General features: G+C 71.9%; 52 protein-coding genes and 1 pseudogene (1 of these 53 only partly in view). 24 read left to right on the plus strand and 29 right to left on the minus strand.

From position 1 onward, the window contains the following. Together AB0F15_RS12015 and AB0F15_RS12020 are read right to left on the minus strand one after the other, a co-directional pair. Positions 1-197, minus strand: a pseudogene (locus AB0F15_RS12015) (HNH endonuclease); the annotation flags it as partial. 65 nt (positions 198-262) lie between these two features. Continuing rightward, positions 263-958: a dihydrofolate reductase family protein gene (locus tag AB0F15_RS12020; protein WP_360269142.1), complete on the minus strand. Its 696-nt coding sequence runs from the start codon at positions 956-958 to the stop codon at positions 263-265. A gap of 77 nt (positions 959-1035) precedes the next feature. Between AB0F15_RS12020 and AB0F15_RS12025 the strand changes: the two genes are divergently transcribed. Genes AB0F15_RS12025 through AB0F15_RS12035 form a run of 3 tightly spaced genes read left to right on the plus strand, consistent with a single transcriptional unit; the run spans position 1036 to position 2890 of the window. Further along, positions 1036-2127 carry a serine hydrolase domain-containing protein gene (locus AB0F15_RS12025; RefSeq protein WP_360269145.1) on the plus strand — a complete coding sequence of 364 codons (1092 nt, stop codon included), beginning with the start codon at positions 1036-1038 and terminating at the stop codon, positions 2125-2127. Then, positions 2097-2483 carry a hypothetical protein gene (locus AB0F15_RS12030; protein ID WP_360269148.1) on the plus strand — a complete coding sequence of 129 codons (387 nt, stop codon included), beginning with the start codon at positions 2097-2099 and terminating at the stop codon, positions 2481-2483. The genes AB0F15_RS12025 and AB0F15_RS12030 overlap by 31 nt, the downstream gene beginning before the upstream one ends. After that, positions 2462-2890 carry a PGPGW domain-containing protein gene (locus AB0F15_RS12035; protein WP_360269151.1) on the plus strand — a complete coding sequence of 143 codons (429 nt, stop codon included), beginning with the start codon at positions 2462-2464 and terminating at the stop codon, positions 2888-2890. The genes AB0F15_RS12030 and AB0F15_RS12035 overlap by 22 nt, the downstream gene beginning before the upstream one ends. Positions 2891-2982: 92 nt before the next feature. Here the strand turns inward: AB0F15_RS12035 and AB0F15_RS12040 are convergent, their stop codons facing one another. The 6 genes from AB0F15_RS12040 to AB0F15_RS12065 all read right to left on the minus strand — a co-directional run bounded on the left by AB0F15_RS12040 (position 2983) and on the right by AB0F15_RS12065 (position 12494). Further along, positions 2983-5295, minus strand: a complete 2313-nt coding sequence (locus AB0F15_RS12040; protein WP_360269154.1) for a hypothetical protein — start codon at positions 5293-5295, stop codon at positions 2983-2985. 149 nt (positions 5296-5444) lie between these two features. After that, a complete protein-coding gene (locus tag AB0F15_RS12045) occupies positions 5445-7907 on the minus strand; it encodes a LamG-like jellyroll fold domain-containing protein (RefSeq protein ID WP_360269157.1) in 2463 nt (820 codons plus the stop codon). A 28-nt stretch (positions 7908-7935) separates the two neighbouring features. Next, positions 7936-8922, minus strand: a complete 987-nt coding sequence (locus AB0F15_RS12050; RefSeq protein ID WP_360269160.1) for an ABC transporter permease — start codon at positions 8920-8922, stop codon at positions 7936-7938. After that, entirely contained in the window at positions 8919-9869 is a 951-nt protein-coding gene (locus AB0F15_RS12055) for an ABC transporter permease (protein ID WP_360269163.1), read from the minus strand. The genes AB0F15_RS12050 and AB0F15_RS12055 overlap by 4 nt, the downstream gene beginning before the upstream one ends. Then, positions 9850-11418: a sugar ABC transporter ATP-binding protein gene (locus tag AB0F15_RS12060; RefSeq protein WP_360269166.1), complete on the minus strand. Its 1569-nt coding sequence runs from the start codon at positions 11416-11418 to the stop codon at positions 9850-9852. The genes AB0F15_RS12055 and AB0F15_RS12060 overlap by 20 nt, the downstream gene beginning before the upstream one ends. Beyond that, the gene (locus AB0F15_RS12065) at positions 11415-12494 is read right to left on the minus strand and encodes an ABC transporter substrate-binding protein (RefSeq protein WP_360269169.1); all 1080 of its coding nucleotides are present in this window, start codon (positions 12492-12494) and stop codon (positions 11415-11417) included. Before AB0F15_RS12065 ends, AB0F15_RS12060 begins: the two co-directional genes overlap by 4 nt. A gap of 153 nt (positions 12495-12647) precedes the next feature. Here AB0F15_RS12065 and AB0F15_RS12070 point away from each other — a divergent pair, with 153 nt between their 5' ends. After that, positions 12648-13652, plus strand: coding sequence for a LacI family DNA-binding transcriptional regulator (locus AB0F15_RS12070; protein ID WP_360269172.1), 1005 nt, complete (start codon positions 12648-12650; stop codon positions 13650-13652). A 63-nt stretch (positions 13653-13715) separates the two neighbouring features. Here the strand turns inward: AB0F15_RS12070 and AB0F15_RS12075 are convergent, their stop codons facing one another. Together AB0F15_RS12075 and AB0F15_RS12080 are read right to left on the minus strand one after the other, a co-directional pair. Further along, a complete protein-coding gene (locus AB0F15_RS12075) occupies positions 13716-14876 on the minus strand; it encodes an AAA family ATPase (protein ID WP_360269175.1) in 1161 nt (386 codons plus the stop codon). 38 nt (positions 14877-14914) lie between these two features. Continuing rightward, positions 14915-15406, minus strand: coding sequence for a helix-turn-helix domain-containing protein (locus AB0F15_RS12080; protein WP_360269178.1), 492 nt, complete (start codon positions 15404-15406; stop codon positions 14915-14917). A gap of 100 nt (positions 15407-15506) precedes the next feature. Between AB0F15_RS12080 and AB0F15_RS12085 the strand changes: the two genes are divergently transcribed. Then, a complete protein-coding gene (locus tag AB0F15_RS12085; RefSeq protein WP_360269181.1) occupies positions 15507-16211 on the plus strand; it encodes an SDR family oxidoreductase in 705 nt (234 codons plus the stop codon). 133 nt (positions 16212-16344) lie between these two features. Next, positions 16345-16908, plus strand: coding sequence for a TetR/AcrR family transcriptional regulator (locus AB0F15_RS12090; protein WP_360269468.1), 564 nt, complete (start codon positions 16345-16347; stop codon positions 16906-16908). Between the two features lie 34 nt (positions 16909-16942). Here AB0F15_RS12090 and AB0F15_RS12095 read toward each other — a convergent pair whose 3' ends face one another. From AB0F15_RS12095 to AB0F15_RS12105, 3 genes are read right to left on the minus strand one after another with little or no spacing between them, the layout of a single operon-like run. Then, a complete protein-coding gene (locus tag AB0F15_RS12095) occupies positions 16943-17830 on the minus strand; it encodes an aminoglycoside phosphotransferase family protein (RefSeq protein ID WP_360269184.1) in 888 nt (295 codons plus the stop codon). 16 nt (positions 17831-17846) lie between these two features. After that, positions 17847-18650, minus strand: coding sequence for a siderophore-interacting protein (locus tag AB0F15_RS12100; protein WP_360269187.1), 804 nt, complete (start codon positions 18648-18650; stop codon positions 17847-17849). Next, the gene (locus AB0F15_RS12105) at positions 18647-20920 is read right to left on the minus strand and encodes an excinuclease ABC subunit UvrA (RefSeq protein WP_360269190.1); all 2274 of its coding nucleotides are present in this window, start codon (positions 20918-20920) and stop codon (positions 18647-18649) included. Before AB0F15_RS12105 ends, AB0F15_RS12100 begins: the two co-directional genes overlap by 4 nt. A gap of 76 nt (positions 20921-20996) precedes the next feature. On the opposite strand from AB0F15_RS12105, the gene AB0F15_RS12110 reads away from it, so the two are divergent. Beyond that, positions 20997-21794, plus strand: coding sequence for a TetR/AcrR family transcriptional regulator C-terminal domain-containing protein (locus AB0F15_RS12110; protein ID WP_360269193.1), 798 nt, complete (start codon positions 20997-20999; stop codon positions 21792-21794). On the opposite strand, the gene AB0F15_RS12115 is transcribed toward AB0F15_RS12110, so the two are convergent. From AB0F15_RS12115 to AB0F15_RS12130, 4 genes are all read right to left on the minus strand, one after another. Continuing rightward, positions 21772-22374, minus strand: coding sequence for a methyltransferase domain-containing protein (locus AB0F15_RS12115; protein ID WP_360269470.1), 603 nt, complete (start codon positions 22372-22374; stop codon positions 21772-21774). The genes AB0F15_RS12110 and AB0F15_RS12115 overlap by 23 nt on opposite strands. Before the next feature lie 2 nt (positions 22375-22376). Beyond that, positions 22377-22607: a ferrous iron transport protein A gene (locus AB0F15_RS12120; protein WP_360269196.1), complete on the minus strand. Its 231-nt coding sequence runs from the start codon at positions 22605-22607 to the stop codon at positions 22377-22379. Continuing rightward, positions 22604-22834 carry a glutaredoxin domain-containing protein gene (locus AB0F15_RS12125; protein WP_360269199.1) on the minus strand — a complete coding sequence of 77 codons (231 nt, stop codon included), beginning with the start codon at positions 22832-22834 and terminating at the stop codon, positions 22604-22606. The genes AB0F15_RS12120 and AB0F15_RS12125 overlap by 4 nt, the downstream gene beginning before the upstream one ends. A 227-nt stretch (positions 22835-23061) precedes the next feature. Then, positions 23062-25239 (minus strand): germacradienol/geosmin synthase, encoded by a 2178-nt coding sequence (locus AB0F15_RS12130; protein WP_360269472.1) that lies wholly within the window; start codon positions 25237-25239, stop codon positions 23062-23064. A 202-nt stretch (positions 25240-25441) separates the two neighbouring features. Between AB0F15_RS12130 and AB0F15_RS12135 the strand changes: the two genes are divergently transcribed. Together AB0F15_RS12135 and AB0F15_RS12140 are read left to right on the plus strand one after the other, a co-directional pair. Then, the gene (locus AB0F15_RS12135) at positions 25442-25738 is read left to right on the plus strand and encodes a GNAT family N-acetyltransferase (RefSeq protein WP_360269202.1); all 297 of its coding nucleotides are present in this window, start codon (positions 25442-25444) and stop codon (positions 25736-25738) included. A gap of 151 nt (positions 25739-25889) precedes the next feature. Further along, entirely contained in the window at positions 25890-26906 is a 1017-nt protein-coding gene (locus AB0F15_RS12140; RefSeq protein WP_360269205.1) for a S1 family peptidase, read from the plus strand. A 78-nt stretch (positions 26907-26984) separates the two neighbouring features. Here the strand turns inward: AB0F15_RS12140 and AB0F15_RS12145 are convergent, their stop codons facing one another. Both AB0F15_RS12145 and AB0F15_RS12150 read right to left on the minus strand, forming a co-directional pair. Further along, on the minus strand, positions 26985-27611 hold the full coding sequence (locus tag AB0F15_RS12145; protein WP_360269208.1) for a class I SAM-dependent methyltransferase: 627 nt from the start codon (positions 27609-27611) through the stop codon (positions 26985-26987). A gap of 77 nt (positions 27612-27688) precedes the next feature. Next, positions 27689-29266, minus strand: a complete 1578-nt coding sequence (locus tag AB0F15_RS12150) for a discoidin domain-containing protein (protein WP_360269211.1) — start codon at positions 29264-29266, stop codon at positions 27689-27691. Positions 29267-29435: 169 nt separating this feature from the next. Between AB0F15_RS12150 and AB0F15_RS12155 the strand changes: the two genes are divergently transcribed. From AB0F15_RS12155 to AB0F15_RS12180, 6 genes are all read left to right on the plus strand, one after another. Continuing rightward, positions 29436-30164 carry an SDR family oxidoreductase gene (locus AB0F15_RS12155; protein ID WP_360269214.1) on the plus strand — a complete coding sequence of 243 codons (729 nt, stop codon included), beginning with the start codon at positions 29436-29438 and terminating at the stop codon, positions 30162-30164. A 97-nt stretch (positions 30165-30261) separates the two neighbouring features. Further along, complete coding sequence (locus AB0F15_RS12160) at positions 30262-31464, plus strand: cytochrome P450 (protein ID WP_360269216.1); 1203 nt, start codon at positions 30262-30264, stop codon at positions 31462-31464. A 326-nt stretch (positions 31465-31790) separates the two neighbouring features. Then, complete coding sequence (aspS, locus tag AB0F15_RS12165) at positions 31791-33008, plus strand: aspartate--tRNA(Asn) ligase (protein WP_360269218.1); 1218 nt, start codon at positions 31791-31793, stop codon at positions 33006-33008. A 9-nt stretch (positions 33009-33017) separates the two neighbouring features. Continuing rightward, entirely contained in the window at positions 33018-33854 is an 837-nt protein-coding gene (locus AB0F15_RS12170) for a hypothetical protein (protein WP_360269220.1), read from the plus strand. Positions 33855-33911: 57 nt separating this feature from the next. Beyond that, the gene (locus tag AB0F15_RS12175; protein ID WP_360269222.1) at positions 33912-34667 is read left to right on the plus strand and encodes an SDR family oxidoreductase; all 756 of its coding nucleotides are present in this window, start codon (positions 33912-33914) and stop codon (positions 34665-34667) included. 4 nt (positions 34668-34671) lie between these two features. After that, positions 34672-34803, plus strand: a complete 132-nt coding sequence (locus tag AB0F15_RS12180) for a hypothetical protein (protein ID WP_360269224.1) — start codon at positions 34672-34674, stop codon at positions 34801-34803. A gap of 184 nt (positions 34804-34987) precedes the next feature. On the opposite strand, the gene AB0F15_RS12185 is transcribed toward AB0F15_RS12180, so the two are convergent. Continuing rightward, positions 34988-35554: a CGNR zinc finger domain-containing protein gene (locus tag AB0F15_RS12185; protein ID WP_360269226.1), complete on the minus strand. Its 567-nt coding sequence runs from the start codon at positions 35552-35554 to the stop codon at positions 34988-34990. A gap of 104 nt (positions 35555-35658) precedes the next feature. Between AB0F15_RS12185 and AB0F15_RS12190 the strand changes: the two genes are divergently transcribed. Both AB0F15_RS12190 and AB0F15_RS12195 read left to right on the plus strand, forming a co-directional pair. Beyond that, positions 35659-36513 (plus strand): alpha/beta hydrolase, encoded by an 855-nt coding sequence (locus tag AB0F15_RS12190; RefSeq protein WP_360269228.1) that lies wholly within the window; start codon positions 35659-35661, stop codon positions 36511-36513. A gap of 132 nt (positions 36514-36645) precedes the next feature. Then, on the plus strand, positions 36646-38706 hold the full coding sequence (locus tag AB0F15_RS12195; RefSeq protein ID WP_360269230.1) for a PQQ-dependent sugar dehydrogenase: 2061 nt from the start codon (positions 36646-36648) through the stop codon (positions 38704-38706). Between the two features lie 233 nt (positions 38707-38939). Here AB0F15_RS12195 and AB0F15_RS12200 read toward each other — a convergent pair whose 3' ends face one another. Further along, positions 38940-39983 carry a carbohydrate kinase family protein gene (locus AB0F15_RS12200; RefSeq protein WP_360269232.1) on the minus strand — a complete coding sequence of 348 codons (1044 nt, stop codon included), beginning with the start codon at positions 39981-39983 and terminating at the stop codon, positions 38940-38942. A 178-nt stretch (positions 39984-40161) separates the two neighbouring features. Here AB0F15_RS12200 and AB0F15_RS12205 point away from each other — a divergent pair, with 178 nt between their 5' ends. After that, the gene (locus AB0F15_RS12205; protein ID WP_360269234.1) at positions 40162-41442 is read left to right on the plus strand and encodes a 6-phospho-beta-glucosidase; all 1281 of its coding nucleotides are present in this window, start codon (positions 40162-40164) and stop codon (positions 41440-41442) included. Here the strand turns inward: AB0F15_RS12205 and AB0F15_RS12210 are convergent. Continuing rightward, entirely contained in the window at positions 41439-42149 is a 711-nt protein-coding gene (locus AB0F15_RS12210) for an SDR family NAD(P)-dependent oxidoreductase (protein WP_360269236.1), read from the minus strand. The genes AB0F15_RS12205 and AB0F15_RS12210 overlap by 4 nt on opposite strands. 200 nt (positions 42150-42349) lie before the next feature. Here AB0F15_RS12210 and AB0F15_RS12215 point away from each other — a divergent pair, with 200 nt between their 5' ends. Next, positions 42350-43540 (plus strand): cytochrome P450, encoded by a 1191-nt coding sequence (locus AB0F15_RS12215; RefSeq protein WP_360269238.1) that lies wholly within the window; start codon positions 42350-42352, stop codon positions 43538-43540. A gap of 277 nt (positions 43541-43817) precedes the next feature. After that, positions 43818-45548, plus strand: a complete 1731-nt coding sequence (gene kstD, locus AB0F15_RS12220) for a 3-oxosteroid 1-dehydrogenase (RefSeq protein WP_360269240.1) — start codon at positions 43818-43820, stop codon at positions 45546-45548. On the opposite strand, the gene AB0F15_RS12225 is transcribed toward kstD, so the two are convergent. The 4 genes from AB0F15_RS12225 to AB0F15_RS12240 all read right to left on the minus strand — a co-directional run bounded on the left by AB0F15_RS12225 (position 45545) and on the right by AB0F15_RS12240 (position 50385). Next, entirely contained in the window at positions 45545-46573 is a 1029-nt protein-coding gene (locus AB0F15_RS12225) for an LLM class flavin-dependent oxidoreductase (RefSeq protein WP_360269242.1), read from the minus strand. The genes kstD and AB0F15_RS12225 overlap by 4 nt on opposite strands. Before the next feature lie 43 nt (positions 46574-46616). Beyond that, positions 46617-47789 carry a Glu/Leu/Phe/Val dehydrogenase dimerization domain-containing protein gene (locus tag AB0F15_RS12230; protein WP_360269243.1) on the minus strand — a complete coding sequence of 391 codons (1173 nt, stop codon included), beginning with the start codon at positions 47787-47789 and terminating at the stop codon, positions 46617-46619. Positions 47790-47809: 20 nt separating this feature from the next. Next, a complete protein-coding gene (locus AB0F15_RS12235; RefSeq protein WP_360269245.1) occupies positions 47810-48391 on the minus strand; it encodes a TetR/AcrR family transcriptional regulator in 582 nt (193 codons plus the stop codon). 290 nt (positions 48392-48681) lie between these two features. Then, positions 48682-50385, minus strand: coding sequence for a TIGR03086 family metal-binding protein (locus AB0F15_RS12240; RefSeq protein ID WP_360269247.1), 1704 nt, complete (start codon positions 50383-50385; stop codon positions 48682-48684). A gap of 84 nt (positions 50386-50469) precedes the next feature. On the opposite strand from AB0F15_RS12240, the gene AB0F15_RS12245 reads away from it, so the two are divergent. Continuing rightward, positions 50470-51096, plus strand: a complete 627-nt coding sequence (locus tag AB0F15_RS12245; protein ID WP_360269249.1) for a helix-turn-helix domain-containing protein — start codon at positions 50470-50472, stop codon at positions 51094-51096. A gap of 178 nt (positions 51097-51274) precedes the next feature. Next, positions 51275-52102, plus strand: a complete 828-nt coding sequence (locus tag AB0F15_RS12250; RefSeq protein WP_360269250.1) for a hypothetical protein — start codon at positions 51275-51277, stop codon at positions 52100-52102. Positions 52103-52166: 64 nt separating this feature from the next. On the opposite strand, the gene AB0F15_RS12255 is transcribed toward AB0F15_RS12250, so the two are convergent. Together AB0F15_RS12255 and AB0F15_RS12260 are read right to left on the minus strand one after the other, a co-directional pair. After that, on the minus strand, positions 52167-52937 hold the full coding sequence (locus tag AB0F15_RS12255; RefSeq protein WP_360269252.1) for a serine protease: 771 nt from the start codon (positions 52935-52937) through the stop codon (positions 52167-52169). Positions 52938-53047: 110 nt separating this feature from the next. Continuing rightward, positions 53048-55795, minus strand: a complete 2748-nt coding sequence (locus AB0F15_RS12260; protein WP_360269254.1) for an AAA family ATPase — start codon at positions 55793-55795, stop codon at positions 53048-53050. Between the two features lie 121 nt (positions 55796-55916). On the opposite strand from AB0F15_RS12260, the gene AB0F15_RS12265 reads away from it, so the two are divergent. Beyond that, positions 55917-56474 carry a hypothetical protein gene (locus tag AB0F15_RS12265; RefSeq protein WP_360269256.1) on the plus strand — a complete coding sequence of 186 codons (558 nt, stop codon included), beginning with the start codon at positions 55917-55919 and terminating at the stop codon, positions 56472-56474. Then, complete coding sequence (locus AB0F15_RS12270) at positions 56471-56974, plus strand: YceI family protein (RefSeq protein ID WP_360269258.1); 504 nt, start codon at positions 56471-56473, stop codon at positions 56972-56974. The genes AB0F15_RS12265 and AB0F15_RS12270 overlap by 4 nt, the downstream gene beginning before the upstream one ends. On the opposite strand, the gene AB0F15_RS12275 is transcribed toward AB0F15_RS12270, so the two are convergent. Further along, positions 56967-57042, minus strand: the 3' end of a protein-coding gene (locus AB0F15_RS12275; RefSeq protein WP_360269260.1) for a rhomboid family intramembrane serine protease. 581 nt of this gene lie beyond the right edge of the window; the window shows 76 of its 657 coding nt (coding positions 582-657); its start codon lies beyond the right edge, outside the window; its stop codon occupies positions 56967-56969. The genes AB0F15_RS12270 and AB0F15_RS12275 overlap by 8 nt on opposite strands.

Here is a 57042-nt window from a genome sequence, read left to right on the forward strand (position 1 = left end):
TGCTTCGGGACATCGCCGAGGTGTTCCAGCAACCGGGCCACAGAACGATACCCGAACAGCTCCAGCACGCCCCGCTGCTCGATTTCCACCAGCAGCGCACCAAGTTCAGCCTCAGCAGAACGCATGCACGCGAGCAGCGAGCCGATACGGTCGGCGAGGGCCACCGCGTCGGCGTGCTGGATCGCGTTGCTGGACATACGTCCAAGCTACCCCGGAATCGAACAGGAGTTCATCACACGATCGGGTGGAAGCAAGGCGGGAATCAGCGGTGGACCCGATACCGAAGGTGGGTAACTCCTTCCCCTGCAACAACTTCGACACGTTCCAAGAAACCCCGGGCCGAGCCGAGGTTCTCGAAGTACCGCACCCCTTCGCCGAGCAGCACCGGAACCAGATCGATCCGCACCTCGTCGAGCAAGCCGAGGTTCCAGCACTGCTGGGCGATCGCCGGTCCGGAGACGCCCACGGTTCCGTCGCCGGCGGCCTTGGCCTGCTCGATCGCGCTCTCGATGTCGGGGCAAAACGCGAAGGGTGCCAAGTGATCCGCGGCCCAGCCGGACGGCGGTGGGCGGTGCGTCACGACGAACGCCGCGCCGCCGCCCGGTGGCCGGCCGCCCCAGCCGTGGGTGTGGTCGAACACCCGGCGGCCGCAGACGAAGGCGCTGTGGCGTACCGAATCGAGGAATGCGGTCAGGTACTCCGCGCTGGCGGGCGCCACCCGGAACGTCATCGGGTAACCGATCATCGGCACCTCGACGTCTCCGGCCTGGTACCAGTCGAAGAGCGGGCCGACGCTGTCGTCGGGCCGGGCCACGAACCCGTCGAGCGACATGCAGAAGCTCGCCACCACTCCGGGCGACGCCGTGCTCGACGCCTCCTCGTCGACCGCCATTATTTTCAACCAATCAGTTGAACAACAGATCTGTTGAATATAGGAGAGCCGGGAGAGAGCCGTCAAGAAGGGTGCCGAAAGGAGGGGTGGTGCCCGTCGTCCGGCAGCGGCCACGACCACCTCCCGCTGCCTACCTTTGCCCCATGACCAGGCTTTTCCTCGTGCTCGCGGCCGTCTTGCTCGGGACGGCCACCCCCGCCGCCGCCGCGGCGGTGCCCCTCGACGTCGACGGCTACGTTCGCGTCTACCTCGACCACACCGGCCTGCCCGGCGCGGCCGTCGCCGTCACCCACGGGGCCGACGTCGTCCGCGTCGCCGGCTACGGCCACGACGCGGCGGGCGCGCCCATCACCGCGGCGACCCGGCTGCCGGTCGCGTCGCTGAGCAAGTCCATGACCGCGTTCGCGGTGCTGCAGCTGGCCGAGGCCGGCCGGCTCGGGCTGGACGAGCCGGTGACGCGGTACCTGCCCGAATTCCGGGTCGCCGACCCCCGCGGTGCGCGGATCACCGTCCGGATGCTGCTGGACCAGACGTCCGGGATGGCCGACTCCGCGTTCCCCGACCTGACGCTGCCGCAGCCGCACAGCCTCGCCGAGGCCGTCGCCCGCCTGCGGGACGCGGGGCTCGCCGACGAGCCGGGCGCGAAGTTCCACTACCACAACCCGAACTACGAGGTGGCCGCCCGGATCGTCGAGGTGGTGGCCGGGCAGCCGTTCGACGGCTACCTGCGGACGCGGCTGTTCGAGCCGCTCGGGATGGCGGCCAGCACGACCGTGGACGAGCCGCCCGCGGACCTTTCGCCGGGGTACGTGCGGGCGTTCGGGTTCGCGGTCCCGGTGACCGAGCCGGACTGGTTCACCGGCGGCAGCCACGGCGTGCAGACCACCGCCGGGGACCTGGCGCGCTGGTTGATCGCGCAGCGTGACGGCGGCAGTGTCCTGTCGCCGTCTTCGGTCGCGCTCGTGCACACCCCGGCTCCCGGGCGCGAGTACGCGCTGGGCTGGCGCGCCGATCCCGCCGGGCGGCTGTCCCACACCGGCGAGTGGTTCAGCCACACCGCCGCGCAGATCCTGCTGCCGGACGGACACGGCATCGCCGTGCTCGCCCCCACCGGCCTGGCGCTGGACAACGACGCGGAGACGCTGGCGCAGGGCCTGGCCACCCTGGTCCAGGGGGTACGCCGGAGCTCGCGCTGCCCGCCGGGGTGGTCGCGGACCGGGTGCTCGCCGGGCTGATCCTGCTTTCGGTGCTGCTCGCCGCGCTCGGCGTCGTCCACGCGCGGCGGTGGGCCGCGCGCCGGAAGAACCCGGGGCGGGCAGCGCTGCGGCTGCTGCCGTACCTGGCGCCCGGCCTGGCCCTCGTGCTGCTGCCGGAGCTGCTGAGCGTCGTGTTCGCCGGCCGCCGGGGCACCTTCGGGCAGATCCTGTACGTCTGGCCGGGCGTCGTCGGCTGGCTCGGTGCGGCCACGCTCTGTGCGTTAGTGGTGGTCGTTGCGCGGGTAAGGGTTCTGGTGAGTGGCAGACAGCGGCCGCGACGGGAAGAATCAGCCGAAACGACAGGAGTGGTCGCGTGGGGCTCGGAAAGCGGATGAAGCGGGTCCTGGTCGTGGTGGCCGGCGCGATCCTGCTGGTGGTCGGGGTGCTGCTGCTGGTCCTGCCCGGGCCGGGACTGCTGCTGGTGCTCGCCGGGTTGCTGCTGCTGGCCTCGGAGTTCCCGGCGCTCGAGCGGTACGTCGACCCGGTCCGTGACCGCGCGATGAAGGCGGCCGAAGACAGCGTGTCCTCGCCGCTGCGCATCGCCGGCTCGGTGCTGGCCGGGCTGGCGCTGCTGGCGGCGGGGATCGTCTGGGGCACGGTGAAGTCGCTGCCGTTCAGCGGCTGGAGCACCGGGTCGAGCCTGATCCTTTCGTCGGTGATCCTGTTCGCGCTGCTGGGCTGGAGCTACCGCCGCGTCAAGTCCCGCCGGAAGACCGGAACGAAGGCTTCGACCGGCGACTGACCGGCGACTGACCGGCACACGCCCGCTCGTGCTGGAGCGGGCGACCGTGACGGCCACCACGGCGGGCTGCCGCGGTGGCCGTCACCGGGAACTCAGACGGCCGTCGCCGTGCCGCGGGCCGACGCGCCCGTGTTCACGTAGACGTAAAAGCTCGTCCCCGACTCGTCCGACCGGGCGCCGGCGGTGTTCGTGCTCCACACCCGCAGCTCGACGTACGAGCCGCTGTGGGCGTCCGCGGGGACGTCGAAGCCGAACGTCGCCGTCCCGTCGGCCCCGGGCGCGAGGGTGGTCTCCGGGTCGGCGCCCACCTGGTAGCCGTAGGACGCGAGGTTCGCCTGGACCGGCGTCAGGGTGCACTGGATGTGCTGCCCCGGCGCCACCGACCACCCGGTGGCGTCACACGAGAAGTGCGGTGCCATGTAGGCGACGTAGAACCAGTAGCCGCCCTGTTCGGAGACGGTGCCGTCGGCGAACTTCGTGGTCACGAAGATGCCGTTGGTGTAGGTGTGCGTCGGAGTGAAGACGACGCTCGCGGTCCCGTCCGGCCCCGCGGCGACCGTGCCCTGCGGTCCACCGCTGAACTCGTAGGTGTAGCTGACCGCACCCGGCACCGGCGAGGAGAAGACGAACGTGCCGGGCGTGCCCACCGCGCCACCGGTCTGGCTCTCCGGGTACTCCGCGCTGGTCACCTTCGGCTTGTTCGACGCGACCATGGCACTGCCCTCACCCCAGGCGGAGCGGATGCCCGTGACGAGGCTCGTGTAGGCGTACAGCGTGTTCCAGGACGACGTCGTGGGCGTGACCGTGATGGTCGCCGTGCCGTCCGCGTCGAGCGGCACGGTGGCCGGTTCGCCCGACTCGAGGTGGTAGGTCACCGAGACCGAACCGGGGAGCGTGGCGTGCACCCGGAACTGCACCGGCAGCCCCTGGATCGGGTCGGTGGTGAGCGTTTCGACCTCGGGCTCGCCCCCTTCGCTCAGCAGCAGGGCGTCGGTCGCCGCGGTCAGGTACCCCGTCGAGAGCCGGGACCGGACCGAGACCTGGAGCGTGTGCCTCTGCGGATCGGTGGGCGTGACCTTCACGGTCGCCGTGCCGTCCGGCCCGGCCGGCACGGTCTCGTCGTCCTGGCCGGACAGGTGGTGGATGTACGCGGTGACCGGGGTGGTGCTCCCCGGCCGGAACACGCACGTCCGCTCGGTGCCGACGTAGGCGGAGAACGGCGTGCAGTCGACCCGGGGCTGGTTGTCCGCGACCCAGAACCGGTAGTAGGCGCTCGGCGACTGGTTGCCCGCCGCGTCGACGGACACCGCGCCGATGCCCACCGGCCCGCTGGACTCCGGGGCGTAACGGACGGTCGCCTTGCCGCCGCGGCGGTCGGCCGCCGCGTAGCCGCCGTCCCACTTGAACCCGATGACGTCCTGGTCGCCCTTGGCGTCGAAGACGAACGTCCCCGGCACGCCGGTGCCCCCGGATCCGGGCGGCCCGTCGGCGGCGTAGTCGGCCGACGTGATGACCGGCGCCGCGGCAGGCGCGGTGAAGTCGGTGGTGAACTTGCAGGTCGAGCTCCACGGCCCGGTGACTCCGCCGGCGTCCTTGCCCCGCACCTGCCAGGCGTAGGTGACGCCTTCGGTGACGCGCGAGGTCACTTCGACCCACGTCCGGCCGGTGCCGCCCAGGGTCGTGCGCTGGTCCGGGTGGTCGGTGGGCCAGAACGCGAACTCCGTGCCGGGGTAGGAGTCGTCGGGGTCCGAGACGTCGGTGCCCAGCACCACCTGCCGGGAGACGACGAGTGGTTTCGCCGTGCACGGCTGGTAGGTGACGCTCAGCCCGGTCGGCTTGGCCGGCGGCCGGTCGTAGTTGAAGAACAGCGTCGCCTTCGGGTCGTATTCGCGGCCGAACTTCGGGTCGCTCAACTGGTTTTCGGGCAGCCGCAGGACGAACGTCGCCGTCGTGCGCCCGGCGTCGAGCGCGTTCTGGACGGCCGCGGTGGCCGTCCAGGTCAGCTTGTCCGACGGGCACGCCGAGTCGAGGTACGGGCCGTTGACCTTGAGCAGCTCGGCCGGTTGGGTGTTCCACGTCGGCTTCTTCGCCGGTGCGGTCAGCCAGAGCTCCGTCGAGCGCGCGTTGGCGCAGTCCGTGACGGCGGTTTCGCCGATGCTCACGTACGCCGACTGAAAGCGGTTCCCCCGCAGCACCGAGAGGTCGAAGGTGACGTAGGACTTGGACACGTGGTTCGTGCCGCCGGCGTAGGCGTGCGCCCCGACGGGCGCGGTCCCGGCCTGGTCGACGAAGCTCGCCTTCGGTGCGGCCGAGTCGACGTAGGCCCACGAAGAGGCCGCGATCCCGGTGCTCGATTCCGCCGCGGCCGGGGCCGCGGTGAGGACCGCGGTGCCGGCGGCGACCACGGCCGTGACGAGTGTGACAACGCCCGCTCTCGCGGGCAGGTTGGATCTTCCGGAGCCCAAACGGCTCACCCCCTGTGCGTGTGCACCCGGTGGCCGTGGAGTACGGCCACACTGCTAGCGCACACGCACAGGGGGCGTCGCCGGTTGCCTTACCTGCCGCTGGAGAACAGGGCACTCACGTCCGCATCGGACAGCGCCCGGTCGTAGACGTGCACCTGGTCGACCGCTCCGTTCAGGTAGTCGACCGGGCCGCCGCCGTACTTGCCGCGGCCGATCACCGTGTGCCCGGTGGACGCTTCGCCGAGGCAGACGCTCTTCGTAGCGGCCGGCTGGCCGTCCACGTAGAGCTTCAGCGTGCCCGCAGCCGCGTCGCGGACACCGACCACGTGGTACCAGCGGTTCGGTTCCGGCGCCACCGGCGCCAGCGCCCGCGTGCCCACGAAGCTCATCGCGAGCCGGTGGTCGGCGCCCGAGTACTGCAGGAAGAACGCGCTGGTGCTCTCGCCGTCCTGGCTCACGATCGTCTGGAAGCCGTCACCCACGGCGTTGAACTTCACCCACGCCGCCGCGCTGTAGCTGCCTTCGGTGTTCACCAGCGCGGCGCCGGTGTCGGCGAACTGGCCGGAACCGTTGGTGGCCAACGCCGAACCGTTCTTGCCCGCGGTCCAGGACGCACCGCCGACGAGCGTCGCGTCGTGGTCACCGACCGCGTCCGCAGCCACCGTACCTGCGTTTTCGTCGAACGGGTACGCGGCGATCCCGTCGATTCCGGGCGTTCCGGTGGGCACGGACGGACCGGACACCGGGGCGCCGGTGGCACCCTTGATCACCGCGAGGTTCGCCGCGCGGACCGCCGCGAAGTCCATCTTCTTCACCTGCCGGTCGTAGGTGAAGAAGCCGTTGACCTCCTTCTCGACGTCGGTGGTCTGCGTGTAGACCCCCGCGGACACCCCGCACCGCCGGGCGACGAGCAGCAGCCGCTGCTGGAGTTCGCCGTAGCGGCGGGTCAGCGTCGCGCTGTCGGGCTCCATTTCGTACGCGAAGCTGCCTGCCGCGTCGAACTCGTGCCCGGCGATCTTGAGGCCGAGGCCGCCGTACTCGCCGTCGGCCGCCGCGCGCGGGCCGGTCTGCACCGGCGTGCCCGGCCCGGTGTAGCTGTGGTCGTCGTAGATGTCGCCCTTGCCGCTGTCCGGTTCGGACCGGCAGCAGTTGACGCCGGATTCGGCGTTCACCAGCCGCGTCGGGTCCCAGGACTTGACGAGATCGGCGATGCGGCCGACTTCGTAGTCGCCCCAGCCCTCGTTGAACGGCACCCACGTGACGATCGACGGGAAGCTGCGGTGCTGGTCGATCATCCGGTGCATCTCGGACTCGAAGTTGACCCGAGAGGCCGCGGACGGCTCGACGTCGTCCTTCATCGCCGGCATGTCCTGCCACACCATCAGCCCGAGCTTGTCGGCGTAGTAGTACCAGCGGTCCGGCTCGACCTTGATGTGCTTGCGCACCATGTTGAAGCCGAGCGCCTTTTCCTGCTGCAGGTCGAACTTCAGCGCCGCGTCGGTCGGCGCCGTGTAGATGCCGTCCGGCCAGAAGCCCTGGTCGAGCGGGCCCACCTGCATCACGAACTTGCCGTTGAGCAGCATCCGCTGCTTGCCGTCGGCGGTCTTGCCGACGCTGATCGACCGGATGCCGAAGTACGAGCCGACCTCGTCGCCACCCGAGAGCTTGACGCGCAGGTCGTACAGTAACGGGTCGTCCGGCGACCACAGGTGCGGCCGGTCCACCTTGAGCTTCAACGGCTTGTTCGCGTCCCCGCTCACGCGCCCGACCGGGCGGCCGTGGTCGTAGGCGACCGCTTCGACGCGCTGCTTCACCGGGCCGCCGACCACGGCGTTCACCGTGACCGAGCCCGAAGCGACGTCCGGCGTGACGTCGAGCCGGTCGATGCGCGCGGACGCCACCGGCTCCATCCAGACGGTCTGCCAGATGCCGGAGGACGGCGTGTAGAAGATGCCGTCACCGGGCTGGCGCTGCTTGCCGATGGGCTGGCCGCCCTGATCGTTCGGGTCGGCGACGCCGACGATCAGCTCCTGGTCGCGCGCGGTGGTCAGTGCGTCGGTGACGTCGACGGAGAAAGCGTCGTAGCCGCCGGTGTGGCGGCTGACGGTCTTGCCGTTGACGATCACCGTGGCGTCGTAGTCGACGGCCTGGAAGTGCAGCAGGATCCGCTGTCCCCGCCAGTCGCGCGGCAGCTGGAACGTCCGCCGGTACCACATGTTCGTCTCGTGGCGCATGATCCCGGACAACGCGGACTCGACCGGGTACGGCACGAGAATGCGCTCTCCCAGGGACCGGCCGACAGGCGCGGCTTCACCGGCCTTGGCCGCGGAGAACTCCCAGACGCCGTTGAGGTTCTGCCACTTGTCGCGGGTCAGCTGCGGTCTCGGGTAGTCCGGCAGGGCGTTGGTGGGGGAGACGTCGTTCGTCCAGGGAGTGGACAGCGGCGGGGCGAGCCGTTGCCACTGCGGTGGTGACTCGGCGTGCGCGGCGGGGACCGCGAACCCGGTGAGGGCCAGCGCCAGTACGGCGGCCAGCCGGGCGGGACGGAACATCGTCGAACCTCCGGGTAGGGGACAGGGTTCAGCGGGTTCGGGAACGCGCCAGCAGGCGCTGGATCACCACGACGACGAGCAGGAAGGCCCCGCTCACCACCGTCTGGTAGTTGGAGTCGAGGGTGCCGATCTGGTTGATGACGTTCTGGATCAGCGTGCGCAGCAGCACGCCGACGAGCGTGCCGACGATCGTCCCGGCGCCGCCGGTGAGCAGCGTGCCGCCGATGACGACCACGGAGATCGCGTCGAGCTCGGTGCCGACACCGATCACCGTGACGCCGGATTGCAGGTACGCGGCGGTGAGGATGCCCGCGACCCCGGCGAGGGCGCCGCTCAGCGTGTAGAGGCTGATCTTGGTGCGGGCCACCGGCAGGCCCATCAGCAGCGCGGACTGCTCGGCGCCGCCGATGGCGAACACGGACTGGCCGAACCGGGTGCGGCGCAGGAGAAGCCCGCCGAGCGCGAACAGGACGAGCGTGAGGTAGACCGGGACGCCGATGCCGAAGATCGTGCCCTGGCCGAGCCAGAGGAACGCCGAGCCGGCGTCCACCTTGTACGTCGTCGCGCCCTCCGACGTCAGCGCGAGCAGGAGTCCCCTGGCGAAGAGCAGCGATGCCAGCGTCACGATGAACGGTGCCATCCCGGTGCGGGCGATGAGCACGCCGTTGACCAGCCCGATCAGCGAACACACCGCCAGCGGCAGCAGGATCGCGACGACGAGCCCGTACTGGGCGCCGTACGCGGCGAGGACGCCGCCGAGCGCGTAGTTCGAGCCGACCGACAGGTCGATGCCGCCGGAGATGATCACGAACGTCATCCCGAGCGCGATGATCGCCAGGAAGGAACTTTGCAACGCGAGGTCGCGCAGGTTGTCCGCGGACCCGAAGCGCGGGAAGGCGAACCACGCGGCGGCGATGCCCAGCACGAGCACGACGGCGGCGCCCTGGCGTTGCAGGACTCCGGCGAGGGCGGCGTTGCGCGCGGTGACCGGAGTGGCGGACTGGGTTGTCGTCACTGGCTGCTCCGCTCGCGGGCGACGTAGACCGCGACGACGATGATGGCCGCCTGGACCATCTGCGCGGTCGAGTCCGGCAGGTTGTGCTTGATCAGGGTGGCGTGCACGAGCTGCATGAGCAGCGCGCCGAACACGGTGCCGAGCACGCGGACCCGGCCGCCGGTCAGCGGCGTGCCGCCGACGACGACCGCGGTGATCGCCGACAGCTCCATGAGCAGCCCGAGGTCGTTGGGGTCACTGGCGCCCAGCCTCGACGTCGCGAGCACGCCGGCCACCGCGGCCAGCGCCCCGGAGATGACGTAGACGCCGACGAGCACGCGTTTCACCGGCAGCCCGGCCAGGGTGCTCGCCGCGCGGTTGCCGCCGACCGCGACCAGGTGCCGTCCGAACGTCGTGCGCTGGACGACCAGCCCGGCCAGCACCGCGAGCACCGCCGCGACGATGACCATGATCGGCACGCCCAGGACGTCACCCGTGCCCAGCTCGAGGAAGTCCTGGTTGTGCAGCTGGACGAGCTGGCCGTGGGCGATGACCAGCGCGAGCCCGCGGCCGCCGACCAGCAGCGCGAGCGTGGCGATGATCGGCTGGATGCCCAGGTAGGCCACCAGGTACCCGCTGAACAGGCCCGAGACGATCCCGGCGATGACGGCCACGACGATCGCCGTCAGCGGGCCCGCGCCGAGGTAGAGCGGGATGAGCGCGGCGGCGATCGACATCACCGAGCCGACCGACAGGTCGATGCCCTCGGTGCCGATCACCAGCGCCATGCCGAGCGCGACGATGCAGACCGGCGCCGCCTGCACCAGCTGGGTGCGGAAGTTGGCCGCGGACAGGAAGTTCTCGGTGAACAGGACGTTGAACAGCAGCAGCACGACGACGGCCAGGTAGACGCCGTAGTCCTGCAGCCACGCGGTGACCTTCGCGCGCTCAAGGGTGGCGGTGGACATCGTTGTCACCCTCCGCTGCGATGGCCGTCAGTACGTTCTCCTCGGTGATGCCGTCGCCGGTCAGTTCGCCGACGACCGAGCCGTCGCGCAGCACCACCACGCGGTCGGAGCCGTCGATCAGCTCCTCCAGTTCGGACGAGATGAGCAGCACCCCGAGCCCTTCCTGGGCGAGTTCGTCGATCAGCGCCTGGACCTCGGCCTTGGCGCCGACGTCGATGCCGCGGGTGGGTTCGTCGAGCAGCAGGATCTTCGGACCGGTGGCGAGCCAGCGGGCGAGGAGCACCTTCTGCTGGTTGCCGCCGGACAGCTCCGACACCTTCTGCTCCGGGCTCGCGGCCTTGATCCGCAGGCGCTCCATGAAGATCTTGACGATCTTGTCCTGTTTGGCCGTGCTGACCAGGCCGAACGGCGACAGCGTCGGCAGCGCGGCCAGCACGATGTTCTCGCGCACCGACAGGTTCGGGATGATCCCGTCGGTCTTGCGGTCCTCGGCCAGCAGCGCGATCCCGGCGCGCATGGCGGCCTTGATCTTGCCCTTCTTCAGCGGTTTCCCGGCCAGCAGCACGCTGCCGCCGTCGAGGGGGAACGCGCCGACGATGGCCCGGGCCGTCTCGCTGCGGCCGGAGCCGAGCAGCCCGGCCAGTCCGACGACCTCGCCGGGCCGGATGCTCACCGAGACGTCGTGCAGCTTCCGCAGGCCACTCAGGTTTTCCGCCTTGAGCAGCGGTTCGCGCTCGACGTCGTGTTCCTCGCCGAACGCCGTGACGCCCTCTTCGCGGATCTGCTTGATCTCCCGGCCGAGCATCTTGGACACGAGCTCGATGCGCGGCAGGCGCTTCAACGGTCCACTGTGGACGACTCGGCCGTCGCGCAGGACGGTGACGCTGTCGCACACCCGGTACAGCTCGTCCATCCGGTGGCTGACGTAGACGATCGCGATGCCTTCGGCGTGCAGCCGGTTCAGCACCTCGAACAGCGTCTCCACCTCGCGCGGCTCGAGTGACGACGTCGGCTCGTCCATGATGACGACCTTGGCGTCGGTCGAGACCGCGCGGGCCAGCGCGACCATCTGCTGCGCGCCGACCCCGAGGGTGTGCAAGGGACGCTTGACGTCGTCGTCGATGCCGTAGCCCTTGAGCAGCTCACGGGCCTCGTAGTACATCTTCGACCAGTCGACCAGCCCCGCGCGAGTGCGGGGTTCGCGGCCGAGGAAGACGTTGCCAGCGATGCTCATCAGCGGGACGAGGTTGACCTCCTGGTAGATCGTGGAGATCCCGGCGCGCTGGGCGTCGATCGGCCGCTTGAACGTCACCGGCTCGCCGAGGTGGCGCACTTCGCCCTCGTCGGGCTGGTAGACGCCGGTGAGCACCTTGATCAGCGTGGACTTGCCTGCCCCGTTCTCGCCGACCAGCGCGTGCACCTCGCCCGGCTTCAGCGCGAAGCTGACGTCGTCGAGGGCGAGGGTGCCGGGGAACCGCTTGGTCACCCCGGTCACCTCGAGCACCGGTGCGGTCGTCATGGCGACGTCCTCTTCGGTGGCTGCCGTCATTTGTAGGAGTTCCCGACCTTCTGCGCGGCGTTGGTCTCGTCGTACTGGTCGTCGGTGATCACGATGCTCGCCGGGATCGGCTCGCCGTTCTCGAACTTCTGCAGCGTCTGGAAGGCCAGCGGGCCGAAGCGCGGGTTGGATTCGATCACGGCGTTGTAGCTGCCGTCGACGATGAGCTGCACGGCGTTGCGGGTGCCGTCGATCGAGATGACCTTGACGTCCTTGCCCGGCGTCTTGCCTGCCGTCTTGAGCGCGTTGACCGCGCCGACGCCCATCTCGTCGTTCTCGGCGTAGACGGCGGTGATGTCCGGGTGGCTCTGGATGAGCTGCTCCATCACGGACTGGCCCTTGGAGCGGTCGAACTCGCCGGTCTGCTCGGCGACCACGGACAGGCCCGGCGTCTTGGCGAGCTCGTCCTTGAAGCCCTTGGTGCGGTCGGTGGTCACGTTGTTGCCGGACGAGCCGAGCAGGATGGCGACCTTGCCGGTGCCGCCGGTCACGCGGGCGGTCTCCTGCGCGGCGCGCTGGCCCTGTTCGACGAAGTTGGAGCCGATGAAGGTCAGGTAGTCGGTGCACGGCTGCGACGTCACCTTGCGGTCGATGGTGACGACCGGGACCTTTTTGGCCTTCGCCGCGTCGAGGGCGGGCTGGAGGCCGTCGGAGTTCAGCGGCGCGACGACGAGCAGCTGCGCGCCGCGGTCGAGCATCGACTTGATGTCGCTGATCTGGCGGTTCAGGTCGCTCTGGGCGTTGGTGACGAGCAGCTTGTCGCTCGCGATGCCGAGCTTCGCGGCTTCGTCCCGGATGGACTGCGTCTCGGTGATCCGGAAGGGGTTGGCTTCCTTTTCGGACTGTGAGAAACCGACCACCGCCGTCTTCAGGTCAACCTTCGGGTAACCGGTTTTCTGCAGGGTGCAGCCGTCGGCGGACGGTGCGGCGGACTGGGCGCTCGCGGCCGGCCCACCGCCGCTCGACGGCGCCGCGGGGGTTTCTTCCCGGCTGGTGCAGGAGGTGAGGGTGAGCGCGGCGGCGGCCGCGGTGACCAGAACCAGTCGGGGACGGGAGGACGAAAGCACAGCGACTCCTCGGGCAGCGTCGTTGGTGGCCCGCTCGCCGAGGTGATCGGGGTCACCGCGGGAGCCTTGAGGTACTTTTTACATCGTTGGAACAACGTTGTAAACCGGCAGTCGCTCGCTACACTTCGTGCTCACTCTCTGAAGGGACCGCTCGTGACCGTGACGCTCAAGGACGTCGCCACGCTTGCCGGAGTGTCGGTGAAGACGGTGTCGAACGTCGTGAACGGCTACGCCTTCGTCAAGCCGGAGAACCGGCGGCGTGTCGAGGAAGCACTGGCGGTGACCGGGTACCGGCCGAACGTCGGGGCGCGCAACCTCCGCCGCGGCCGCACCGGGTTCCTCGCGCTGATGGTGCCGGAGCTGTCGATCCCGTACTTCGGCGAGCTGGCCGGCCTGGTCATCACGGCGGCCCAGAAGCGCGGCTGGAGCGTCCTGATCGAACAGACGCAGGGCACGCGGTCACGGGAGCGGGAGACGCTTTCGTCCTTGGGGCCGCACCTGGTCGACGGGGCCCTCGTGCACCCGGAAGCCCTGGAGGCGGCGGACTTCCCGGCCGATCCGGGCGGGATCCCGCTGGTCATGCTGGGTGAGCACGCGGTGGACGTGCCGATCGACCACGTGGCGATCGACAACGTCCTGGCCGCGCGGACGGCGGTGTCCCATCTGGCCTCGCTCGGCAGGCGGCGCATCGCGGCGATCGGGCGCAACCCCGAGCGCGGGACGTCGTCTCAGCGTCTGGCCGGGTACCGGGCGGCGCTGGCCGAGGCCGGTTTGTCCTATTCGGACGCTTTGGTGGCCCCGGCGGAGAAGTGGCACCGGTCGGTCGGGTCGGCGGCGATGAAGTCGCTGCTGGCGTCGGATTCGCCGCCGGACGCGGTGTTCTGCTTCAACGACCTGCTGGCCGTCGGCGCCTTGCGCGCGGTGGCGGAGCTGGGGCTCCGGGTGCCGGAGGACGTCGCCATCGTGGGATTCGACAACAACGAAGAGAGCGCATTCTCGCTCCCGTCGCTGACGACGATCGCCCCGGACAAAACGGCACTCGCCGAGGCGGCGGTGGACCTCGTCCACCGCCGGATCACGGGCGACACGACGTCACCCCCGCAGGACATCCAAACGCCCTTCGGGCTGGAGATCCGCGAAAGCACCCGCGGCCGCTGACCGGCGTACCCAGTCGGCCGGCACGCGTCCGGCTGGGTACGGGTGCCGGGCGGGTGGGGCGGCTCAGCGGGCGGGCCAGTGCCAGGCGGGCCGGTCCAGCCGGCCCTGGCCGGCCACCTTCGTCTCGCCGTACTCCTTTTCCAGCTCCACCGTGCTCACCTCGGCGACCTCCGCCAGCGCGCGGATCAGGGGCTGGGCGTGGGACACCACCACCAGCTGGGTCTCCTTCGCCGCCGTCGCGATCAAGGTCGCCAGGGCCGGGAGGAGGTCCGGGTGGAGGCTGGTCTCGGGCTCGTTCAGCACCAGCAGCTCCGGCGGGCGCGGGGTCAGCAGGGCCGCCACCCACAGCAGGAACCGCAGCGTCCCGTCCGACAGCTCCGCCGCCGACAACGCGCGCAGCAACCCGTGCTGGCGGAACTCGACCGACAGCAGGCCGTCCTCGGAGCGCCGCACCTCCACGGTCGAGCCCGGAAAGGCCGCGTCGAGCACTTCCGCGAGGTCCGCGGCGCGGCCCACTTCGATGATCGTCTGCAGGGCCGCCGCGAGGTCGGCGCCGTCGTGGGACAGCACCGGCGTGCGGGTGCCGATGCGGGACTGGCGCGCCGGTGCGTCGGCGTCCGCGCGGAAGTGGTCGTAGAAGCGCCACGACCGGATGCGCTCCCGCAGCACCACCAGCTCCGGGCAGGCGCGCGGGTCCGCGAATTCGCTCAGCATGCTGTCCGTCAACCGGATCTTGAACCGATCGCCACCCCAGCCCCCGGATTCGACGCGGGTGCGCACGGACGGGCCCGCCCGGTCCGCCAGCAACGCCGACGGCCGCAGGAACGGTCCCGACCAGACCGCTTCCCGCTTGAACTCCGGGTCGAGGTTGAACAACGTCCTCTTGCCCGGCACCGGCAACCCCAGGTCGAGGGCGTAGCCGAACTCGTCGCCCGCGAAGCCGAGCCGCAGCCCGACGGCGTTGGTGTGCACCTTGCCCTCGACACGCGTGGTCCCTCGTCGCACGCCGTTCTCCGGGCCGGCCCACAGCGTCGAGGGCAGGCCGCCCTCCCGGGCCAGCGCCGCCACGGCGCCGTTGCGCGACGCGTCCGCGAGCAGCCGCAGCGCCCGGTACAGGCTCGACTTGCCGCTGCCGTTCGGTCCGGTGACGACGGTCAGCCCGGACAGCGGCAGCACCAGGTCACGCAGTGAGCGGTAGTTCTCGACGGCGAGCGTGGTCAGCATCCTCCGAACCTATCGCGCCGGCCTTTCCGCCGACCGGGTCAGCCGACCGGGTCCGCCAGCGGGATCTCGCCGTCGCCCAGCCACGAGCCGCGCCACGCCAGGTCGTCCCTGGCCAGTGGTTTTCCGCAGCTGTCGCACTTCGTGCCCGGCCGGGTGAGCCGGCCGCAGCGGGTGTGGACCAGTGTCATCGGGCCGCGTGCTTGCTCGGACGCAGTGTGGGCGTCACCCCAGGCGCCGAGCGCGTGCAGCACCGGCAGCGCGTCCGAGCCGGCCCGGGTCAGGCGGTACTCGTGCCGGGTGCGGCCGCCGTCGCGGTACGGGAGCTTGGTCAGCAGTCCGCGGTCGACGAGCTTGGCCAGCCTGGTCGTCAGCACGTTGTCGGCGATGCCGAGCTGGGCGCGGAAGTCCTCGAACCGGGTGGTGCCCGCGGTGGCGTTGCGCAGGATCAGCAGCGTCCACGGCTCGCCGAGGACGTCGGCGGCGCGGGCGATCGGACAGGCGGCGTCCTCCCAGGTGATGCGGCGGCTCATCGTGTGATCCCTTCGACCTGACTTGCTACGAGCAAGTCTACCCCGTAGGGTCAGGCTCAGCTAGCTTGCAGGGAGCAAGTCAGGTCGAGAGGAGCTCGTCATGGACATCTCAGGTGCGGTCGTGCTGGTCACCGGAGCCAACCGGGGACTCGGACGGCGGTTCGCCGCCGCCCTCGTCGAGCGGGGCGCGGCCAAGGTCTACGCCGCCGCGCGCAACCCGGAGTCGATCGACCTGCCGGGCGTCGTCCCGCTGCGTCTCGACGTGACCGACCCGGCGTCGATCCGGGAAGCCGCGAAGACCGCCGGCGACGTCACGCTGCTGGTGAACAACGCCGGTTCGTCGACCGGGGCGTCCCTGCTCGGCGGGTCCCTCGAGGACATCCGGCTGGAGATGGACACGCACTACTTCGGCACCCTCGCGGTCACGCGCGAGTTCGCGCCGGTCCTCGAGCGCAACGGCGGGGGCGCGGTGCTCAACGTGCTCTCGGTGCTTTCCTGGTTCACCGCACCGCAGGTGGCGGCGTACTCCGCGGCGAAGTCGGCGGCCTGGTCGCTGACCAACGCGCTGCGCCTGGAACTGGCCCCGCAGAAGACGCAGGTGACCGCGCTGCACGTCGGCTACATGGACACCGACATGGCCAAGGACGTCGACGGCCCGAAGATCGACCCGGCGGTCGTGGCCGGGCTGGCGCTCGACGCCGTCGAGCAAGGCCGCTTCGAGGTGCTGGCCGATGACGTCAGCCGGAACGTGCGGGCCGGGTTGTCCGCCGATCTGACGGCGCTCTACCCCGCGCTGGTTTCCTGACCGCGTTCCGGCCGCCGTTTTCCGGACCCCGGAATACGACACCCTGCCCCCCGGGCGTATGAATGGGCGGGTGCCGGAACACGTTGAAGCCGGAATCGGCCGAACGAGAAACCGCTGGGGCGAAGGCGAACGGCTGCGCGGTGAAATCCTGGCCGCGGCCGCCCGGTTGCTCGCCGACCTCGGCGGCGAGGACGGGCTGACGATCCGCGGGGTCGCGCGCGCCGTCGGTATCGCCCCGGCGAGCATCTACCAGCATTTTTCCGATCGTGCGGAATTGGTGCGCGGCTTGCTCGAGCACGAATACGCCCGGCTGCGGGATTCGATGCGGGCGGCGGAGGAGTCGCTCGGCGAAACCGACGTCGTCGGCCGGGTCCGGGCGCAGATTCACGCCTACTGCACCTTCGCCATGGAGAATCCCGGGCATTACCGGCTGATGCTCGCGAACGGCGCGTCGCGGCCGGTCCCGGACGCCCGCGCGGAGGGCCCGCTGCTGGACGTGATCGACCGGCTGGCCACCGGGTTCGAACGGTGCGTCGAAGCGGGCCACCCGCTGAGGGTGACGCCGGGCCGCGCGGCGGCGGTGGTGTTCGTGGGCGCACACGGGCGGGTGGCGTTGTTCCACAGCGTGCTCCACCGGACCGGGGCCGAGCTGGTCGAGCCGTTCGTGGACGAGCTGGTGTCGCTGGTGTTCGCGTGATCGGAGCGGCTTCCGCAGCACCACCGAAGTGGTTTCAGAGCGCGCGCTGCACGGTGTCGAGGTCGTCGGCGAGGCGAGTCCGGATGAACCGCGCCCGGTCCGCGTCCGAATACCGCCGTGGCACGATCTCCACCAGCATGATCAGGTCCAGGTACACGCGGTACAGCGCCAGGCGCCGCCGGGACGGCGCGTCGAACGCGGCCGGGCCGCCCGCCGCGCGGTAGCCGTCCACGAGCGCGGGGTCCAGGTCGCGGAACAGCGTCAGTGACACGAACTCCGCCACCGGGTCGCCCCAGAACGCGCGCTCGGCGTCGATGATGCCGGACACCCGGTCGCCGTCGAGCAGGATGTTGCCGTCCCACAGGTCGAAGTGGACGAGCACCGGTGTCGTGACCAGCTCCAGCAGCGGCTCGTGGCGGCGGACGAGGTGCGCGATCTCCGCCGCGGGCCGGGGGAGGTGCACCCCGTACCGGACGGCGTCGCCGAGCACCGCGTCGACCATCGCCGCGAAGGCCGACGGCCACGTCGGGTGCGGGGGATCCTGGAGGTAGCCGAACCCGGCGCCGGTCACGGTGTGCAGCCCGGCCACGATCCCGCCGAGCTCCCGGCGCAGCGCCTCGCGCCCGGTGACCTTCGAGCCGTGCCACGGGACGCCCGGCACCTCCGTCATCAGCAGGAATCCCGGCCCGGCGCCCACCGCCGACGGCACCGGCCCGGCCACCAGGCGGTAGTACTCCGCCTCCGTCGCGAGCAGGTCGTGTTCGTAGGACAGGCCGGGCGCGGCCGGTGCGATCTTGAGCACCAGCCGCCGCCCGTCCGCCAGCGTCATCCGGATCGCCCGGTTGTACGTTCCCCCGCCGATCTCCTCGGCCGTCACCACCGAAGCCGGATCGATGCCCGATGCCGTCAGTTCCGCTCGCACCCGGCCGAGTCTGCCATCAACCACCCCCCTTTTCCGCGGCGTCGGCCAGGTCCTCCGCGGTCGGGGCGTCGTCCTGGGTCAGGCTGCGCCGCCAGTACCCGGTGAACTCGACGGCGTTCTCGGCGAGGCCGCGGTCGCCGACGAGGTGGCGGCGCAGGGTCCGCACCACGCCCGCTTCGCCCGCCAGCCACGCGGCCACCGAACCGCCCGGGAGCTTCGCGTCGCGCACGGCTTCGACCAGCTTGCGACCGTGCTCGGCGCCGTTCCGGTGCAGCCAGTGCACCTCGCCGGGCAGCGGCTGCTCCTCGGCCGCGTCCGCGACCTCGACGAACACCACCGCACTGTCCACTTCGGACAGGATGGTCGCGATGGCGGGGATCGCCGTCTCGTCGCCCGCGCACAGCAGGACGTCCGCTGCGGACAGCGGACGGCGGTAGGCCGGGTCCGGGCCGTACCGGCCGAGGACGTCACCCGGTGCCGCCGTCCGGGCCCACGCCGTGGCCGGGCCGGCCGTGGAGCCGTGCAGCACGAAGTCGACGTCGATCGCCGCCCGGCCCGGGTCGCGGCCGCGCACGGTGTAGCTGCGCATCACCGGGCGTTCTCCGGCCGGGATCGCGAGGTACGCCTGGTACCAGCGCAGGACGTCGTCGCCGGCCGACGGCAGCCGCACCGGGCGGCCCGGCGGCGGGAACAGGAGCTTGAGCTGCTGGTCCGGCCACGGCTCCAGCTCGCCGAGGCCGTCGCCGGTGAAGGTGACGCGCACGGTGCGCGGGGTCACGCGCCGCACCGCCGTCACTTCGAGCAGGCCGGTCGGGTTCACGGCTTCCCCAGGTATTCGCGCAGGTGGCGAGCGGTGAGGGTGGAAGCGTCGGCCACGAGCGAAGCCGGCGTGCCTTCGAAGACGACCCGGCCGCCGTCGTGGCCGGCGCCGGGGCCGAGGTCGATCAGCCAGTCGGCGTGGGCCATCACGGCCTGGTGGTGCTCGATGACGATCACCGTGTTGCCCGCGTCGACGATCCGGTCCAGCAGGGCGAGGAGCTGGTCGACGTCGGCGAGGTGGAGCCCGGTCGTGGGCTCGTCGAGGAGGTAGGTCGAGCCCTTCTCCGCCATCCGGATCGCCAGCTTGAGCCGCTGCCGCTCGCCGCCGGACAGGGTGGTCAGCGGCTGCCCGAGGGTCAGGTAGCCGAGGCCGACGTCGGCGAGGCGGTCGAGCACCGCGCGCGCGGTGCCGCCGGGGAAGAACTCGCGCGCCTCGGCGACGGACATCGCCAGCACCTCGCTGATGTTCTTGCCGCGCAGTTCGAAGGTCAGCACCTTGGGCGTGAACCGCTTGCCCTCGCACTCTTCGCAGACCGACGCGACCCCGGCCATCATCGCCAGGTCGGTGTAGATCACGCCGAGGCCCTTGCAGCGCGGGCAGGCGCCTTCGGAGTTGGCGCTGAACAGGCTCGCCTTGACGCCGTTGGCCTTGGCGAACGCCGTCCGGATCGGGTCGAGCAGCCCGGTGTAGGTCGCCGGGTTGGACCGCCGGGACCCGCGGATCGCCGACTGGTCGACCACGACGACGTCCTCGCGTTGGGCCAGGGAGCCGTGGATCAGCGACGACTTCCCGGAGCCGGCCACCCCGGTGACCACGGTGAGGACGCCGAGCGGGACGTCGACGCTGACGTCACGCAGGTTGTGCAGCTTCGCGCCGGTGATCGACACGTGCCCGGACGGCGTGCGGGGTTGCGCGCGCAGGGTGACGCGGTGATCGAGGTGGCGGCCGGTGAGCGTGCCGGACGCGCGCAGGCCGTCGATGCTCCCGGTGTAGCAGAGCCGCCCGCCGGCGGTGCCCGCGCCGGGGCCGAGGTCGACGACGTGGTCGGCGATCCGGATCGTCTCCGGCTTGTGCTCGACGACCAGGATCGTGTTCCCCTTGTCCCGCAAGCACAACAGCAGGTTGTTCATCCGCTCGATGTCGTGCGGGTGCAGCCCGACGGTCGGCTCGTCGAAGACGTAGGTGACGTCGGTGAGACTGGAGCCCAGGTGGCGCACCATCTTCACGCGCTGCGCCTCGCCGCCCGAGAGCGTCGCGGACTCGCGGTCGAGCGACAGGTAGCCGAGGCCGATCTCGACCAGCGAGTCGAGCGTGTCGCGCAGGTTGCCCAGCAGCGGCCGGATCGACGGCGCGTCCAGGTTCCGCACGAACTCGGCGAGGTCGCTGATCTGCAGGGCCGCGCAGTCGGCGATGTTCTTCCCGTCGATCTTCGCCGACAGCGCGGCCTGGTTGAGCCGGGCGCCGCCGCACTCGTCGCACGTCTTGAACGTCGCCGCCTTCTCGACGAACCCGCGGATGTACGGCTGCAGCGTCTCGGTGTCCTTGTGCAGGTAGAGCCGCTTGACCTTCACCGCGAGGCCTTCGTAGGTGAGGTTCTGCTTGCCCACCTTCACCTTGCACGGGGCCTTGTGCAGCAGGTCGTCGAGCTGCTCGGGCGAGTAGTCCCGGATCTTCGCGTCCGGGTCGACGAAGCCGGACGCCGCGTAGATCTGCACGTACCAGCTGTCGGGGGCCCAGCCGGGGACCAGGACCGCGCCTTCGTTGAGCGAGCGGTCGAAGTCGAGCAGGGCGTGGACGTCGAGGTCGGAGACCCGGCCGAGCCCCTCGCAGGCCGGGCACATGCCCTCGGGCAGGTTGAAGCTGAACGCGCCGGACGTGCCGACGTGCGGTTCGCCGAGCCGGGAGAAGGCGATCCGCAGCATCGCGTAGGCGTCGGTCGCGGTGCCGACCGTGGAGCGCGAATTCGCGCCCATCCGCTCCTGGTCGACGACGATGGCGGCGCTGAGGTTTTCCAGCAGGTCGACGTCCGGGCGCGAGAGGCTCGGCATGAACGACTGGAGGAAGGCGCTGTAGGTCTCGTTGATGAGCCGCTGGGACTCGGCCGCGATGGTGCCGAAGACCAGGGACGACTTGCCCGAGCCGGAGACACCCGTGAACACCGTGAGCCGGCGCTTCGGGATGTCCAGGTCGATGCCGGTGAGGTTGTTTTCCCGGGCCCCCCGGACCTGGATCACGTCGTGGGTGTCGGCGGCCCGCCTGGGTGAGGTCATACCGTCCCTCTTGATAGTTTAGGCTGTAAAGAGATTCTCCATCGTACATTACTTTATGCTGTAAGGAGTCGTCGAGGTGGTCGTCTTCGCGGGTCAGGGGGACGCCCGGCGGTCCATGGAGCTGCTGTGGGCGCCGCGCGTGGTGGCGCCGCGCACGGGCCCGGGCCCCAAACCGGGCCTGTCCGTCGAGGCGATCGTCGCGGCGGCGATCGACATCGCCGACGCGGAGGGCATGGCGGCGCTGTCGATGCGTTCGGTGGGAGAGCGCCTCGGCCGGACGGCGATGGCGCTGTACACCTACGTGCCGGGCAAGACCGAGCTGGTCGACCTGATGTACGACCGGACGTTGGCGGAGCTGCCTTCGGCGTTCCCGGTCTCGTCCGGGTGGCGGCCGGCGGCGGTGGCCTCGGCCGGTTCGCTGTGGGACCTGCACCTGCGGCACCCGTGGCTGCTGCAGGTGTCCCCGGCGCGACCGGTGCTCGGGCCGGGGGAGTTCCACGTGCAGGAGACGCTGCTTTCCGTTCTGGCGGCCACGGGGTTGCCGTTGCCCCGGGTGCGCTGGGTGGTGTCGGCGCTGTTCAACATCGTGCGCGGCTCGGTCCAGGCGGCGGCGGAGTCACGCCAGGCGGCACGCGAGACGGGACTGTCCGAAGAGGACTGGTGGTACGCGCGGCCGGCGTTGCTCGGCGAGCTGGCGCCGGACCTCTCGACGCGGTTTCCGACGGTGGCCCGGCTGGGGGAGGAAGGGGCGTACGAGGCTTCCGACGACGAGCCCTACCTGGAACGGGAGGCGCGGCTGTCGTTCGAGGCGGGGCTGGAGCTGCTGCTGGACGGCGTCGAAGCGGCGATCGTCAAGGCTTCCGGGCCTCGATGAGGAACCGCGTCGCGTGGGCGACGAACGGGCCGTCGCGCTCGATCAGCTCGTGCAGCTCCCGCAGCTTGTCCCGGTACCGCTCCACCGTGAACCCCGGGACCAGCCAGATCACCTTGCGCAGGAAGTACACCACCGCCTCGAACACGCTCGCCGGGCCGACCTGCTGGGAGAAGTACGTTCCGCCGGGGCGCAGCACGCGGGCGATCCCGGCCCACTGCGTCCTCACGGGGTGGCGGCTGGAGACGAGGTCGAACACGTCGTCCGCGAACGGGATGCCGGCGGTCGCCACCACCAGGACCCCGCGCGGCCGCAGCCGGGCCGACGCCTTCGCGATGTTCGGCGCCCACGACTCGGTGGCGGCCGAAACCGGGGGCAGGGACGGGCAGCCGTCGAGGACTTCGCCGCCGCCGGTTTCCAGGTCGAGCGCGGCGGAGACGGGGGACAGGCGCTCGCCGAGCAGCCGCTGGTAGCCCCACGATGGCCGGGCTTCGGTGGCGCGGCCGTCGAGCCAGGAGAAGTCCCAGCCCTCGACGGAGACCGCCGAAGCTTCGGCCACCAGTTCGTCGAACACGCCTCCGATGGTCACAAAGCCGACGGCGGGCCGCCACCCGATTTCCGGACCGGCGGCGGGGGCACCGGTTTGGCGAGCGTGACCGACGAGAACGCCACCACGACCCGGCCGCGCCGGGTCTCGACTGTGCAGGAGTCCTCGTCGCGCGCCACCAGGTCGCCGAGCGCGTCGGTGAAGCCGCCCTCGATGCGGTAGCGGACCACGACCCGCGTCCCGAGCGGCAGCTCCCGCAGCAGCTTCACAGGCGCGCGCTCAGCTCGTCGTCCGACGGCTCGACCAGGAACGTGCCGTCCTCCCAGACGATCGTCGGGATGCGGCGGGCGCCGTCCTGCAGCTCGCGGACGCGGCGCTCGGCGTCGGCGTCCGCCTCGACGTCCACATAGGAGTATTCGACGCCTTCGCGGTCGAGCAGCGCGCGGCTGCGCTTCACGTCCGGGCACCAGCTCGCGCCGTAGACCGTCAGCTTCACGAAACTACCTCCGAGACAGGGGTTTCCACCGGGGCGTGCCCCAACTCTGCCAGCCAGCCGCGGAACACCGGTGCAAGGCCCCTGCCCCGACGACCTCGCCGGGAAAGGCCGGCTCGCGCGGGTGCACGACGAAGCCGTGCTGCTGCGGGCCGCCCAGGCCGCGGCCGCGGCGCCGACCACCGCGCCGGTCGGCACGACCGGGATGATCGAGCCGAGGGCAACGCGGCTCAGTGACCCGCCGGGATCAGGGACGAGATGCGCAGCGACGACGTCCCGATGCCGGTCGGGCCGCCGAACACCGATGCCGCCGCCGGGTGGTAGCGCAGTTCCGTCTCGGTGTAGCGGCCCACGTTCTCGTGCCAGTTCAGGATTCCGGCCATCCAGTCGCGGAACTCCTGGACGTACTCCAGCAGCATCTGCTGGACGTCCGGCTCGATGGCGTAGTCGCGGAACAGGGCGGGCAGCTCGATCGCCGCCGCGTGGCCGAACTCCGCCAGCCGGGCGTGGAGCAGGTCCGTCACCACCTCGAACGCGCGCTGCTCCGGGCAGTCGAGGAAGTTGCGCACGACCAGCACCGCGTTGTGCAGCTCGCCCTCGTACTGGATCTCCTTGCGGTAGGAGTACAGGTCGTTGATCAGGCACGCCACGTCCGTCGCCGAGTGTTCGATCGCCTGCACCGGGCGGGTGCGGTACAGCTCGGGCGGCACCGAACGGCCGTGTGAGAACCGCGAGAGGCTCATGGTGAGGTCCGAACCGAACGTCCGGCGCCGCATCTCGACGTAGTCGATCGGGTCCGGGATCCGGTTCTGCGCCTGGTTCGCCAGTTCCCAGAGCCAGCTCGACGTCATCGAGTCGACCGCCCGGCGCACCGCCAGCCGGTTCTCCGGGCTCATGTCCGCCGTGGTCCGGGGCCAGAGGTCGGCCAAGCCCACCTCCAACGCGCTCGCCGGCGTCGGCGTCGGCGAGTCGTCCACCGGCATGAACGCCGACAACCGGAGGTTGCACGCCTTCGCGCCCGCGAGGTCGCGGGTCGCGCCGAACACCACCGGGTAGTAGTCGTCGGCGTAGGTGCCCCAGGTCAGCCAGTCGCTCGTCAGGTCGAGGGCGTCGGCCGTGGCGTCCGGGTGGATGCCCGCCGCGCACAGCGGCAGGTCGGTGGCCCGCAGCTTCCGCTCGTCCCACACCACGCCGTCGAGGAAGCCGGTGCGCCGCGCCCAGTCGACGTTGCGGACCCGGCATGCCCCGAGGTGCGGGCTGAGCCGCAGCGGGAACGGGATGTCGATCGCCGGGTGCGGGACGTCGACCGCGCGGAACGGCGTCGAGCCGTACGCCCGGAGCCGTTGCGGTGCCGTCGCGAGCACCGACGAGAAGATGCGCGCCGCGGACGTGCCCAGGCCGGTCACGCCGCCCAGTTCCGGCCCGCCGCGGCCGGCCAAGGCCCCTTCGTTCATGTACCGGCTGGACCGCAGGTGCCATTCGTGGCCGCCGGACTGCCAGTCCTGCAGCCCCTTGACGTAGGCGAAGGTCGCCGCGCGGGCGGCCGGGTCGACGCCGTGCTCGTCGAACAGCGCGGGCACCTCGGTCAGCGCCGTGTGCTCGAACTGGTGCAGCCGGGAGGTGATCAGGTCGTTGACCGCGTCGGCCGCCTGCTGGGTGCTCAGCCCGAGGAACTCCTCGAACACCAGCACGCCGTTGGACAGCTCGCCTTCGTCCTGCACCTCGCGCTGGTAGGAGAACAGGTCGTTGCGGAGGTGGACGCTGTCGGCGAAGCAGTCGCGAAGGACCTCCATCGGCCGGGACTCGGCGATCGTGTCAGGGACCTCGGCGTGCACCGAGTGCTCCACCAGGTTCGCCGACCAGGGCGCGCCACCGACCTTCCGCCGCATCTCGACGTACTCGATCGGGTTGGCGAGCCGTCCTTCGTTGATGTTGGCCAGTTCCCACAGCGACTCGTCGAGCAGTGCCTTCGTGCTTTCGATGAACCGGCGCCGCCAGCCGGCCGACCGGTGCGGGACCGTGCGGTTCCACAGGTCGGTGAGCCCGCACTCGACGGGGTTCTCCGGGGTCGCCGTGATTTCGCCTTCGGCGGGCATGAACAGCGTCAGCCGGTCGAGGTAGCCCCGTGCGCTTTCGGTGTCGCCGGTGCGCTTGTACAGCTCGAGGAAGTGGTCGTCGAAGTAGAACACCCAGACGTACCAGTCGGTGATCAGGTCGAGCTCTTCGGCGCCGGCGTCGGGGTGGGTGTAGGCGCACAGCAGGGCGTAGTCGTGGGAGTCGAGGTCGTGCTCGGTCCAGATCACCGTGCCGTGCTGCGGCACGTCGATCATGTCCATCCGGCCCGCCCACGCCTTGCTGTGCTCGCGCGCGCCCTCCAGGTGCGGGTTCAGGCGCGCCGGGTAGGGCATGTAGAACTCGGGCAGGACGAACGGTTGCTGAGGCACCCCGTGAGGCAACCAAACGAAGCCGGTGCCCGCCAAGGGAAGCAGGCCGGATGCACACGAACGGGCCGGGCACGTCCCCCGGGCGGCCCAGCGGGGGACCCGGCCCGGTCAGCAGGCGGCGAGCGGCCGTCGCACGATGGTGGAGTACCCGACCGAGGAGAAACCGATGACCGACGACAACCGGGTGGTCGACAACCCGGACGAGAGCCGCTACGAGTTATGGGCGGGGGAGAAGCTGGCGGGCATCGCCGCGTACGACCTGCGTGGCGGCCTCACGGTGTTCACCCACACCGAGATCGACGACGCCTTCTCGGGACAGGGCCTGGGCAAGGTGCTCGCCGGGGGCGCGCTCGACGACGCCGTCGCCCACGGCCGGACGATCGTGCCGGTCTGCCCGTTCATCGCCCGGTACCTGAAGAAGAACCCGGGGTACGAGGACCACGTCCGCTGGCCGCGCGAGTAGGCCGGAAGCCACACCCCACTGGGCCGTCCGGGTGATCTGAGAGGTATGTCCGGATCCCTTGGTTATTAACCAACCTTCGTCGGTAGTGCGTTGGTTGCCGGGCAACGAAAGTATCGGCACCGGCTTCGAACGCCCCACCTGGAGGAAGTTGATGACTCCCCGGAAGACCGTCCTCAGGACCTTCGCCGTCTTGTCGGCCGCCGCGCTGACCAGCGGTGTTTGCCCCTCGGCGGCCACCGCGTCCCCCCTGGCCTTCGCGGAACTGCAGGCCCGCGCCATCACCGGTGCCACCCAGGTGGCGGACGCGCTGGGCGCCGCGTCGGGCGGCGTCTACCTCGACAACGGCAAGGCCGTCGTGAACGTCGTCGACGACGCCGCGGTGCGGCAGGTGCAGGCCGCCGGCTTCACCGCGAAGAAGGTCAAGCACACCTTCGCCGCGCTCACGAGCGTCAAGAACCAGCTGGACGCGGTGAAGAACGTGCCGCAGACCGCGTGGGGCATCGACACGAAGACCAACCAGGTCGTCGTGAAGGTCTACGACGCGGCCGGCAAGGAGGCCGCGGACAAGGTCTCCGCGGCCGCCGCGAAGTACGGCGACAGCGTCCGCGTCGAGCACCGCACCGGCAAGCTGGAGCTCTACCTCAAGGACGGCGACGCGATCCAGAACAGCCAGGGCCGCTGCTCGCTCGGCTTCAACGTGACCCGCGGCGGCTCGCCGTTCCTGCTCACCGCGGGCCACTGCACGAACCTCGGCGGCACCTGGTCCGGCGGCGACGTCTCCGGCGCGCAGGTCGTCGAAAGCGACTGCCCCGGCGCCGACTCCGGCCTGCTGACCCGCCCGAACGGCACCGGGCCGGGCCAGATCAACACCGGCCAGCCGATCACCGCCGCGGCGACGCCGACGGTGGGCGAGCAGATGCAGAAGCAGGGCTCGACCACCGGCGGCGGCAGCGGCGAGGTGACCTCGGTCGACGAGTCGGTCAACTTCGACGTCGGCGTGCTCAACCACGAGTTCGGGACCACCGCGCACACCGACCACGGCGACTCCGGCGGCCCGGCGTACGACGGCTCGAAGGGCCTGGGCACGCTGTCCGGCGGCGACACCCAGACCAGCTACTTCTACCCGCTCACCCTCGAGCTGCAGGCCTACGGCCTCGAGCTCGCCTGAGCCGCAGACAGCGGCACTTTCACGTGAAAGCTACGCTTTGCATCCCAAAGCGGCACTTTCACGTGAAAGTGCCGCTTTCTATGGCTTGAGCCGCCTCGCGCGGTAGACGGCGTCGGTGTGGTGGCCCTCGCCGCGCGTTTCGCACGTTTCGACCACCCACGACCACGGGTCGCCGAGGTAGGTGGTGATCTCCTCGGGCTCGAAGAAGAGCTCCTCCGGTGGCTTCTGGCCGTCGAACTGCCGCATGGCCTTGGACGAGTGCCCGACGACCAGCAGCGTGCCGCCGGGCCGGATCGCCGCCGCGGCCGCCGTGAAGACGTCGCGGCGCAGGTCCGGCGGGAGGTGCATGTACTGCGCGGAAATCAGGTCGTACGTGTCCTCGGGCTGCCAGGTCAGGATGTCGCGGTGCAGCCACCGGACGTCCACGGCGGCCTCCCGCCCCGCGGCTTCGGCCCGGGCGAGCGCGACGGTCGAGATGTCGGCGCCGTCGACCGTCCAGCCCTGCTTCGCGAGCCAGATCGCGTCGCCGCCCTCGCCGCAGCCGAGGTCGAGGGCGCGCCCGGGTTTCAGCCCCTCGACCTCGGTGCGCAGGTTGACGTTGACGTTCCCGCTCCAGATCTGGTTGTCACGCTGGTAGAGCGCTTCCCAGAAGTCCTGTTTGAGCATGTTCTCGACGGTCATGGGCTCGTCGTGCGCGTGCGGCATGGGTCCTCCTCGGTGACGTCCCCCGAGCATGCGGAGGACGTCCCCAGGAAGGCAAACTTCGTTGCCGGTTCGGCAACTCAGGCGGGGCCGTACACCTGCATCTCGTACAGCGAGTAGCCGTAGGACGTCCCCCGCGTGACGCCGTTCATCCGCACGTACCGGCCGGTGCCGGTCAGCCCGGTCAGGTCGTCCGTGCCGCCGTTGCCCGTCGTGGTGGTGTAGATCGTCGTCCACGTCGTGCCGTCGGCGGACGTCTGGATGCTGTACCCCTTCCCGTACGCGGCTTCCCAGCTCAGCTTGACGCGCGAGACCGGTTTCGCGGCGCCGAGGTCGACGCGCAGCCACTCCGGAGCGGACCCTTCCTTCGACGCCCAGCGCGTGCTCGTCAGGTTGCCGTCGAAGGCCGCGCCCGCGGGGTAGGCCGACGATTCCGTGGACGACGCCGTCGCGGTCTTGCCCTGGGACAGCAGTGTTTCCGAGCCGCCGCCTGCGGTCACCGTGACGCCCAGCGAAACCGTCTTCGTCCCGCCGGTGAGGGTGATCGTCGCCGAGCCGGGGGCGGCCGTGGCGGCCGCGGTGACGGTGACGGCCGAGGTCCCGCCGGCGGGCACCGACGTGGGGGAGAAGGACACGCTCACGCCCGCGGGGGCGCCGGTCGCGGACAGCGTGACGGCGTCGGTGGCCGTCACGGTGGCCGTCGCCGAAGCGCCTGGCGCCACCGACACCGACGAAGGCGTCACGCTGAGGCCGGACGCGCCGGCCGGGGTGAACGTCCAGCGGGCGGCGGTGCCGGAGCAGCTGCCCGCGGTGAGCGTGGTGCCCGACGCGCGGAAGCACTTGCTGCTGGACTGGATGTCCGAGATGGTGCCGTCCGGGTTGATCGACCACTGCTGGGCCGGCCCGCCGGTGCAGGTCTGCAGCACGATCGAGCTGCCGGAGATGCCCGCGCACTTGTCGTCGATCACGAGGAAGGCGCCGTGGAAGGTGAACCGCTGCGCGGCACTTCCGGTGCAGGCCGCCACCTTCAGCGTGGTGCCGCTGCCCGGGGCTTCCAGGCAGGTGCCGGTGGAGGTGTTGCGGTACTGGCCGACCGTCGTGTTCGGCCGCGCGCCGCCCCAGCACTTCCCGGTGCTCGTGTCGAAGATCGGCGTGGCGTCGTATGGCTCGTTCGACGGCGGGTCGACGACGACCGGCTCCATGACCGGCGTGTTGTCGGGGTTGTAGTGCGTGAGCGCGTCTTCGCAGTCGATCGCGTCGAAGGCGCTGCCGCCCTTGCCGCCGAGCCAGAGGTCGATGTGGCGCAGGCCGGGGCCGCCGTTCGGGCCCTGGCTGTTCCAGTCGTCGGAACACTCGTCGCAGCCGTCCTCCATGACGAAGTACTTCTGCACCCGCGGCACCCAGACCTTGGTGCCGGGCTTGAGCTCGTCGCTGCTGGTGGCGAAGGTGATCGGGTCGGCGTAGGTGCCCTTGCCGCCCGCGGTGCCGTGGAGCTGCGGGTAGGAGATGTCACCGCCCGGCGGGGTGTTGTCCCACCAGCCGTAGAAGGTGAGGAAGGTGGGCTGGGTGGTGGCCGCGCTCGCCGTGGGTCCACCGGCGAGTGCGGCGGTCAAGGCGAGGAACAGGGTCACGACGAGCACGAGCACGCGCCGGGTCATGCTGCCTCCGGGGAACTGGGTGGACGATGACTGCGGCGTGGGTCCAGGTTCGCCGGGCTCCGGCCGGGCGTCAAGACCTGTTCGTAAAGTTCCCTAACAAACGGGGTTTCGTGTCCCGCTCGCCGGGAAATCGCCGCAGGTAAGCGCTTTCCTGGGCCAAGATGACGGCATGAGCGAACAGCGGGAAATCGTGGTCACCGGGGGCGGCACCGGCATCGGGCTGGCGATCGCCGCCCGGTTCGCGGCGGCGGGCGAGCGGGTGACCGTCACCGGGCGGCGCAAGGACGTCCTCGAGGCGGCGGCGGAGAAGATCGGCGCGCGGGCGGTGGCCTTCGACGCGAGCGACCCGGCGGCCGTGCGGGCGGCGCTGGCGGAGCTGCCCGAGCGGGTGGACGTCCTGGTCAACAACGCCGGTGGCAACACCGACCGGGTGCGGGAGGCACCCGCACCCGGCGACCTGCAGGGCCTCGCCGACGCGTGGCAGGCGAACTTCGAGGCCAACGTGCTCTCCGCCGTGCTCGTCACCGCGGCGCTGAAGCCGCGCTTCGCGGACAACGTGCGCGTTGTGACACTCGGCTCCATCGCGGCGAAGCAGGGCTCAGGCTCGTACGGCGCGGCGAAGGCGGCGATCGAGGCGTGGAACACCGACCTCGCGCGGCAGCTGGGCGCCGGCGGAACCGCCAACGTCGTGGCGCCGGGCGTCGTCCTCGACACGGAGTTCTTCCACGGCACGCTCACCGGCGAATGGCTGAACTCCCGGGTCTCCCTGGCGTTCAACCAGCGGGCCGGCCGTCCGGAGGAAATCGCCGACACCGTGCGGTTCCTCGCCGCGCCGGAAGCCGGGCACGTCACCGGCCAGGTCGTGCACGTGAACGGCGGCGCGTACGGCGCTCGCTAGGCCATCCGGGTCGCAAGTGGGGCGGCCGTCCCACAGCGGCCGCGGTCCTCTCCATGGTGGAAGTGTCCGTACCACCGGAAGAGAGAGGTGATCCGCCGTGACGGCCGCACCCGCAACCCCGGCCCTCCCGACGACCCGCCAGGCCGGCTGCCCGCTCGACCCACCCGGCGACTACGCCACCCTCCGGGACACCGCACCCACGTCGAAGGTGCGGTGCCCGGCGGGCATGGACGCCTGGCTGGTGACGCGCTACGCCGACGTCCGCGCGGTGCTCGCCGACCGGACGATGAGCTCACGCGGCGCGTCTTCGGTGCACGTCAACCCGAACGCCGACCTCGACGAGGAGGTCAGTCCCGGCTCGATCATCCAGCTGGACGGCGCCGCGCACGCCCGGCTGCGGAAGAAGGTGCTCGCCGAGTTCACCGTGCGGCGGGTGGAAGCGCTGCGCGGCTACATCCAAGAGCTGGTGGAGCGTCACCTCGACGCGCTGCTCGCGCGGCCCGGCCGGGCGGATCTGGTGCAGGACTTCGCGTTGCCGATCCCGTCACTGGTGATCTGCGAGCTGCTCGGCGTCCCGTACGAGGACCGTTCGCGCTTCCAGCGGCAGAGCACGACGTTGGTCAGCACCGATGCGACGCGTGAGGAAGGCGAGCAGGCGTACGACGCGCTTTCGGGCTATCTGGCCGGGTTGTTCACCGAGAAGCAGCGGAATCCGCAGAACGACCTGTTCAGCAGGCTGATTTCGGCTGGTGCCGACGCCGACCCGCTCACGATGGAGGAGCTCGTCGTGCTCGGGCTCAGCCTGCTGGTGGCCGGCCACGAGACGACGGCCAACATGATCGCGCTGAGCACGCTCGTGCTGCTGGAGCACCCCGGGCAGCGTGACGTGGTGCTCGCCGCGCCGGAGCGGGCGGTGGAGGAACTGCTGCGGTACCTGTCGGTCGTCCAGTTCGGCGTGCTGCGGTACGCCACCTCGGACGTCCGGGTCGGGTCACGGGACGTTCGCGCGGGGGAGTGGCTGGTGGCGGCGGTGAACTCGGCGAACCGCGACGAGGAGGTGTTCCCGGGCGCGGACGAACTGGACTTCGGCCGCGAGCACCCGCGCACCCACGTGGCCTTCGGGTTCGGCGCGCACCAGTGCATCGGCCAGCAGCTGGCGCGCGTGGAGCTGCAGGAGGCGTTGACGGGGTTGTTCCGCCGGGTGCCCGGCCTGCGGCTGGCGGTACCGCGGGAGACGTTGGCGTACAAGCACAACACGCTGGTGTACGGCCTGCGCGAGCTGCCGGTCGCCTGGGACTGACTGCGCCGACCCGACTGTGCTTGCCCCGGGAAATGGGGGGCGTCTTCGCGGCCGGGCGGCTACGGTGGCGGGCAACGCGCTGATGGAGACGAGTAGTCCCGGGAGCGCACGGGTCCAGAGAGCCGCCGGCAGCTGGGAAGGCGGTCCCGTGCCCGGCGGCGAAGACCCTCCGGAGTGCGGGGAGGAACGGCGTCCGCGCCCGATGCCCCGCCGGCCGGCCCCCGTCACCGGGCCGCGACGAGGCCGCCTTCACCGGCGGTGAAAGTGCGGTGGCACCGCGATGTCCCTGATCGCCCGCACTCCCGAGGGATCCGTTTGGGAGGGTGATGAGTTCTCGCGTTCTGGCCGCCGACCTGCCCCGGTACGTCGGCGCCCGCGTCCGCGTCGCCGGCTGGGTGCACCGCCGTCGCCGGCTGAAGTCCGTCACGTTCGTCGTGGTCCGGGACCGCTCCGGGCTCGCGCAAGTCGTGCTGCACGGGGCCGCGCCACCGGAGGAAACCGTGGTGGAGGTGCACGCGACCGTGACGGCGAACCCGCGCGCGCCCGGCGGTGTCGAGCTGACCGAGCCGGTACTGACGACACTGGGGGAGGCCGTCCTGGCCCCGCCGTTCGACCTCTTCCGGCCCGCGGTCACGGCTTCGCTGCCGACGATCCTCGACCACGCTCCGGTGGCGTTGCGGCATCCTTCGCTGAAGGAGCGCTTCGCCGTGTCCGCGGCCGCCGTGCGCGGCTTCAGGTCCACTTTGGACGGTATGGGGTTCACCGAGGTGCACACGCCGAAGATCGTGGCGTCGGCGACCGAGTCGGGCGCGAACGTGTTCGGCATCGACTACTTCGGCCGCCCCGCCTACCTCGCGCAGTCGCCGCAGTTCTTCAAGCAGGCGCTGACCGGCGTGTTCGAGCGCGTCTACGAGGTCGGCCCGGTCTTCCGCGCCGAGCCGCACGACACCGCCCGCCACCTCGCGCAGTACACCAGCCTGGACGTCGAACTGGGGTTCATCCGGGACCACCGCGACGTCATGGCCGTCCTGCGGGAAGTGCTGGCCGGGATGGCGGACCCGGCGCTGGTCACCGTCCCCGCCGAGATCCCGGAGATCCACTTCGCCGCGGCGCTGGACCTCCTCGGCGTCCCGGCGGACGAGCCCGACCTCGCCCCCGCCCACGAGCGGGCGCTGTCGGAGTGGGCGCGGCGCGAGCACGGGTCGGAGTTCCTGTTCGTGACCGGCTACCCGATGGCGAAACGGCCGTTCTACACGCACCCGGACCCGGCCCGGCCGGGCTACTCGAACAGCTTCGACCTGCTCTTCCGCGGGCTCGAGCTGGTGACGGGCGGCCAGCGCCTGCACCGGCACGCCGACTACCTCGCCGTCCTGGGCGAAGCCGCGCCCGAGTACGCCGGCTACTTGCAGCCGTTCGCGCACGGCATGCCGCCCCACGGCGGCTTCGCCATCGGTCTGGAACGCTGGACGGCGCGGCTGCTCGGCGTCGCGAACGTCCGGGAGGTCACGCTGTTCCCGCGCGACCTGCACCGGCTGACCCCGTGAGGAGCGTTTGTGGAGGTATCGACCGCACGCCGGCTCTGGGCGGCCGTGGAACCGTTGCACGCCGTCGTCTACTTCGCGCCCCAGACGGCCGAAGCGGCGAAGGCGGCCGGCTTGCGCGGCTACTGGATGGGGTACTTCGCGGGCCGGCTGGCGCCCTTGGGCCCGATCGGCCCGGAACCGGCGGCGGCGGTGCTGTTCGGGTTCGCGCCGGCGATGGTGGCGCGGGCGTTGCCGGACGCGTGGGCGTTCGCCTCGCCCGCGGCGGTCGTCGAATCCCGGCTGGCGGCGGTGTCGTCGGCGTTGGGTCCGGTCGCGGGCGAGGCTTCGGAACTGGCCGGGCTGCTGTGGCGGGCGGCCGGCGCGTGCGCCTTCGACGGCCGGCCCCTGGCGGCGGCGTGGGCGGCGGTCCCGGAGCCGGCGGACCCGCTGTCCCGGCTGTGGCTGGCGGCGACGATCCTGCGCGAGCACCGCGGCGACGGCCACGTCCTGGCGGCGGTGCACGCCGGGTTGAGCGGCTTGGAGACCACGCTCACCCACATCGGTGACGGAGTGGTCGGCCGCGCGGACGTCCAGCCCCACCGCGGCTGGTCGGACGAGCAGTGGGACGCGGCGGTGGACCGGTTGCGGGCCCGCGGAACCCTCGACGCGGCCGGCCGCCTGACCGAGGGGGGACGCGAGCTGCGCCGCCGGATCGAAGCGGACACCGACCGCTTGGCGGCGGCCCCGGTGGCGGAACTGGGCGACGACCTGGAGCGGCTGCTGGAGCTGGCGGTGCCGCTGAGCCGGGCGGTGATCGACAGCGGGGTGGTCCCGGTGCCGAACCCGATGGGCGTGCCGCGGCCCTGAGTCCTGTCGAATCCGGGGGCGCCCGTTCGACGCAGGGGTGACCCATGGGAGGACTTCATGACGTTGCTCACCGGCAAGAACGCGATCATCTACGGCGGCGCCGGACGGATCGGCACGGCCGTCGCCACCGCCTTCGCCGAGGAAGGTGCGCGGGTGTTCCTCGCCGGCCGCACGCACGGACGCCTGGAGGCGGTCGCCGCCCACCTCCGCGCGGCCGGCGGCCAGGCCGAGACGGCGGAGGTCGACGCCCTGGACGAGCGGGCGGTGGACGAGCACGCCGCCGCGGTCGCCGCCGAGGGCGGGATCGACGTCTCGTTCAACCTCATCGGCCACGGCGACGTCCAGGGCACACCGCTGGTGGACATGGCGCTCGCGGACTACGAACGCCCGGTGGTGACCGCCGTGCGCACCCAGTTCCTGACCGCCCGCGCGGCGGCTAGGCACATGATCGGGCAGCGGTCCGGGGTGATCCTGTTCTTCGGGGGCGCGGCCGAGCCCGTGCGCGAGTTCGCCGTCGGCGGGCTGCAGGTGGCGTTCCACGCGCTCGAGGCGATGCGCCGCCAGCTCGCCGCCGAGCTGGGTCCGCACGGAATCCGCACGGTGACGTTCCGGACGGGCGGCATCCCCGAGACGCTCCCGGCGGACTTCCCGGGCCGGGCGGAGCTCGAGGAGAACATCGCGGGCAAGACGATGCTCGGCCGCGCGGCCACGCTCGCCGACATCGGCGAGGTGGCGGCGTTCGTCGCCTCCGACCGGGCGCGGACGATGACGGCCGCCACGGTCAACATCAGCTGCGGCGCCCTGGTCGATTAGCGCGGTGACCGCCAAGGTTCCCAGGCTCGGCTCGGCTCGGCTCGGCTCGGCTCGGCTCGGCTCGGCTCGGCTCGGCTCGGCTCGGCTGGGCCGGGCCGGCCGGACCCGGCACGCCCGGCTGGCCCAGCCCGACTAAGGCCGGCCAGGCCAGGCCCGGCTGGCCCAGCCCCGTTCGGCGCGGCTCGGCCCGGCCCGACTCGGGCCGACTCGGCGCGGCGCGGCTAAGCCTGGCGCGGCCCCAGCCCAGCTCGGCCACGCCCAGCGCCGGCGGCCCGGACCACCCCGCCGAACGCCACATCAAGGCGCCACATCGCAGCCCCTCACAGGGATGTCTCGCGCTGCTCCACCACCAAACGCTGGTGGCGGGCCGCGCGGACACGGTCGCCGCAGGTGGTCGAACACCAGCGGCGGCGGGCGTGCTCGCGCAGGAAGTAGCGGATGCAGCCGTGGGCCTCGCACGGGCGGACCAGCGGGGCGAGGTCGCCGCTCACCACGTTGATCGCGTCGCGGGCCAGGGCCGCCACCGCCGCGTCGATCGTGCCCTGGCGGGTGCTGTGCCACTCCCTTGACGGCCCGTCGCGCCAGGTGAGCTGGGGTGCGGCTGCGTCGGCGCGGGCGGCCCGGTTCACCTTGTCCACCGCGGCGGTGTCCGGTGCGCGGCCGTTCGCCAGTGCGGCCAGCAGTTCGCGGACCGCGGTGCGCAGGTCCGTCAGGCGGCTCAGCTCGTCCTCGCCGGGGACGGTTGCGGCGAGGTCGTGCTGCCGCAGCCATGACGTCGCCTCGCCGGGCGAGACCAGGTCGTCGACCGGGCCGCCCGCCGTCAGCCGCCGGGTGTTGACCAGCGCCAGCGCGGGCGAGAGCTCCTCGCCGGGTGCCGCAGTGACCACGTTCGCCTCCCGAGTCCGTCAGCCGGTTTCCCCGATCCGTTGACAGCTTAGCGCGTCTCATGGATAAATGAAAAAGTATCCATGAGACGTGAGGAGAACATCCTATGGTCACCGTGCATCACCGCTACGCCACCGTCGCCGGGCACCGGCTCTTCTACCGGGAGGCCGGTCCCGCCGACGCACCCACGATCGTGCTGCTCCACGGGTTCCCGACGAGCTCGCACATGTTCCGGCACCTCATCCCGGCGCTCGCCGACCGCTACCACGTCGTCGCGCCGGACCACCTGGGCGCGGGCGCGTCCGACGCGCCGCCGGCCGGCGAGTTCACCTACACCTTCGACGCGCTCGCCGAACTCACGCTCGGCCTGCTCGACGAGATCGGCCTCGACCGCTTCGCGCTCTACATCCAGGACTTCGGTGCGCCGGTGGGCCTGCGCATCGCGGCCGCGAATCCCGGGCGGGTCACCGCGATCGTCACGCAGAACGGCAACGCCTACGTCGAGGGCCTGGGTGCCGGGCTGCCGCAGAAGCTGGCCGCCGGCACCCTGACCGAGGATGACCTGCGCGCCATGGTCACCCTCGAGGCCACCAAGGCGCAGTACCTCGACGGCGTGCCCGATCCGTCGCTGGTCAGCCCGGACGTCTGGATCCACGACCAGGCGCTGCTGGACCGGCCCGGCGCCGCCGCGATCCAGCAGGCTCTCCTCGCCGACTACCACCACAACATCGGCCTGTACCCCGAGTTCCACGAGTACTTCCGGACCAGCCGGGTCCCGCTGCTGGCCGTCTGGGGCGGCAACGACGAAATCTTCGTCGCCGACGGCGCCCGCGCCTACGCCCGTGACCTGCCGGACGCCGAGATCCACCTGCTCGATTCGGGGCACTTCGCGCTGGAGACGCACCTGGACGCCATCGCCGGGTACATCAGGGGTTTCCTCGGACGGGTGCTGCCGAGCTGAGTGCGCTTCGGTCCGTTGAGCGGGATGCCGGTTGACCTTCCGGACGGTCCGCTCGTAGGGTTTTCCCGAGGTCGCCTGGCAACAGGCCGATCCGGGAGCGCTCCGCCGTCATCATCAAGTATGGAGGACGGAATGAGCAGACGGATTCGGGTGGGGGCGATCGCGCTTGCGCTCGCCGCCGCAACGATGACCGCGGCGGGGCCGGCGCAGGCCGCCGATCCCTTGCTGTCGCAGGGAAAGCCCGTGACGGTCTCGTCGTCGGGCGGGTGCTGCCCGGCGGCGAACGCGGTCGACGGAAATTCGGGCACCCGCTGGGCCAGCGCGGCCGGCGTCGATCCACAGTGGATTTACGTCGACCTCGGCGCGGCGGTGCGGGTCAGCCGCGTCCGGGTGCAGTGGGACGCTTCCTGCGCCACGGCCTACGAAATCGACACGTCCGCCGACCACCTCACGTGGACGAAGATCTACGCGACGACCGCGGGGAAGGGCGGCGTCGAGGACCTGACCTCCCTCGACGGCACCGGCCGCTACGTGCGGGTGTACGGCACGAAACGCTGCCGCACCGACGCGTCGAAGGGCTACTCGCTGCAGGAATTCGGCGTCTACGGCTCGGCCGGGGACGTCGAGCCGCCGTCGCCGCCCGGCACGCCGTCACTCGTCGAGGTCACCTCGGCCAGCGCGACCATCTCGTGGACCGCGGCGACCGATGACGTCGGCGTCACCGGTTACGACGTCTACCGCGACGGCCAGCTCTGCGCGAGCACGACCGGCGCGCTGACGGCGACCTGCGGCAACCTCGGCCCGAACGGCAGTTACGGCTTCTACGTCAACGCGCGCGACGCGGCCGGGAACGTGTCGCAGGCCAGCGGCACCCTGTCCGTGAAGACGCCGCCGTCCGACGACCACACGCCGCCGTCCACGCCGTCGGACGTGCACACCACCGCGGTCAACAGCACGTCGATCGGTCTCGCGTGGACGGCGGCGACCGACGACACCGGCGTCACCGGGTACCGGATCTACGACTCGGGCACGCAGATCGGGACGTCCGACACGGCGAGCACCACGCTCGGCGGGCTGACCCCGGACACCGCGTACCACCTGCAGGTGCGGGCCGTCGACCGGAACGGCAACCTCGGCGAGCCGAGCACGCCGGTCCTGGACGTCACCACCACCGGCGGGTCGGGCTGCTCGCCGTCCCAGGGCGTCTGCGGCGCCACGCAGGTCGCCACCGACGACGACGTCGTGTGGGGCCTGGTCACCCTGCCGGACGGCACGATCCTCTACAACCAGCGCGACGCGCACGACATCATCCACCTGGATCCGGCGACCGGGGCGAAGAAGACGATCGGCACCGTGCCGGACGTCCAGAACACCGACGGCGAAGGCGGCTTGCTGGGGCTGGAGATCAACCCGGCGTCGTTCGCCACCGACCACTGGCTCTACCTCATGCACACCTCGGCCGCTGACAACCGGATCGTGCGGATCCAGTACGACCCGGCCGGCGACTCCCTGGTCACGAGCACCGAGCAGGTCCTGCTGACGGGCATCGCGCGCAACAAGTACCACAACGGCGGCCGCCTGCGGTTCAGCCCGGACGGCCGGTACCTGTTCGCGGGCACGGGCGACGCGCAGAACAGCGCCAACGCGCCGAACACCAGCAGCCCCAACGGAAAGGTGCTGCGGATCAACCCGGACGGCTCGATCCCGGCGGACAACCCGTTCGGCAACGCCGTGTGGAGCTACGGGCACCGCAACGTCCAGGGCCTGGCGTTCGACGCGCAGGGCAGGTTGTGGGAGCAGGAGTTCGGCAACAACGTCATGGACGAGACGAACCTGGTCGTGAAGGGCGGCAACTACGGCTGGCCTTCGTGCGAAGGCACGTCGGGTTCGTGCGGCGGATCCGTCGCGCCGAAGCAGACGTACCCGGTGGCGCAGGGTTCGTGCAGCGGCATCGCGATCGTTCACGACGCGCTGTACGTGGCGTGCGAACGGGGGACGCGGCTCTACCGCGCGGTGCTCAGTGGTGACGCGCTGACGAACGTCCAGGCGTTCTTCACCGGAACGTACGGCAGGCTGCGCACGGTGGAGCCGGCTCCGGACGGGCACTTGTGGCTGGCCACCAGCGTGGACGGCGACAAGGACGGCGTCCCGCACAACAGCCACAACCAGATCCTGCGGGTTTCCGTGGGGTAGGCCCGAATGGCCGGGACGGCCACCTTGCGGAACGTCGGCTTCCGCGAGGTGGCCTTCCCGGCCGGCTCAGCCGTCCGCGCGACCGGTGGCGGCAGGCCGATGCCGTCCCACTCGGACACTCGGACCTCCTTCGGCCGGTTCTTCTCACTCATCGTGGCACGGATCCGCGCCGGCGGGCGGCGGGCCGGGCGGTCGGTGCGGGATGTCCGGAACGTCCCGCGCCGGCGGGCCGGCTACCGCCAGCGGGTCTCGGCGTCGGTGCCGAAGCCGAGCGTCACGGGCCCGCGCCGGGGCGTGCGGTCGACCGTTTCGGACAGGTCCGGCAGGACGTCGGCCAAGAACGCGTACTCCGGGCTCCGGGTCCGCGCGTGCCACTGGGCGATCTCGTGCCAGCCCGGTGCGGCCAGCGCGCCGCCGAAGTGCTGGACCGACAGGCTCGCCGTGAGGCAGGCGAACCGGAGGCGCTCCACCAGGGGCCAGCCCGTCAGCGTCGCGGCCACGAAACCGGCACCGAACACGTCGCCCGCGCCCGTGGCGTCGAGGACGTCCACCGGGAGCGCCGGGACCGCCGCCGTCTCGCCGGTCGTGCCGTCCACCGCCAGCACGCCCTCGCTGCCGCGGGTGATCACCGCGATCGGGACCAGGTCGGCGAGCCGGGCCAGCGCCGCTTCGGGGGTGTCCGTGCGGGTGTAGCGCATCGCTTCGACGTCGTTCGGCAGGAACGCGTGACAGCACGCCAGCTGCTCAAGCAGCGCGGGCGACCAGGCCTCGGACGGGTCCCAGCCGACGTCGGCGAACACGAGGCTGCCCGACTGGTGCGCGGTGTGCACCCACTCGGCCGTGTCGAGGCCGATGTGGGCCACCGTCGCCCGGCTCGGCGGCGGGGACCCGGCGAGTTCCGCGACCGGGACGGGTGGTGGGTGGCCGTGGGTGACCATCGCGCGGTCGCCGGCGTAGGCCAGCGACACCGTCACCGGGGAGTGCCACTCCGGGAACTGCCGCGACCGGGACAGGTCGATGTGCTCCTGCCGGGTCAGCACGTCCCAGCAGTAGCGCCCGTAGACGTCGGTGCCGAACGCGGCCGCCAGCGAGGTCCGCAGGCCGAGGCGGCTCAGCGCGACCGCGAAGTTCGCGATCCCGCCCGGGCCCGAGCCCATGCCGCCCGTCCACACCTCCGTGCCCGGTGACGGCGGGTGTTCGAGCCCGGTGAAGACCAGGTCGAAGAACAACAGGCCGGACAGGAAGACATCGATGTCGGGCGCGGGCTCGGCCGGCACGGGCGCCTCCATTCCGGTCGCGCAACGGGTGGCCCGAGCCTGCGTCAGCGGCGTGCGAATCGCAAGAGCTGCCAGCCTTCGGCCACGGATTGCGCGATTTCCGCTGCTATGGTCGCCGGATGCGGCACGAGCTCCGACGGCAGGCGGCCGGCCGTCAACCGGCAGCGGGAGTCCCGCGATGAGGCTGGCCATCATCGGCGGCGGCGGGTTCCGCGTGCCGCTGGTGCACGGGGCGCTCCTGGCCGGCGGCGGGGTCACCGAGCTCGTCCTGCACGACGTCGACGCCGGCCGCCTCGCCGCGATCGACCGCGTCCTCGCCGAGCAGGCCGCCGGGGCGGCGGCCGCACCGCGGGTGCGCACGACCACCGACCTGGCCGACGCGGTGTCCGATGTGGACTTCGTGTTCTCGGCCATCCGGGTCGGCGGCCTGCACGGCCGACGGCTGGACGAGCGGATCGCGCAGGCGGAAGGCGTGCTGGGCCAGGAAACGGTCGGTGCGGGTGGGATCGCCTACGGGCTGCGGACGGTCCCGGTCGCGGTCCGCCTCGCGCGGGTGATCGGCGAGCTGGCGCCCCGCGCGTGGGTCATCAACTTCACCAACCCCGCCGGGCTGGTCACCGAGGCGATGGCCGCGCACCTCGGCGGCCGGGTGATCGGCATCTGCGACTCGCCGGTGGGGTTGTGCCGCCGCGTCGCCCGCGCCCTCGGGATCGACCCGGCGACGGCGCGGTTCGACTACGCGGGGCTCAACCACCTGGGCTGGCTCCGCGCGGTCCGCGTCGGCGGCGAAGACGTCCTGCCGCGGCTGCTCGCCGATCCGGCCGCGTGCGAATCGTTCGAGGAGGGCAGGCTCTTCGGCGTGGACTGGCTGCGCGCGCTCGGCGCGCTGCCGAACGAATACCTGCACTACTACTACTTCGCCCGCGAAGCCGCCGGTTCGGATTCGCGGGGGGCGTTCCTGCTGGAGCAGCAACGCGGCTTCTACGCGAAACCTTCGCTGGCGTCGTGGGAACGCACGCGCCTGGAGCGCGAAGCGACCTACATGGCCGAGACACGCGAAGGGGAGCGGGACGATCTCGAGGGCGGCGGCTACGAGAAGGTCGCGCTGGCCTTGATGCGTGGCCTCGCGCACGGCGAGCGCACGACGTTGATCCTCAACGTCCGCAACGGGTCCGCGCTCCCGGGCGTGCCGGGCGACGCGGTCGTCGAGGTGCCGTGCGCCGTCGACGCGACCGGCGCCCGCCCGATCGCCGCCGCGCCACTGCCGGACCACGCACTGGGCCTGGTGACGGCGATCAAGGCCGTCGAACGGGCGACGATCGAAGCGGCGACGACGGGTTCGCGGGAGGCGGCGCTGCGCGCGTTCGCGCTGCACCCGCTGGTCGACTCGGTGTCGGTCGCGCGGCGGCTGCTCGACGGCTACGCCGCCGCCCACCCGGAACTCGCCTCCCTCGCTTAGACGGCGGCCATCGCGGTGAACTCCGCTTCGGCGTCCCGCTCGGTGTACAGCGACCACGCCCGGTCGGCGATGTCGTCCGGGTCGAGCGTCCCCACCGGGAAGCCGTGGTCCTGCGCGGTGAACACGCGGTGGATGTCGCCACGCTCGACGAGACCGCCGATGGTCAGAAGCCCGGCGTGGACGCCTTTTTCCCGCAGGGCGGCGTGCAGCGTCAGCACGTACATGCGCAGGGCCGCCGACGCCGGGGCCAGGCTCCCCAGCATCGGCATCGGGTACTTGCCGCTCAGGCCGCCGGCGAAGAGCAGGGAACCCGAACCGCGCTCCAGCATGACCGGCAGCACGGTTCCGACGAGTCTCGCCGCCGGGAGCACGAGGGAATCGAACGACGCGCGCAGGGTGCCGGCGGCGGCTTCGGTGAGGGGCGTGATGCCCGGACCGGCCGTGGCATCGGCCGGCCCGAAGTACACCGTGTCGATCTGGCCCGCATCGGCGGTGATGCGGACGAGAACGTCGCGGAGCTGGGCTTCGTCGGTCACATCGGCCGTGTACGTGAGCGCGTTGATGCCGGCGAGGGACGCGCGGTAGTCCGCGTGCCGGGCGTCGGTGCGGGAAACCAGCGCCGTCGTAAAGCCTTCGCCGCCGAAGCGGCGGGCGATGGACAGGCCGAGACCAGGACCGACACCCAGGACGGCGAGCACTTTCGGCAAGGGAACCTCCTCGAGAGAACTTGAGACTAATCTCAACTTAGCCGTAAGATGAGGATGGCGTCAACTTGACCCTCGACTGTCCATAAGAGACGAACGCAGACCCGGCGGTGCGGCCGTCCGGGCGGTTTCCGGCGTCCGGACGGGTTTCCCGCGGGCGCACGCCTTCCGTGGTGCCGGGAACCGCGCCCATCATCGGCGGCATGACCGCTGCCTATCCCGCCGCGAAGGACCATCCCGCCGTCCCGTTGGGGGCCCTCTACGCCGGTCACCCGCCGATGTCCCGGATCGCGTTCCCGAGCGGGCACGAAGGCTGGCTGGTGACGCGTTACGACGACGTCCGCACGGTCTTCTCCGATCCGCGGTTCAGCCGCCACCTGCTGTACCCGGGCGCGCCGTGCGTCATCGAGCCGGGCGACTTCTCGACCGGCGAGCACAGCATCCTCAACATGGACCCGCCCGACCACACGCGCCTGCGGCGGCTGTCGGCGCAGGCGTTCACCGTCCGGCGGATCGCCGCGCTGCGGCCCCGGATCCAGGAGCTCGCCGACGAGCTCCTGCGGGCGCTGGTCGCGCACGGCCCGCCGGCGGACCTGGTCGAGGAGTTCGCCTTCCCGCTGCCGACCGCCGTCATGTGCGAACTGCTCGGCGTCCCGTTCGCCGGCCGCGAGCGGTTCCGGCAGTGGTCGCGGGTGATCGTGACGCCGATGCAGCACGCGCCCGCCGACGTCGAGCAGGCGCGGCGTGACGGCGCCGAGGACATGGCCGCCCTGGTGGCAGCGAAGCGCGCGCACCCCGCCGAGGACTTCCTGAGCGCGCTCGTGCACGCGCGCGACGAGGACGGCGACCGGCTCACCGAACCCGAGCTGATCGACCTCGCCACGCAGTTGCTGCTCGCCGGGCACGAGACGACGGTCAGCCTGATCGCGTGCGGTGTCGTCCTGCTGTGCCGGCACCCGGAGCAGCTGGCGGCGTTGCGCGCCGATCCCGCGCTGATGCCGGGCGCGGTCGAAGAGATCATGCGCTACGACGGCCCGGTCGACTCCTCCTTGCTGCGCGTGGCGCTGGAAGACATCGAGCTGGGCGGGGTGCTGGTGCGCCGCGGGGAGGCGGTGCTGGCGCACGTCGGCGCCGCGAACCGCGACGAGAACGTGTTCCCGGCGGCGACCGAGTTCAACGTCCGCCGCAAGGGCGTCCCACAGCTCGGCTTCGGGCACGGCATCCACTTCTGCCTCGGTGCGGCGCTGGCCCGGTTGGAGGGCGAGATCGCCCTGCGGGCGCTGCTGGACCGGGTGCCGGGGCTGGCGCTGGCCGTGGCGCCGGAAACGATCGCCTGGCGGCCGCCGCTGTCGGTGCGCGGGCCCGAGGCGGTGCCGGTGACCTGGACGGCTTGAGCTGCGGGTGATCCGCGCTCCGGCCCGTGGGACGCTGGCGGCGAAGGTGCCGGTGATCGGGCGGCCCGGGTCCCGGTGGCCGGTGCATCGGGCGTCGGCCCGGGTGGCCGGCGTGGCGGCCCGGCGCGACCGCGCACCTGCGCCGAATGCCGCCGCCGGTTGGCGCCACCGGCCGAGCGGAGCGGGCCGCGACTGCTCCAACTGGGTAGAACCTGTTCCAGTTTATGGCTGGTGCCGAAATCATGGCCCTCGTCGTTCCGCGAGCGAGGAGTGCGCCATGGATGCCGACCTGACCCGCCGCCAGCTCCTGCGCGGCAGTGCCGCGGGCGTCGGCTTCGCCGTGACGTCCGGGTTCGCGGCCCCGTCCGCGAGCGCCGCGGCGCCGCTGGGGGAGTACGACGTCGTCGTGGTGGGCTCCGGTGCGGCGGGCATGACCGCGGCGCTGACGGCGGCCAAGCGCGGGCTGAGCGTCGTCGTGCTCGAGAAGGCACCGACGTTCGGCGGCTCCGCGGCCCGGTCCGGCGCCGGCATCTGGATCCCCAACAACCAGGTCCTGCTCGCCGCCGGGGTGCCGGACACGCCCGCGAAGGCCGCGCAGTACCTCGCCGCCGTCGTCGGCCCGGACGTCCCGGCCGCGCGACAGGAGGCGTTCCTGCGCAACGGCCCGGCGATGATCTCGTTCGTCCTGGCGAACAGCCCGCTGCGGTTCCGCTTCATGGAGGGCTACAGCGACTACTACCCGGAGCTCCCGGGCGGGCTGCCGAACGGCCGGTCGATCGAGCCGGACCAGTTCGACGGGAACCTGCTGGGCGCCGAGCTGGCGAACCTGAACCCGCCCTACCTCGCCACGCCGCCCGGGCTCGTCGTGTTCAGCGCCGACTACAAGTGGCTGAACCTCGCCTTGGTGAACGCCAAGGGCACCGCGGTCGCCGCCGGATGCCTCGCCCGCGGCACGGCCGCCGCGCTGGCCGGGCAGAAGCCGCTCACCATGGGGCAGTCGCTCGCCGCCGGCCTGCGCGTCGGCCTGCAACGGGCCGGTGTCCCGGTGTTGCTGAACACCCCGCTCGTCGACCTGAACGTCGAAAACGGCGCGGTCACCGGCGTCGTGACCCCGCAGGGGCTCGTGCGGGCCCGCCGCGGCGTGATCGTCGGCTCGGGAGGGTTCGAGCACAACGCGGCGATGCGCGCGCAGTACCAGCGGCAGCCGATCGGCACCGACTGGACGGTCGGCGCGAAGGAGAACACCGGCGACGGCCACCGCGCCGGGCAGCGCGCCGGCGCCGCCCTCGACCTGATGGACGACGCCTGGTGGGGCCCGGCCATCCCGACGCCGGGCGACCCGTACTTCTGCCTGGCCGAGCGGACCCTGCCCGGCGGGCTCATCGTGAACCAGGCCGGGCAGCGGTTCGTCAACGAAGCGGGGCCCTACAGCGACGTCGTGCACACCATGTACGACAAGAACCCGTCGGCACCGGACATCCCGGCGTGGCTGATCGTCGACCAGAACTACCGCAACCGGTACCTGTTCCGCGACATCGCGCCGCTGCTGCCGTTCCCGGACGCCTGGTACGCCGCCGGCGCGGTCTTCAAGGCGTCGACGATCCAGGACCTCGGCGCGAAGATCGGCGTCCCGTCCGCCGCCTTGAAGTCCACTGTGGACCGCTTCAACGGGTTCGCCCGCTCCGGTACCGACCCCGAGTTCCGGCGCGGCGCGAGCGCGTACGACCACTACTACACGGACCCGTCGGTGACGCCGAACTCCTGCCTCGCGCCGCTGTGGGCGGCGCCGTACTACGCGCTGCGGCTCGTCCCCGGCGACCTCGGCACGAAGGGCGGCATGCGCACGGACGCCCGGGCGCGGGTGCTCCGCCCGGACGGCTCCGTGATCCCCGGTCTGTACGCGGCCGGCAACGCGAGCGCGGCGGTGATGGGGCACAGCTACGCCGGCGCGGGGTCGACCATCGGCCCGGCGATGACGTTCGGCTACATCGCCGCGAACGACGTCTAGAACTCCTTTTCCACCAACGGAAGCACTTCGGTGCCGAGGAGTTCGATCGCCCGCATGACCTCGGCGTGCGGCACGCCGGACCAGTCCATCTGCATCGCGTAGCGGTCCGCGCCGGTGAGCTTGCCGACCGCGATCAGGCGTTCGGCGATCTCCTGGGGGCTGCCGACGAACAACGCCTGCGCGCCGCGGGTGTGTTCGTCGTACTCCGCGCGGGTCGGCACCGCCCAGCCGCGGGCGCGGGCGCCGTACTTCATCGTCTCGAGCCAGTACGGGTAGAACGTTTCCTTGGCGTCCTGGGACTTCTCGGCGATGAAGCCGATCGCGCTCATGGTGACGTGCAGGTCCGCGGGGTCCTGCTCACCGGCCTCGCCGGCCTGGCGGTAGAGGTCGACGAGCGGGGCGAAGCGCTCGGGCTGTCCGCCGATCACCGCGTACACCACCGGCATGCCGAGCAGCCCGGCGCGGATCGACGACTCGGGGTTGCCGCCGGTGCCGATCGAGATGCGCAGACGCTCGCCGTACGGCCGGGGCAGGATCCGCGCGTTCTCCAGCGGTGGCCGGAACCTGCCGGACCAGGTCAGCGGGTCCTCGCGGTCGATGCGCAGGAGCAGCGCGAGTTTCTCCTCGAAGAGCTCGTCGTAGTCGCCGAGGTCGTTGCCGAACAGCGGGAACGACTCGGTGAACGACCCGCGGCCGGCGAGCAGCTCGGCGCGGCCGTGGCTGAGCTGGTCGAGCGTGGTGAACTGCTGGTAGACGCGGACCGGGTCCTCGGTGCTCAGCACCGTGACGGCGGAGCTCAGCGTGATCTGCCGGGTGACGCTCGCCGCCGCGGCCAGCACGGTGCCCGGGCTGGAGATCGCGTACTGGTCGAGGTGGTGCTCGCCGAGGCCGTAGAAGCCGAGGCCCAGCTCGTCGGCGAGCTTGATCCGCTCCAGGGTGTTGGCCAGCGTCCGGGCGACGGTGGGCTGCTCGCTGGTCCGCGGGTCCGGCGCGCGGTCGCCGAAGCTGTAGATGCCGAGTTTCATACAACGCTCAACTACTTGTGGAGCGGATTCGTTCCCCCGGCGCTCAGCCGAAGCGGGCCTGGATGGCCTCGAGGTTCTTCTCCGAGAGCTGCAGCGCGGCGGCACGGAGACTCAGCCCGTCCAGGGTGGCGACCTCGAACATGCTGGTCACCAGGGTGCGCATCCGGGCGCGGACCTTGCCGAAGGCTTCCTCGGCGTCCGCGCCGACGTCGCCGAACAGCGTCCACCACCACCAGGAGTTGGTCGCCGAGTTGGCGACGAAGTCCGGCACCACCCGGATGCCGCGGGCGTCGAGGAGCTCTTCGGCGTCCGGGGTGACCGGCAGGTTCGCGGCCTCGACGATGAGCTTCGCGCCGATCTTGGCCTGGTTGTCGGCGTCGACGCAGTAGGAGATGGCCGCGGGCACCAGGACCTCGGCCGGCACGTCCAGCCACGCTTCCGGCGGCAGGAGCTCGTCGCCGGGCTTGAGGTTGTCGCGGTCGATCCCGCCGAAGCGATCGCGGTGCCGCAGCAGGTTTTCGACGTCGAGGCCGTCCGGGTTGGCGACGACCCCGCGGACGTCCGAGACGCCGACCACGCGCAGCCCGGCGTCGGCGAGGAACCGGGCGGTGGCGCCGCCCATCGCGCCGAAGCCCTGCAGCACGACCCGGTTCGGCTGGTTCGCGAGGCCCAGCAGCTCGAGCCCGGTCAGCGTGGCCTGCGCGACCCCGAGGCCGCCGACCAGCTCGTCGAGCCCCAGCCCGCCGACCTCGATCCGGAACGCCGCCGCCAGCCTGGTGGTCGCCGCCTCCCGGTCTTCGAGCAGCGGGTAGACCGCCTGCACCGGGCTGAGCAGCCCGATTTCGGCGAGCACGCCGTCGATGACGTCCTGCCGCAGGCCCAGGTCCTCGCTCATGGTCCAGTACTGCTCGATCAGCGGCCGCATGGCGCGTAGATAGCGGGCGACGACGTCGCGGGCGCGCTCGTCGTACGGGTCGAAGTCGATGCCGCCCTTGGCGCCGCCCAGCGGGACGTACCGGCCGTCGGGGTCGTAGTTGAGGCCTTCCTTGAGCGTCATGCCCCTGGCCAGGCCGCGGACCTCGAAGAGCGAGCAGCCGCGGCGCATCCGCAGGCCCCCGCTGGCCACGCCGCGGACGAGCCGGTCGATCACCAGGTAGCCGCGGCACCCGGTGACCGGATCGGTCCACGCCACTTCGAGCAAGCCCTGTTCCGTCATCGCCCCTCCTGATCGCCCGGTCAATAGCCGAGCTCGTACGCCATCGCCTGCTCGACCCACCGGGCGCAGTCCCCGGCGGTGACCGTGCCCTGCCGGGCGACGACCTGCACGGCGAGCCCGTCGAGCAGCGCGGTCAGCCGCCACGCGGCGCCGTGCGGATCGGGGCACCGGAACGTCCCGGCCCCGACACCCTCCGCGATCAGCGCCACGACGGCGTCGCGCCACCGCAGGTCCAGCCGCTGCAGCACGGCCCGCAGGGCGGCGTCGCGCATCGCCGCAGCTCCGGCTTCGATCCACAGCTGCCAGCTGTCCGGCTTCGCGGGCCCGTACAAGGTCAGCACCGCGCGGAGGCGGGCATCGGCCGGCCCGCCGCGCGCCAGCTCGTCACCCAGTTTCGCGAGCTCCTTCTCCGCGGCCTGCCGGAAGGCCTCGATGACGAGCGTTTCGAGGGTCCCGAAGTGGTAGAAGATCAGCGCGGTGCTGACGTCGAGTGAGCGGGCGACGTCGGCGGCCCGCACCCCGGCGATCCCCCGGGCGCGGATCTGCCCGAGCGCGGCGAGCACGATCTCCTCCCGCCGCACCGCGACCGCCTTGCGCATCATGCCGCCACCGTACCGAGTGGTATGGGGTCGGCGGATGCGCCGAATGTGGGGTCCTCGGCCTGTGCGGAGAGTCAGCATGGTGGGCGGGCGCCGGTGGGCTGGTGCCGCGAATTGCCTCATTCGGAACGTTCGACGCACGCCCGAGCGGCCGCGCCCAGGTGGGTGCGCGGGCTGCTTCGCGGCGGTTCGCGTGCAGAGGCCGGTGTCGCCGGAGCGGCCGTACTCCCCGCCGCCGGCGCGAGTTCGCCGAGACCCGCAACCGCGGTCCCCGGCGAGCCTCGGCGCTCTCGTCAGGCGGTCCACAGTGGATCGCGGCCCAGATAGCGCAGCAGCGTCGACACCGCGTCGTCGCCGGGGGCGCCCTCCAGTGCCGGGGCGTAGGCGAAGCCGCGCAAGGGTTCCACCAGCTGCTTCGCCACTGGCAGCAGCTGCTCGGCCAGCTCCGGTGTCAGCGGGGAAGCCTGGCCGGTGGCGATCGCGATGTCCCAGGCGTGCACGGCCGCGTCCAGGGCCGCCGCGCCGGCTGCCACCGGGGCCGGGAGGGTGCCCTGCGGGAGAGGCGTCGGGACCTCCGCCGCGTCGCGGCTCACCGTGGCGAATGCCGCCGCCGCGGCCGTCAGTGCCGGCTCAAGGAACGCCGACGGCGCGGCTGCCAACCGGCCCGAGGGGGAGAAGGGGTCGAAGTCCGGGCCGCCCGAGCCGGTGATGAAGGCCGCGTAGCCCAGCTGGTCGCCCGCCGCGTGCTGGAGGACCTGGGTGACGTTCCACGCCGAGCACGGTGTCGGGGCCGACCAGTCCGTGACGCCCGCGATCGCCGACCGCAGGGCCTCGTGGGCCGACGCCAGGACCGGCCACGACGAGCCGCGGGTCAGGCTCGCGAAGAACCGGCGGATGTCGCCCACCAGGACCTCCGGGGCCTCGTGCGCCGCGTAGTGGCCCGCCGCGTCTCGCGGGCCGTCGCCGGAGTTCGCGTCGTAGGTGTGCCAGCTGACGATGTTCGCGTGGTCGCGCTCGGCGAACCGGCGGATCGACTGGAAGTCGCCCGCGAACATCGCCAGGCCCGTCGGCACCGTGGTCGGGCCTTCCGGGCGCGACCCCGCGTGCGCGTCCTCGTAGTAGAAGCGGATCGACGAGCCGCCGGTGCGGGTCAGCCAGTACAGCGCCACGTTCGCGAGGACGAAGTCGGCGTCCAGGCTCTCGCCGAACAGCTGGGCGTTCCACGCCAGCAGGCCCAGCGGCGAGTCCGCCAGCGCGAACGCCAGCGTGTGCGGCTGCTGGCTGTGCAGCGTGTTGAAGGAGAACATGTTCTCGTAGAACCACTGCAGGTGCGCGAGCGCGGCTTGGTCGGCTTCGCTCAGCTCCGCCAGTTCGGCCGGGTCACCCGACGGGAACGAGAACAGCTGCGCGACGTGCACGCCGACGACCTTCTCCGGCGCGATCCGGCCGATCTCCGGCGAGATCATCGACCCCGCGTCGTTGCCGACCGCGCCGTACGACTCGTAGCCGAGGCGGCTCATCAGCTCGGCCCACGCCGCCGCGGTGCGGTGCGTGCCCCAGCCCGCCGAGCGGGCCGGGCCCGAGAAGCCGAAGCCCGGCAGCGACGGGATGACCAGGTGGAACGCGGGCCCCTCGGCCGCCTCGGGTTCGGTGAGCGGGCCGATCACGTCGAGGAACTCGATGATCGATCCCGGCCAGCCGTGCGTCAGCACCAGCGGAGTCGCGTCCGGCCGCGACGAGCGGACGTGCAGGAAGTGGATGGTCTCCCCGTCGATCTCCGTCAGGAACTGCGGGTACGCGTTCAGCCGCGCCTCGACCGCCCGCCAGTCGAACTTCTCCAGCCAGTACTCGGCCAGCGCGCGGACCCGCTCGTTCGTGACGCCGTACTCGGCAGGCAGGTCCTCCGGCCACAGCGCGCCGCGCAGGCGGTTCTGCAGGTCGTCGAGGGCGGGCTGCGGGATCTCGGCGCGGAACGGGCGGAGGACGGGGACCGTCATGACTGGCTCCTCGGGTAGGAACGGAATGCTTCGTTCCGAACAGTAGCAGACCGGAATGATCCGTTCCAGTGGTAATCTCCGTGCATGCCCGAGACAGCCCTGCCCGGCCGCCGCGGTCAGGCCGCCCGCAACAACATCGTCATCCTCGACGCCGCCCGCCACGTCTTCCTCGGCGATCCGAAAGCGCCGATCTCGCAGGTCGCCGAACGCGCCGGCGTCGGCATCAGCGCGCTCTACCGGCGGTACCCCAGCAAGGAGGCGCTGCTCTGCCGCCTCTGCCACGACGGGCTCCGCACCTACATCGCCGAAGCCGAAGCCGCCGCGGAGGAGCCGGACGGCTGGGCGGCGCTGACCGGGTTCCTCACCCGGGTCGTCGAAGCCGACGTGCACTCCCTGACGGTCCACCTCGCCGGCACGTTCGCCCCGACGCCCGAGATGGGCCAGGACGCGCGCCGGGCGGGTGAGCTGACGGCCCGCCTCGTCGAGCGGGCGCGCGAAACCGGGCGTCTCCGCCCCGACGCCGTCACCGAAGACCTCGGCATGATCCTCGAGTGCTGTGCCGCGATCCGCGTCGACGACCCGGACCGCACGGCCCAGCTGCGGCGCCGGTACCTCGCGCTGCTCGTCGAGGGGCTGTCCTCGGGCGGCCCGGACCTGCCGGGCCCGCCACCCCGCCCCGGTGAGATGAACGGCCGCTGGCGACCCTCCTGACGGCGGCGCCGCGACGCCTCCGGATAGCGGTAACGAATTGCGGGAGCGCGACGACTGAACAGCGTCGACCCTCCGAAAATGGACAACGCACCATCTGTCAGAGCGGCATTCCCCGGACCGGAACAGCGAGATGACGATTATGCAAAGAACCTGGCGACGGACCACGATCCTGTCCTCGGTGGCCGCTCTGGCCACGGCATTCATCGCCATCGCGCCCGTCGCGCAGGCGGACACGCCCACGAGTTCCGTCGAAGTCAGCCCCACAACGGTACTGCCGGGACAGACATTCACGGTCACGCAAACCATTCACAACGACCGCGATTTCACGGTGACTTTCGCCAAGGGCGCCATTTACGGCACACCGACCGCCATCGTCGACGTCGTCGACGTCGTGTCCTGCACCAACACGACGGCGGTCGGCTGCTTCCAGGCCGGGAGCAGTTACCGCGCCGCGTTCGGCGACCTCGAGGCGGGCGGCACGAAGACCACGGTGTGGACCTTGCGCGTCAAGGACACCGCGGCACCGGGGCAGTTCACGCTGCAGCACCAGTTCGTCGGCGACAACTACGCCTTCGAGACCTTCGACGGCCCGGTCATCACGATCGGCAATCCGGCGACCAAGGCCGACATCAAGGTCGCGCTGGGTGCCACCGGGCACGGCGGGCTGAACGCGCGCATCGACTACGCGCTCACCGTGACGAACACCGGCCCGGCCGCGGCGACCGGAATCCGGGTCGTGGCCACGTATCCCGCCGGTCTCTCGTTCGCCAGTGGCACCGGGTGCGTCCCCGTCAGCGGCACCCGCACCGTGAACTGTGACGTCGCTTCCCTGGCCAACGGTGCGTCGGCGACGCCGAAGTTCTCGGTCAACGGCGGCCTGCTCGCGCTCGGTTCGTACACCACGACGGCGCAGCGGACGGCGAGCTCGCCGGCGGATCCCGCCAGTGCCAACGACAGCGCGTCGAAGACGTGCTCGGCGCTCACCGGACTCATCGTGACCTGCTGAGGGTTCGCGAGAGGTGAACCGGGCTCGTGTCCTCCGCCAGGGACACGGGCCCGGTTTCGCGTTTTCAGCCGGTGGCCGACGCGTAAAGCTTCGCGATGTCGTCGTCGAAATACGCGCTGTAGGAAACGTCCGGGGTGTCCCCGCCGAGCTGGTAACCGCCGATCACGCCGATGACCGCGCCGTCGGTGACCCACGGCCCGCCACTGGTGCCGTCGGGAAAACCGGGGCACGCCACCCGGAGCTGATAGGTGTCCGACCGCGTGGTGTTCCCCTCGCAAACCACCGGGGAATCGGTGGAGTCGGGGTAGCCCGTGAGGGTGATCCGGTGCTCGAATCCGCGGTTCGTGCCCAGTGTGTTCGCGCCGGTGAGGCTTTCCAGCGAGGCCGGGTTTCCGGGCTGCCGGACGGTCAGGAAAGCGAAATCCAGATCCGGGTCGGCCGAGGACGTCCAGCCGCCGGCGACGGTCACCCCGGTCACCGTCCACATTCCCCACGGCGTGACGCCGTCGTGGTAGCCGGGGGCGAAGGTCATGCCGTTCTTGACGCAGTGCGCGGCGGTCAGGACGAGATCGCCGGCGGTGGAGTGCACCACGCTCGCCGAGCAGAAGTGGCTCCCGCCCGCGAACAGGGCCCCGACCGGCGAAGCGGCGGGTTTCGCCGGGGCGGCCGGAGTGACCGCCCCAGCCGGAGCGCTCGGAGCTGCCGGAGTGGGGACCGGCACGTCCGCGGCGTAGGCGTCGTCGGCGGTCGTGCCGGTGCCGAGGACCAGACCGGTCCCCATCACCAGCAACGCCGCCGCGGCCGTCAGCGCGGAGCGGGGAAACTTGATCGCCACCGCTTCAGATCACCACACCGCGGCCGTGTTCGCAGCGTGCGGACCCGGATGCACAGTGACTTCACAGCGCGACTTCACCGCGGGACTTCACCGCGCGACTGCACCGCGGCTCAGCCCGGCGTGAGACCCCGGCGGTGCGCCCAGGCCGCCACTTCGGTCCGGTTCGCCAGCCCCAGCTTGGCCAGGACGCTGCGGACGTGGCTTTCCACCGTGCGCTCGGAGAGCACGAGCCGGTGGGCGATCTGGCGATTGCTCAGCGCGCCGGCCACCAGCGCCACGATCTCCCGTTCGCGGCCGGTCAGCGGGTCGCCCTCGGTCCGGACCCGGTCGAGCAGAGCGGTCGCGTCCCGCACCCAGCCGGGCATGCCGAGCCGCCGGGCCTCGTCGGCGGCCTGCCGGGCCAGGGTCTCCGCGCGTGGCAGGTCCCCGAGCGCGGCCAGTTCGGCCGCCAGCCGGACGCGGTTGTGCACGACGTAGGGCCGGGCGCCGAGCCGCGCGTCCCACGCGATCGCCTCCTCGAAGAGCGGCACGGCTTCGGCGTGCTGCCCGAGGAGCGCGGCCAGACGGCCGGCCCAGCTGCTGGAGCAGTCGCTGCAGAAGGTGGTCGCTCCGCTCGAGCCGACCGGTGATGCGCCGGCCAGCTGCCCGGCGAGCCACTTCGCCGTTTCGAAGTCTTCGAACGCCTCCAGCAGCGGCAGGAGGTTCGGCCCGATCCCGGGCGCCTGCCCGATGAAGTCGGCGTCGCGCAGGCGGGGGCGCAGGGCGTCGTACCCGGCCCGAGCTTCGTCGTGGCGGCCGGCGACCAGGGCGCTGAGCGGCCGGGAGATGATCGTGATCGGCAGGGGCGGGGCGATCGCCAGCAGCTCGTCGTAGCCGCCGGGCAGCTCGGCCGGGTCGCCGACCACGTCGGCCAGCTGCTGCGCGAAGGCGAAGGACATCCCGGCCGCGGACCGGTCCTCGGCCAGTTCCGCCTCGGCGAGTTCCCCCGCGAGCCGGTTCTGTTCGCGAGCCTCGGCGAAGGCGCCTCGGTAGGCCGCGACCGAGGCCCGCAGCCGCAGCTCGTGCCAGCGGACGAGCGGCAGCCGGGTCGTCGCGGCCAGTGCCGAGATCGCGGTCAGCTCGGTGTCGACGACCGAGATGGTGCCGACTTCGAACGCCGCGTCCACCCGCCACTTGTGCCCCCACAGCGCCACGAGCGGCCGTCCGGTGCCGCCCAGCGCGACGGCGAGCGTGCCGAGCCGCAGCCGCTCGGTCAGCGGCAGCTCGAACGGGCGGATCTTCATCCGGGCGCGGACGGCGTCGAGCAGTGCCTCCTGGTCGCCGGAGAGCTCGGCCAGCGCCAGTGCTTCGTCGGCGGTTTCGACGGCCTCGGTCGCCCGCCCGTGGTCGGCGGTCACGGCCGCCGACTGGGCCAGGAGCTTCGCCCGCACGGCCGGGTCCGCGTTCGCGCCGGTCGCCGCCAGCGCGGACGCGGTGAGCTCGGCCATCCCGGGCAGCAGGTCGGGCGCCGAAGTGTCCCGGACGACGAGCGCCGCGGCGGCGACGAGCGCCGGATCGGACGTCAGCCCGGCGGCCTCACGCGCGTGGTCGAGGCTGCGGGCGAACCGGCCCGCCCGGTACTCCGCGGTCGCGAGGTCGACGAGCAGGGCGGCGAGCCCGTCGCGGGTGCCCCCGCGGCGGCGGCAGCCGAGCGCGAGGTCCAGGAACCGCGCGGCTTCGGTGAAGGCGAGTGCGCGGGTGGCGTCCCGCGCCGCCGTCTCGGCCCAGTCCGCTGCCCGGGCGAGGGCGTCCGGGGTCGCCGCGGACCGCAGCCAGTGCCCGGCCACCACCCCCGGCTCGGCCCGGTCTTCCAGCGCGGCCGCGGTCCTGGCGTGCAGCTCCTCGCGGACGCCCTGGTCGAGGTCGGCGTAGATCCCGTCGCGCACGACGGCGTGGGCGAACCGCCGGGAGCCGGCGACGGCGGGCCGCAGCACCCCGGCCCGCACCGCGCGGTCGAGCGCCGCGACGACGTCGCCGACCGGCCGGCCGGCCACCTCGGCGACGACGTGCGCGTCGACTTCCTCGCCGAGGACCGAGGCGATCGCCAGCAGCTGCCTCGCCCCGGCGTCGAGCCCGGCGACGGTGGTGCGGACGAGGTGGCGCAGCTCGGCCTCGCCGCCGCCGGTCGCGGCGGACCGGGCCACCGCCTTGAGGTAGAGCGGGTTTCCGCCCGACCGCCGCAGCGCGTCGACGGCGTCGGCCGCGGCCCGGCCGATCCCGGCGAGGTAGGCGCGGACGTCGGGCTCGGTCAGCGGGTCCAGGCGCAGGCTTTCCGTGCCCGGCCGGCCCAGCAGATCCGGCAGCGCCTCGAAGAGGGGGCCGGCCGGGCCGGTGTCCCGGTACGTCGCGATCACGGCGAGCCGGGACCGGCGGAGCTCCCCGGCCAGGTGCCGCAGCAGCCGCAGCGACGCCTCGTCGGCCCAGTGCACGTCTTCGAGGACGACGACGAGCCCGGCCGGCCCGGCCGCCGCGACCAGCGCATCGGCGGCCGTGGCCACGAACCGGAACCGGGCCGCGACCAGGTCGGCCCCGGCGCGGTCGTCGAGGTCGGCGAGGGCGCGGGCGACCTGGTCGCCCGCCTCCGGCAGCGCCCGGAGCACCCGCCGCCACGGCCACAGCGGCGGGGCGCCCGGGTCGTCGACGCACCGGCCCCAGACCGCGGCCGGCCCGGTGACCGTCTCGGCGAGGCGGGTCTTGCCGATCCCCGCCGGGCCGCCGACGAGCACCAGCACGCCGGTGCCGCCGTCCGCCGCCGCGAGCCAGGCGCGCAGCTCGGCCACGGCGCCGGCCCGCCCGACGAACGGCTCGCTGCGCGTCACCCGAGCAGTATCCCCTCCGCGTCCGGTTTCCGCGTTGTTCTCCGTACTGGCACTGATGTCCGGACGGCCGTCGCGGCCGAAAGTGACTCCCAACGCTTCGACCAGCGAAAAGGAGCACCTCATGCACGCCGCCATCCACCAGTTCAGGAGTCCTCTCGGGGCCCACGACCTCGGTGCGGGCGCCCTCGGCGCCGCCACGCTCGCTCAGCTCGCCGGCCAGGCCGGCGCCGTCGTCACCTTCTGGTCCGACGCGGCCGCTGCCGAGGTGGCCGCGGCCCGGCGGCCCGCCGGGACCACGTGGCTCGACACCGGCGTCTACCGGGTCGCCGAGGTCCAGCCGGCGTCGGCGGCCGCCGCCTACGCCCAGATCACCTGGTTCGACGGGCCCCGCGGCGCGGACCAGTCGGCCGCCGAGCTGCGCGCGGGGCGCGAGCGGATCTGGCCCGCCGTCCGCGACCTCGACGGCATCGGGTCGTCGTACGTGCTGGTCGCCGCGGATCGGTCCTTGGTCGTCATCGGCTTCACGGCGTCGGTCGGGACGATCGAGGCCGCGCAGGCCGCGATCATGAGCACCGAGCTGCTGCCCGGCGAGGACCCCGCGCTGCTGCCCGGCCCGGACCGGGTCGACCTCCACCGCGTGCTGCACGCGGCCCTGCCCGCGCCGGCGGGTGCGCGATGAGCCCGCACACCGCCCCCGCGCTGCGCACCGGGACGTGGACTGTCCGCAGTGGACGGACGACGGCGTCCTTCGAGGTCCGCAACTTCGGCTTCAACCGGGTACGCGGCACGATCGGAGTCCGCGCGGGCACCGTCGAGGTGCACGGCGACGAGGTGACCGCGGTCCGCGCGGAGCTGGACCTCGGCACGCTCGGCACGCGGAACCCGCGTCGCGACGCCGACCTGCGCAAGCCGCACCTGCTGGACAGCGGCACCCGCCCGGACCTGACGTTCGTGGCCGCCGAGGTCCGGCGGCGCGACGACGGCTGGGAAGTCACCGGCGAGCTGCGGCTGCGGGGGACGTCGTGCCCCCTGACGCTGACCGTCGAGCCGGCCGGCGGCACCCGGGTCCGCGCCACCGGGACGCTGGACCGGGCCCCGCTCGGCATGCGGGCGCCCCGGCCGCTGATCGGCCGGTACGTCCGGATCGTCGTCGAGGCGGAGCTCGAGCCGCCTAGCTGAGGTCCTCGGAGAGCAGGGTGGTCGCCGCGTCCGGGGCGGCGACCGCCTTGGGCCGCCGGTCGCGGAAC

The sequence above is a fragment of the Amycolatopsis sp. NPDC026612 genome, from assembly GCF_040638285.1.
Classification (GTDB): Bacteria; Actinomycetota; Actinomycetes; order Mycobacteriales; family Pseudonocardiaceae; genus Amycolatopsis.

Bases quoted from the DNA above. Each gene is read 5' to 3' on its own strand.
- AB0F15_RS12025 (WP_360269145.1), top strand. From the start codon at position 1,036: ATGACCAGGCTTTTCCTCGTGCTCGCGGCCGTCTTGCTCGGGACGGCC.
- AB0F15_RS12045 (WP_360269157.1), bottom strand. From the start codon at position 7,907: ATGTTCCGTCCCGCCCGGCTGGCCGCCGTACTGGCGCTGGCCCTCACC.
- AB0F15_RS12055 (WP_360269163.1), bottom strand. From the start codon at position 9,869: ATGTCCACCGCCACCCTTGAGCGCGCGAAGGTCACCGCGTGGCTGCAG.
- AB0F15_RS12060 (WP_360269166.1), bottom strand. From the start codon at position 11,418: ATGACGGCAGCCACCGAAGAGGACGTCGCCATGACGACCGCACCGGTG.
- AB0F15_RS12075 (WP_360269175.1), bottom strand. From the start codon at position 14,876: ATGCTGACCACGCTCGCCGTCGAGAACTACCGCTCACTGCGTGACCTG.
- AB0F15_RS12080 (WP_360269178.1), bottom strand. From the start codon at position 15,406: ATGAGCCGCCGCATCACCTGGGAGGACGCCGCCTGTCCGATCGCCCGC.
- AB0F15_RS12085 (WP_360269181.1), top strand. From the start codon at position 15,507: ATGGACATCTCAGGTGCGGTCGTGCTGGTCACCGGAGCCAACCGGGGA.
- AB0F15_RS12105 (WP_360269190.1), bottom strand. From the start codon at position 20,920: ATGACCTCACCCAGGCGGGCCGCCGACACCCACGACGTGATCCAGGTC.
- AB0F15_RS12130 (WP_360269472.1), bottom strand. From the start codon at position 25,239: ATGCCCTACCCGGCGCGCCTGAACCCGCACCTGGAGGGCGCGCGCGAG.
- AB0F15_RS12135 (WP_360269202.1), top strand. From the start codon at position 25,442: ATGACCGACGACAACCGGGTGGTCGACAACCCGGACGAGAGCCGCTAC.
- AB0F15_RS12140 (WP_360269205.1), top strand. From the start codon at position 25,890: ATGACTCCCCGGAAGACCGTCCTCAGGACCTTCGCCGTCTTGTCGGCC.
- AB0F15_RS12145 (WP_360269208.1), bottom strand. From the start codon at position 27,611: ATGCCGCACGCGCACGACGAGCCCATGACCGTCGAGAACATGCTCAAA.
- AB0F15_RS12150 (WP_360269211.1), bottom strand. From the start codon at position 29,266: ATGACCCGGCGCGTGCTCGTGCTCGTCGTGACCCTGTTCCTCGCCTTG.
- AB0F15_RS12155 (WP_360269214.1), top strand. From the start codon at position 29,436: ATGAGCGAACAGCGGGAAATCGTGGTCACCGGGGGCGGCACCGGCATC.
- aspS (WP_360269218.1), top strand. From the start codon at position 31,791: ATGAGTTCTCGCGTTCTGGCCGCCGACCTGCCCCGGTACGTCGGCGCC.
- AB0F15_RS12175 (WP_360269222.1), top strand. From the start codon at position 33,912: ATGACGTTGCTCACCGGCAAGAACGCGATCATCTACGGCGGCGCCGGA.
- AB0F15_RS12190 (WP_360269228.1), top strand. From the start codon at position 35,659: ATGGTCACCGTGCATCACCGCTACGCCACCGTCGCCGGGCACCGGCTC.
- AB0F15_RS12195 (WP_360269230.1), top strand. From the start codon at position 36,646: ATGAGCAGACGGATTCGGGTGGGGGCGATCGCGCTTGCGCTCGCCGCC.
- AB0F15_RS12205 (WP_360269234.1), top strand. From the start codon at position 40,162: ATGAGGCTGGCCATCATCGGCGGCGGCGGGTTCCGCGTGCCGCTGGTG.
- AB0F15_RS12215 (WP_360269238.1), top strand. From the start codon at position 42,350: ATGACCGCTGCCTATCCCGCCGCGAAGGACCATCCCGCCGTCCCGTTG.
- kstD (WP_360269240.1), top strand. From the start codon at position 43,818: ATGGATGCCGACCTGACCCGCCGCCAGCTCCTGCGCGGCAGTGCCGCG.
- AB0F15_RS12225 (WP_360269242.1), bottom strand. From the start codon at position 46,573: ATGAAACTCGGCATCTACAGCTTCGGCGACCGCGCGCCGGACCCGCGG.
- AB0F15_RS12230 (WP_360269243.1), bottom strand. From the start codon at position 47,789: ATGACGGAACAGGGCTTGCTCGAAGTGGCGTGGACCGATCCGGTCACC.
- AB0F15_RS12235 (WP_360269245.1), bottom strand. From the start codon at position 48,391: ATGATGCGCAAGGCGGTCGCGGTGCGGCGGGAGGAGATCGTGCTCGCC.
- AB0F15_RS12240 (WP_360269247.1), bottom strand. From the start codon at position 50,385: ATGACGGTCCCCGTCCTCCGCCCGTTCCGCGCCGAGATCCCGCAGCCC.
- AB0F15_RS12245 (WP_360269249.1), top strand. From the start codon at position 50,470: ATGCCCGAGACAGCCCTGCCCGGCCGCCGCGGTCAGGCCGCCCGCAAC.
- AB0F15_RS12265 (WP_360269256.1), top strand. From the start codon at position 55,917: ATGCACGCCGCCATCCACCAGTTCAGGAGTCCTCTCGGGGCCCACGAC.
- AB0F15_RS12270 (WP_360269258.1), top strand. From the start codon at position 56,471: ATGAGCCCGCACACCGCCCCCGCGCTGCGCACCGGGACGTGGACTGTC.